The organism is Aquabacterium sp. (assembly GCF_030652515.1).
Lineage (GTDB): Bacteria > Pseudomonadota > Gammaproteobacteria > Burkholderiales > Burkholderiaceae_C > Aquabacterium.
This window is the reverse complement of record NZ_JAUSAR010000047.1, coordinates 1-54,257: the sequence shown is the minus strand read 5'-3', so window position 1 is coordinate 54,257 and position 54,257 is coordinate 1. Positions and strand designations below refer to the sequence as shown.

At 62.6% G+C, this 54,257-nt stretch carries 51 protein-coding genes, 1 tRNA gene and 2 pseudogenes; 22 read left to right on the top strand and 32 right to left on the bottom strand.

Going from position 1 to position 54,257, the window contains the following annotated elements:
* Nucleotides 1–1,991, top strand: a 1,991-nt coding sequence (locus tag Q7V20_RS06315) for an efflux RND transporter permease subunit (protein ID WP_304788313.1), incomplete at its 5' end; no start/stop codon positions are given.
* Nucleotides 1,992–2,116: 125 nt separating this feature from the next.
* Here the strand turns inward: Q7V20_RS06315 and Q7V20_RS06310 are convergent.
* Nucleotides 2,117–2,467: an RNA-binding protein gene (locus tag Q7V20_RS06310; protein ID WP_304788310.1), complete on the bottom strand. Its 351-nt coding sequence runs from the start codon at nt 2,465–2,467 to the stop codon at nt 2,117–2,119.
* A 75-nt stretch (nt 2,468–2,542) separates the two neighbouring features.
* Nucleotides 2,543–2,752, bottom strand: coding sequence for a hypothetical protein (locus Q7V20_RS06305; RefSeq protein WP_304788323.1), 210 nt, complete (start codon nt 2,750–2,752; stop codon nt 2,543–2,545).
* A 330-nt stretch (nt 2,753–3,082) separates the two neighbouring features.
* On the opposite strand from Q7V20_RS06305, the gene Q7V20_RS06300 reads away from it, so the two are divergent.
* Entirely contained in the window at nt 3,083–3,451 is a 369-nt protein-coding gene (locus tag Q7V20_RS06300; RefSeq protein ID WP_304788308.1) for a DUF1428 domain-containing protein, read from the top strand.
* Between the two features lie 29 nt (nt 3,452–3,480).
* On the opposite strand, the gene Q7V20_RS06295 is transcribed toward Q7V20_RS06300, so the two are convergent.
* Nucleotides 3,481–4,527: an AraC family transcriptional regulator gene (locus Q7V20_RS06295; protein ID WP_304788306.1), complete on the bottom strand. Its 1,047-nt coding sequence runs from the start codon at nt 4,525–4,527 to the stop codon at nt 3,481–3,483.
* 127 nt (nt 4,528–4,654) lie between these two features.
* Between Q7V20_RS06295 and Q7V20_RS06290 the strand changes: the two are divergent.
* Nucleotides 4,655–6,103 (top strand): annotated as a pseudogene (locus Q7V20_RS06290) (amidase family protein); the annotation flags it as partial.
* A 61-nt stretch (nt 6,104–6,164) separates the two neighbouring features.
* Here Q7V20_RS06290 and Q7V20_RS06285 read toward each other — a convergent pair.
* Nucleotides 6,165–6,320 carry a DUF3096 domain-containing protein gene (locus tag Q7V20_RS06285; protein WP_304788304.1) on the bottom strand — a complete coding sequence of 52 codons (156 nt, stop codon included), beginning with the start codon at nt 6,318–6,320 and terminating at the stop codon, nt 6,165–6,167.
* Nucleotides 6,317–7,435, bottom strand: coding sequence for a glycine zipper 2TM domain-containing protein (locus Q7V20_RS06280; RefSeq protein ID WP_304788302.1), 1,119 nt, complete (start codon nt 7,433–7,435; stop codon nt 6,317–6,319). Before Q7V20_RS06280 ends, Q7V20_RS06285 begins: the two co-directional genes overlap by 4 nt.
* A gap of 109 nt (nt 7,436–7,544) precedes the next feature.
* Between Q7V20_RS06280 and Q7V20_RS06275 the strand changes: the two genes are divergently transcribed.
* Nucleotides 7,545–8,879: an alkaline phosphatase family protein gene (locus Q7V20_RS06275; protein ID WP_304788300.1), complete on the top strand. Its 1,335-nt coding sequence runs from the start codon at nt 7,545–7,547 to the stop codon at nt 8,877–8,879.
* 18 nt (nt 8,880–8,897) lie between these two features.
* A complete protein-coding gene (locus tag Q7V20_RS06270) occupies nt 8,898–10,904 on the top strand; it encodes a DNA topoisomerase IV subunit B (protein ID WP_304788298.1) in 2,007 nt (668 codons plus the stop codon).
* Nucleotides 10,905–10,906: 2 nt separating this feature from the next.
* Here the strand turns inward: Q7V20_RS06270 and Q7V20_RS06265 are convergent, their stop codons facing one another.
* On the bottom strand, nt 10,907–11,128 hold the full coding sequence (locus Q7V20_RS06265) for a hypothetical protein (protein ID WP_304788296.1): 222 nt from the start codon (nt 11,126–11,128) through the stop codon (nt 10,907–10,909).
* 200 nt (nt 11,129–11,328) lie between these two features.
* On the opposite strand from Q7V20_RS06265, the gene Q7V20_RS06260 reads away from it, so the two are divergent.
* Nucleotides 11,329–12,018, top strand: a complete 690-nt coding sequence (locus Q7V20_RS06260) for a PEP-CTERM sorting domain-containing protein (RefSeq protein ID WP_304788294.1) — start codon at nt 11,329–11,331, stop codon at nt 12,016–12,018.
* Between the two features lie 148 nt (nt 12,019–12,166).
* Nucleotides 12,167–14,491 (top strand): DNA topoisomerase IV subunit A, encoded by a 2,325-nt coding sequence (gene parC / locus Q7V20_RS06255; protein WP_304788292.1) that lies wholly within the window; start codon nt 12,167–12,169, stop codon nt 14,489–14,491.
* Between the two features lie 9 nt (nt 14,492–14,500).
* Here the strand turns inward: parC and Q7V20_RS06250 are convergent, their stop codons facing one another.
* Nucleotides 14,501–15,922 (bottom strand): bifunctional serine/threonine-protein kinase/universal stress protein, encoded by a 1,422-nt coding sequence (locus tag Q7V20_RS06250; RefSeq protein WP_304788290.1) that lies wholly within the window; start codon nt 15,920–15,922, stop codon nt 14,501–14,503.
* Nucleotides 15,912–16,655: a metallophosphoesterase gene (locus tag Q7V20_RS06245; RefSeq protein ID WP_304788288.1), complete on the bottom strand. Its 744-nt coding sequence runs from the start codon at nt 16,653–16,655 to the stop codon at nt 15,912–15,914. The genes Q7V20_RS06250 and Q7V20_RS06245 overlap by 11 nt, the downstream gene beginning before the upstream one ends.
* Nucleotides 16,656–16,796: 141 nt before the next feature.
* On the opposite strand from Q7V20_RS06245, the gene Q7V20_RS06240 reads away from it, so the two are divergent.
* The 3 genes from Q7V20_RS06240 (at nt 16,797) to Q7V20_RS06230 (ending at nt 20,339) form a co-directional block, all read left to right on the top strand.
* Nucleotides 16,797–19,700 carry an ATP-binding protein gene (locus Q7V20_RS06240; protein ID WP_304788286.1) on the top strand — a complete coding sequence of 968 codons (2,904 nt, stop codon included), beginning with the start codon at nt 16,797–16,799 and terminating at the stop codon, nt 19,698–19,700.
* 76 nt (nt 19,701–19,776) lie between these two features.
* Nucleotides 19,777–20,061: an H-NS family nucleoid-associated regulatory protein gene (locus tag Q7V20_RS06235; RefSeq protein ID WP_304788284.1), complete on the top strand. Its 285-nt coding sequence runs from the start codon at nt 19,777–19,779 to the stop codon at nt 20,059–20,061.
* A 65-nt stretch (nt 20,062–20,126) separates the two neighbouring features.
* The gene (locus tag Q7V20_RS06230) at nt 20,127–20,339 is read left to right on the top strand and encodes a hypothetical protein (protein WP_304788282.1); all 213 of its coding nucleotides are present in this window, start codon (nt 20,127–20,129) and stop codon (nt 20,337–20,339) included.
* A gap of 5 nt (nt 20,340–20,344) precedes the next feature.
* Here the strand turns inward: Q7V20_RS06230 and Q7V20_RS06225 are convergent, their stop codons facing one another.
* The gene (locus Q7V20_RS06225) at nt 20,345–20,713 is read right to left on the bottom strand and encodes a hypothetical protein (protein WP_304788280.1); all 369 of its coding nucleotides are present in this window, start codon (nt 20,711–20,713) and stop codon (nt 20,345–20,347) included.
* A 145-nt stretch (nt 20,714–20,858) separates the two neighbouring features.
* On the opposite strand from Q7V20_RS06225, the gene Q7V20_RS06220 reads away from it, so the two are divergent.
* Nucleotides 20,859–21,503, top strand: a complete 645-nt coding sequence (locus Q7V20_RS06220) for an outer membrane protein (protein WP_304788278.1) — start codon at nt 20,859–20,861, stop codon at nt 21,501–21,503.
* On the opposite strand, the gene Q7V20_RS06215 is transcribed toward Q7V20_RS06220, so the two are convergent.
* Both Q7V20_RS06215 and Q7V20_RS06210 read right to left on the bottom strand, forming a co-directional pair.
* Entirely contained in the window at nt 21,504–22,619 is a 1,116-nt protein-coding gene (locus Q7V20_RS06215; protein ID WP_304788276.1) for an acyl-CoA desaturase, read from the bottom strand.
* Between the two features lie 19 nt (nt 22,620–22,638).
* Nucleotides 22,639–23,727, bottom strand: a complete 1,089-nt coding sequence (locus tag Q7V20_RS06210) for a ferredoxin reductase (protein ID WP_304788274.1) — start codon at nt 23,725–23,727, stop codon at nt 22,639–22,641.
* A gap of 118 nt (nt 23,728–23,845) precedes the next feature.
* Here Q7V20_RS06210 and fabR point away from each other — a divergent pair, with 118 nt between their 5' ends.
* Nucleotides 23,846–24,526, top strand: coding sequence for an HTH-type transcriptional repressor FabR (gene fabR, locus Q7V20_RS06205; protein WP_304788272.1), 681 nt, complete (start codon nt 23,846–23,848; stop codon nt 24,524–24,526).
* Nucleotides 24,527–24,541: 15 nt separating this feature from the next.
* On the opposite strand, the gene Q7V20_RS06200 is transcribed toward fabR, so the two are convergent.
* Nucleotides 24,542–25,264 (bottom strand): mobilization protein, encoded by a 723-nt coding sequence (locus Q7V20_RS06200; protein WP_304788270.1) that lies wholly within the window; start codon nt 25,262–25,264, stop codon nt 24,542–24,544.
* Between the two features lie 188 nt (nt 25,265–25,452).
* Between Q7V20_RS06200 and Q7V20_RS06195 the strand changes: the two are divergent.
* The 3 genes and pseudogenes from Q7V20_RS06195 to Q7V20_RS06185 all read left to right on the top strand — a co-directional run bounded on the left by Q7V20_RS06195 (nt 25,453) and on the right by Q7V20_RS06185 (nt 29,655).
* Nucleotides 25,453–27,876, top strand: a pseudogene (locus Q7V20_RS06195) (catalase).
* A gap of 37 nt (nt 27,877–27,913) precedes the next feature.
* Nucleotides 27,914–29,095 carry an acyltransferase gene (locus tag Q7V20_RS06190; protein WP_304788269.1) on the top strand — a complete coding sequence of 394 codons (1,182 nt, stop codon included), beginning with the start codon at nt 27,914–27,916 and terminating at the stop codon, nt 29,093–29,095.
* 356 nt (nt 29,096–29,451) lie between these two features.
* On the top strand, nt 29,452–29,655 hold the full coding sequence (locus Q7V20_RS06185; protein ID WP_230179680.1) for a 2TM domain-containing protein: 204 nt from the start codon (nt 29,452–29,454) through the stop codon (nt 29,653–29,655).
* On the opposite strand, the gene Q7V20_RS06180 is transcribed toward Q7V20_RS06185, so the two are convergent.
* Entirely contained in the window at nt 29,636–29,914 is a 279-nt protein-coding gene (locus tag Q7V20_RS06180; protein ID WP_304788266.1) for a zf-TFIIB domain-containing protein, read from the bottom strand. The two genes, Q7V20_RS06185 and Q7V20_RS06180, sit on opposite strands and share 20 nt — an antisense overlap.
* 109 nt (nt 29,915–30,023) lie before the next feature.
* Nucleotides 30,024–30,488, bottom strand: coding sequence for a DUF4124 domain-containing protein (locus Q7V20_RS06175; protein WP_304788264.1), 465 nt, complete (start codon nt 30,486–30,488; stop codon nt 30,024–30,026).
* A 177-nt stretch (nt 30,489–30,665) separates the two neighbouring features.
* Here Q7V20_RS06175 and Q7V20_RS06170 point away from each other — a divergent pair, with 177 nt between their 5' ends.
* Nucleotides 30,666–31,805, top strand: coding sequence for a sensor histidine kinase (locus Q7V20_RS06170; RefSeq protein WP_304788262.1), 1,140 nt, complete (start codon nt 30,666–30,668; stop codon nt 31,803–31,805).
* Between the two features lie 5 nt (nt 31,806–31,810).
* Here the strand turns inward: Q7V20_RS06170 and Q7V20_RS06165 are convergent, their stop codons facing one another.
* Nucleotides 31,811–31,933, bottom strand: a complete 123-nt coding sequence (locus Q7V20_RS06165) for a hypothetical protein (protein ID WP_304788260.1) — start codon at nt 31,931–31,933, stop codon at nt 31,811–31,813.
* Nucleotides 31,934–32,281: 348 nt separating this feature from the next.
* On the opposite strand from Q7V20_RS06165, the gene Q7V20_RS06160 reads away from it, so the two are divergent.
* From Q7V20_RS06160 to Q7V20_RS06145, 4 genes are all read left to right on the top strand, one after another.
* On the top strand, nt 32,282–32,890 hold the full coding sequence (locus Q7V20_RS06160) for a PEP-CTERM sorting domain-containing protein (protein WP_304788258.1): 609 nt from the start codon (nt 32,282–32,284) through the stop codon (nt 32,888–32,890).
* A gap of 39 nt (nt 32,891–32,929) precedes the next feature.
* Nucleotides 32,930–34,870 (top strand): bifunctional UDP-sugar hydrolase/5'-nucleotidase, encoded by a 1,941-nt coding sequence (locus Q7V20_RS06155; RefSeq protein WP_304788256.1) that lies wholly within the window; start codon nt 32,930–32,932, stop codon nt 34,868–34,870.
* Entirely contained in the window at nt 34,867–36,081 is a 1,215-nt protein-coding gene (locus Q7V20_RS06150) for a hypothetical protein (protein ID WP_304788254.1), read from the top strand. Before Q7V20_RS06155 ends, Q7V20_RS06150 begins: the two co-directional genes overlap by 4 nt.
* Nucleotides 36,082–36,718: 637 nt before the next feature.
* Nucleotides 36,719–37,006 carry a hypothetical protein gene (locus tag Q7V20_RS06145; RefSeq protein ID WP_304788252.1) on the top strand — a complete coding sequence of 96 codons (288 nt, stop codon included), beginning with the start codon at nt 36,719–36,721 and terminating at the stop codon, nt 37,004–37,006.
* Between the two features lie 355 nt (nt 37,007–37,361).
* On the opposite strand, the gene Q7V20_RS06140 is transcribed toward Q7V20_RS06145, so the two are convergent.
* From Q7V20_RS06140 to Q7V20_RS06065, 16 genes are all read right to left on the bottom strand, one after another.
* A complete protein-coding gene (locus Q7V20_RS06140; protein WP_304788321.1) occupies nt 37,362–38,453 on the bottom strand; it encodes an NDP-sugar synthase in 1,092 nt (363 codons plus the stop codon).
* A 103-nt stretch (nt 38,454–38,556) separates the two neighbouring features.
* Nucleotides 38,557–39,837 carry a serine hydrolase gene (locus Q7V20_RS06135; RefSeq protein WP_304788250.1) on the bottom strand — a complete coding sequence of 427 codons (1,281 nt, stop codon included), beginning with the start codon at nt 39,835–39,837 and terminating at the stop codon, nt 38,557–38,559.
* 234 nt (nt 39,838–40,071) lie between these two features.
* Nucleotides 40,072–40,380 carry a DUF1272 domain-containing protein gene (locus tag Q7V20_RS06130; RefSeq protein WP_304788319.1) on the bottom strand — a complete coding sequence of 103 codons (309 nt, stop codon included), beginning with the start codon at nt 40,378–40,380 and terminating at the stop codon, nt 40,072–40,074.
* 167 nt (nt 40,381–40,547) lie between these two features.
* A complete protein-coding gene (locus Q7V20_RS06125) occupies nt 40,548–40,832 on the bottom strand; it encodes a hypothetical protein (protein ID WP_304788249.1) in 285 nt (94 codons plus the stop codon).
* The gene (locus Q7V20_RS06120; RefSeq protein ID WP_304788247.1) at nt 40,829–41,176 is read right to left on the bottom strand and encodes a zinc ribbon domain-containing protein YjdM; all 348 of its coding nucleotides are present in this window, start codon (nt 41,174–41,176) and stop codon (nt 40,829–40,831) included. The genes Q7V20_RS06125 and Q7V20_RS06120 overlap by 4 nt, the downstream gene beginning before the upstream one ends.
* A gap of 68 nt (nt 41,177–41,244) precedes the next feature.
* A tRNA-Asn gene (locus Q7V20_RS06115) sits at nt 41,245–41,320 on the bottom strand.
* A 116-nt stretch (nt 41,321–41,436) separates the two neighbouring features.
* On the bottom strand, nt 41,437–43,614 hold the full coding sequence (locus Q7V20_RS06110) for a TonB-dependent siderophore receptor (RefSeq protein ID WP_304788245.1): 2,178 nt from the start codon (nt 43,612–43,614) through the stop codon (nt 41,437–41,439).
* Between the two features lie 21 nt (nt 43,615–43,635).
* Nucleotides 43,636–44,706 carry an NAD(P)/FAD-dependent oxidoreductase gene (locus tag Q7V20_RS06105; protein WP_370652415.1) on the bottom strand — a complete coding sequence of 357 codons (1,071 nt, stop codon included), beginning with the start codon at nt 44,704–44,706 and terminating at the stop codon, nt 43,636–43,638.
* 2 nt (nt 44,707–44,708) lie between these two features.
* Nucleotides 44,709–45,032, bottom strand: coding sequence for a ferredoxin FdxA (fdxA, locus tag Q7V20_RS06100; RefSeq protein WP_304788244.1), 324 nt, complete (start codon nt 45,030–45,032; stop codon nt 44,709–44,711).
* A 43-nt stretch (nt 45,033–45,075) separates the two neighbouring features.
* Nucleotides 45,076–45,903, bottom strand: coding sequence for a uroporphyrinogen-III C-methyltransferase (gene cobA / locus Q7V20_RS06095; protein WP_304788242.1), 828 nt, complete (start codon nt 45,901–45,903; stop codon nt 45,076–45,078).
* 5 nt (nt 45,904–45,908) lie between these two features.
* The gene (locus Q7V20_RS06090; RefSeq protein WP_304788240.1) at nt 45,909–47,213 is read right to left on the bottom strand and encodes a sulfate adenylyltransferase subunit 1; all 1,305 of its coding nucleotides are present in this window, start codon (nt 47,211–47,213) and stop codon (nt 45,909–45,911) included.
* Nucleotides 47,213–48,172, bottom strand: a complete 960-nt coding sequence (gene cysD / locus Q7V20_RS06085) for a sulfate adenylyltransferase subunit CysD (RefSeq protein ID WP_230182419.1) — start codon at nt 48,170–48,172, stop codon at nt 47,213–47,215. Before cysD ends, Q7V20_RS06090 begins: the two co-directional genes overlap by 1 nt.
* A gap of 35 nt (nt 48,173–48,207) precedes the next feature.
* Entirely contained in the window at nt 48,208–48,978 is a 771-nt protein-coding gene (locus Q7V20_RS06080; RefSeq protein WP_304788237.1) for a phosphoadenylyl-sulfate reductase, read from the bottom strand.
* Nucleotides 48,975–49,460, bottom strand: a complete 486-nt coding sequence (locus Q7V20_RS06075; RefSeq protein WP_230182421.1) for a DUF934 domain-containing protein — start codon at nt 49,458–49,460, stop codon at nt 48,975–48,977. The genes Q7V20_RS06080 and Q7V20_RS06075 overlap by 4 nt, the downstream gene beginning before the upstream one ends.
* Before the next feature lie 9 nt (nt 49,461–49,469).
* On the bottom strand, nt 49,470–51,170 hold the full coding sequence (locus tag Q7V20_RS06070) for a nitrite/sulfite reductase (protein WP_304788233.1): 1,701 nt from the start codon (nt 51,168–51,170) through the stop codon (nt 49,470–49,472).
* A gap of 82 nt (nt 51,171–51,252) precedes the next feature.
* Nucleotides 51,253–52,032: a sulfite exporter TauE/SafE family protein gene (locus Q7V20_RS06065; protein WP_304788231.1), complete on the bottom strand. Its 780-nt coding sequence runs from the start codon at nt 52,030–52,032 to the stop codon at nt 51,253–51,255.
* Between the two features lie 93 nt (nt 52,033–52,125).
* Here Q7V20_RS06065 and Q7V20_RS06060 point away from each other — a divergent pair, with 93 nt between their 5' ends.
* Complete coding sequence (locus tag Q7V20_RS06060; RefSeq protein WP_304788229.1) at nt 52,126–53,070, top strand: patatin-like phospholipase family protein; 945 nt, start codon at nt 52,126–52,128, stop codon at nt 53,068–53,070.
* Between the two features lie 6 nt (nt 53,071–53,076).
* On the opposite strand, the gene Q7V20_RS06055 is transcribed toward Q7V20_RS06060, so the two are convergent.
* Complete coding sequence (locus tag Q7V20_RS06055) at nt 53,077–53,550, bottom strand: DUF192 domain-containing protein (protein WP_304788227.1); 474 nt, start codon at nt 53,548–53,550, stop codon at nt 53,077–53,079.
* Between the two features lie 190 nt (nt 53,551–53,740).
* Here Q7V20_RS06055 and Q7V20_RS06050 point away from each other — a divergent pair.
* A partial coding sequence (locus Q7V20_RS06050; RefSeq protein WP_304788315.1) for an isocitrate/isopropylmalate family dehydrogenase occupies nt 53,741–54,257 on the top strand: 517 nt, incomplete at its 3' end.

The following is a 54,257-nucleotide window of genomic DNA, read 5'->3' as shown; positions in this document are numbered from 1 at the left end:
ACCTGATGAGCCTGGGGGCGCTGGATTTCGGCATCATCATCGACGGCGCCGTGGTGATCGTGGAGAACTGCGTGCGGCGGCTGGCTCATGCGCAAGCCGTGGCGGGGCGAGCATTGACGCGCAACGAGCGCTTTCACGAAGTGTTCGCGGCCGCCAGGGAAGCACGCAAGCCGCTGTTGTTCGGCCAGCTCATCATCATGGTGGTGTACCTGCCGATCTTCGCGCTCACCGGCGTGGAGGGCAAGATGTTCCACCCCATGGCCTTCACCGTGGTGGCGGCCTTGTTGGGCGCCATGATCCTGTCGATGACCTTTGTGCCAGCGGCCGTGGCCTTGTTGCTCACCGGCCCGGTCAGCGAGAAAGAGAATCGCCTGATGGGCTGGGCCAAGCGCTCGTATGAACCGCTGTTGGACAAAGCCCTGTCACGGCCACCACTGGTGCTCACCATCACGGCGGTGTCCGTGGCCCTGGCCGCCTTGATGGCCACCCGCATGGGCAGTGAGTTCATCCCCAGCCTGGACGAGCACGACATCGCCTTGCACGCGCTGCGCATCCCTGGCACCAGCCTGAGCCAGGCCATCGAGATGCAGAATCAGCTGGAGCGCACCATCAAAGCCTTCCCCGAGGTGGACAATGTGTTCGCCAAAATGGGCACGGCCGAGATCGCCACCGACCCCATGCCCCCGAGCGTGGCCGACACCTTCGTGATGCTCAAGCCGCGCGATCAGTGGCCCGATCCCAAGCGGCCCAAGCAAGACCTGATTGAGGCCTTGCAAGCGGCCGTGATGAAGGTGCCCGGCAACAATTACGAGTTCACGCAACCCATCCAGATGCGCTTCAACGAGCTGATCTCGGGCGTGCGCAGCGACGTGGCCGTGAAGGTGTTTGGCGACGACATGGACACGCTCAATGAAACCGCCGAGCAGATCGCCAAGGTGCTGGAAGCCGTGCCGGGCGCCGAAGATGTGAAGGTGGAACAAACCACCGGCCTGCCCATGCTGTCTGTGCAGATCGACCGCGAGAAAGCCGCGCGCCTGGGGCTGAACGTGGGCGACATCCAGGACACCCTGGCGACTGCACTTGGCGGCCGCGAAGCCGGTGCGGTGTTCGAAGGCGACCGCCGCTTCGACATCCTGGTGCGCTTGCCTGAAACTCTGCGCAGTGACCTGGATGCGCTGGGTCAACTGCCCCTTCGCTTGCCTGCCAACGCCGCGGGCGAACACGCGGGCCATGCCCGCCTGGCCGACGTGGCCACGATGGACTTCACCCCAGGCCCCAACCAGATCAGCCGCGAAGCAGGCAAGCGCCGCGTGGTGGTCACCGCCAATGTGCGGGGCAGGGACATCGGCAGTTTTGTGGGTGAGGCGCAGACCAGGATCGAGGCGGGTGTGAAGGTGCCCGCTGGCTACTGGACCACCTGGGGCGGCACGTTTGAACAATTGCAATCGGCCTCGAGCCGCTTGGCCATCGTGGTGCCGGTGGCTTTGCTGCTGGTGTTCTTGCTGCTGTTCGCCATGTTTGGCAATGTCAAAGATGGCTTGCTGGTGTTCACTGGCGTGCCCTTTGCGTTGACGGGCGGTGTCGCCGCGCTGTGGTTGCGCGACATCCCGCTGTCCATCTCGGCGGGTGTGGGGTTCATCGCGCTGTCGGGCGTGGCGGTGCTCAATGGTCTGGTGATGATTGCCTATATCCGCAGCTTGCGTGAAGGGGGCATGGCTTTGGAACCTGCGATCCGGGAAGGGGCCTTGACGCGTCTGCGCCCGGTGCTCATGACCGCCTTGGTGGCCAGCTTGGGTTTTGTGCCCATGGCGGTGGCCATTGGCACGGGGGCTGAAGTGCAGCGGCCCCTGGCCACGGTGGTGATTGGCGGCATCCTGTCGTCCACCGTGCTGACATTGTTGGTTCTGCCGCTGCTGTATCGGTGGGCGCATCGCGGGGATGGCGAGCATGCGTTACCGCTGACGGCATGGTCAGTACGAGGACCACATTGATATCGCCTACCTATCGGTGCAGCGCAACGGTCGACCAAAAGCCGACATGGGTTCGCCTCCACATCCCTGGTGGGGACGAAAAAAAACCGACTCAGGAGTCGGTCTTTCACAGGAAGCGCCCAGGTTCAGTAGCGACCGCCTCCGTAGCCACCCGTGCCATAGCCGATGTCCGAACGTTTGGCTGAACTGTAGCCAGCCGCGCTGTATCCGCCCGAGCCGCTGGCTTCTTCGCGGGGACGAGCCAGGCTCACGACAATCGAGCGTCCATCAACGGACATGCCGTTCAGAGCGGTGATGGCGGCCTGGGCAACTTCAGCGGAGGCCATTTCCACAAACGCGAAGCCCTTGGAGTTGCCGGTTTCCCGGTCCATCATGACCTTGGCGGAGGAAACGCTGCCAAATGCGGCGAAGTTGTCTTTCAGGCTGGAATCGGTCACGGAGTAGGGCAGATTGCCCACGTAAATCTTGCTGCTCATGGAAGAGCCTTTCTGAATCATGGCGCATCGTCAGGATGCGGGTGTGCGGGGTGTGCGGGGTGTGCGAATAGGGAATCAGCAGGTGGAAGGATGCGGTATGCACGTTTCCAGCCAGCCCTGGGTGACTGCAAAGAGCCGGGCAGCTTCGCGCGAGGCAAAGGTTTTGTCAAAACGGAACACACGGGAGTAGCTACCGTTGCCCTGTGAGCGATGGACCGAGAAGGAGGCGCGGAAGCGGCCGCAGTCGGTCTGGTGTGTCGCGGGCGAAACGACGTACTTGCCCATGGAAATGGCGATATTTGAAATCTTGTTCAATCAGTGGGGTGCGCAGGCATGAATCGACCTGCGTGAGCATCGGGGGCTCGGTTGGCTGCAGCTCGGCAGACCAAAAGGGCGACGAAAGTCGCAAAACGCGGCCAGCATGGACGAGGTGTTCGCCTCTGAAAAGGCGTCGCCTCTACTGCGCGAGGGAAGATTATACCACCAACGCCGCCAAAGGGCGCATGCTCTCCTGCCAGGCGCGCTATGTCGATTTTGCTTCCCGTTGTTCGTCGATGGGATACGGGGTGCCCTCAGGCGGGCGCGCCGACCGTTCAACTTAACAGGAGTGAAGACATGTCATACATCGATGGATTCGTGATCGCGGTCCCCACCGCCAACAAGCAGAAGTTCATTGAGCACGCTCGCCATTTCGACTCGATGTTCATCGAGCTGGGCGCGATCCGTGTGATCGAAGGTTGGGGCGACGATGTCCCCGACGGCAAAGTCACCGATTTCCGCCGCGCAGTCCAGGCCACGGCCGAGGAGACGGTGGCCTTTTCGTGGGTCGAATGGCCGGACAAGGCCACGCGCGACGCAGGCATGAATAAGATGATGGAAGACCCGCGCATGGATCCGTCCACGCCCGGCAACCCGCCCATGCCCTTCGACGGCAAACGCATGATCTTCGGCGGCTTCGAACAGGTGGTCGAAGTGAAGGCTTGAGCAGCGCAACCGCAGGACTGTCCGTACGCCTAGGGTTGAGTCGGTCGATGCGCTTGCCGCCAGGCTCTGGGTGTGAGCCCAGTCCATTGCCGAAACGCGCGCGTGAAGTTAGCCGGATCGGCATAGCCCAGCATCTGTGCGATCTGCGCCACTTCCAGCGCCGGGTGTGCCAGCAGCGACAGCGCATCACGGCGGCGTGCTGTATGCAAGAGGTCTATGAAGCGCAAGCCCTGGCCCTGCAATCGACGGCGCAGGGTGCGCGTGCTCATGTTCAGCCGCTCAGCCACCGTTTCCAAGCCAGGGTAGCTGTCGTCGTGCAACACCAGTTCGCACCGCACAAGTTCGGCGATCTCATTCATGCGTTTGCCTAGGAGCCGTTCCGCCTGCTCGCATTGGCGCAGGGCATCATCAAGGGCCAGCTTGCTTGCCTGCGGCAGCGGATCGTCCAACAGATGGGCTGGCCAGCGGATGCAGCAGATCGGCATGCCCCAGCGCACAATGCCCAGCCGACGCCGAACCGAGTCAGCATACGCGGGCTCTTCGACATCGAACCAGACGGTCAACTGCTTTGGTTCCACCCGCTGCACGCTGGTGATGCCGCGTACGAAGCCGGCAACCATTGCTTCCAGCACCTTGTGGCGGTGCCTGTCTGGTACCAGGGAGGGCAAAGTCTGGAACTGCAGCATGCACACGCCATCGACGGTGGTGATGTCCAGCGCTACGCCTACGCCGTAGAAATCCCAAAATCGGCGGCACAGCGCCAGTGCATCGTGGCCCGTGGCACATGACAACACCGCCGTCCCCAGAGCGCCCAGTGCCGCCGGTGGAATCCGCCAACCCATCTCCGTACCGATGCTGATGCCAGGGCCCAGCATTTCGGCGATGGTGTCGAGGAGGCGCAGGTACTGTTCCATCGCCAACTCTGGCCCTGCCGGGCCCTGAGCGGAAGAGATGCCGGCTTTGCGAAGCACCTCCGCCGTCGCATGGCCATGCTCTTCGGCGAGCCCCAGGTAACTGCGCGTGAACAGAGCGGGCACTGTGGGCAGCGCCGAGGCGTACTTGGGAAGTGTGTGCATGTGGCTGCTGCGTTTGGCCGAAACTGACAAGCATTATGTCTGCGCCTCCCCTCACGGCAATGTGCGGTTCATCACAAGAATGAAGTCATTGCCAGTGGGCATGATAAAGATGGTGAGACAACGCTAAATGAGTAACATCGACGACACGCTCAGCGCGGGCCAACTGGCTGGCGCACTGGCAGAGGGCCGCATCGGCAGCCGTGACTTGCTGGAACACTACTTGGCACGCATAAAGCAGCGCAACGCGCCCATCAATGCCGTCATCGCGATGAATGTGGAGCTGGCACGCCGCCGTGCCGACGAGGCCGATGCCGCCACGCGCCGTGGCGAGTGCTGGGGCCCGCTGCACGGTCTACCGATGACCATCAAGGACACCTGGGAAGTACCAGGCTTTCCCTGTACCGCTGGCGCACCCGAGTACCGTGATCACCGCCCGCAAAAGCCGGCGGCCCCCGTGCAGCGACTGCAGGATGCTGGCGCCATTGTCTTTGGCAAGACCAATGTGCCTTACAAGGCGCTGGACATCCAGACCAACAATCCAATCCATGGCATCAGCCGCAATCCTTGGGACCCTTCGCTGACCACTGGCGGCTCATCGGGCGGCGCCGCTGCAGCGCTGGCATGCGGTTTCACGCCGCTGGAGGTGGGCAGTGACATCGGCGGGTCGATCCGCATCCCCGCTCACTTTTGTGGTGTCTACGGCCATAAGAGCACGCACGGCATCATCTCGATGCGCGGCCACGTGCCAAGCGATCCAGGACACATTGGCGAGCCAGACCTGGCCGTTGCCGGGCCCATGGCGCGCAGTGCGGAAGACTTGGCGCTGCTGCTGGACATCATCGCGGCACCGTCCTCAGCCATGCAGCCTGGGTGGCGTTTGGACTTGCCCGCCCCTCGGCATGAGCGCCTGGCCGACTTTCGGGTTTTGATGTGGACAGAAGATGCTGATTGTCCTATCGACTCTCGCATGGCCGCCGCCTACCGCAGCCTTGCTGGGCAACTGACCGATGCCGGCGCGCAGGTCAGCCACGGCGCTCCAGCGGGCCTCGCGCTGATGGACCTGTACCCCAACTACACGATGCAGATGGGGGCGCTCATGAAGGCCTGGTTGACGCGCTCCGAGCGCATGGCCAAGGGCATGGTTGCGCCAGCGATGGGCTGGACACCGGCGATCTTGCGCGGCGTGGGCAAGGTGATGGATTCACCGAAATGCCTGGACAAGTTCGTCGAGGGCATGACGATGAGCCATGGACGCTGGCTGGCGTTGATCGAGGAAGCGCTGGTTTTGCGCGAGCGCTTCTGTGCCGCCTTTGATCAATACGACGTGATACTGGCGCCACCCACGATGACGACAGCCTTCCCGCATGATGACTCGCTGTTCGCCATGCGGCGAGTGCTGATCGATGGGCGCATGCGGCATTACAGCGACCTGTTCATGTGGATCGCAGCGGCGACGGTGTTGGGCCTTCCTGCTACCAGCGCGCCAGTGGCGCGCACAGCGGAAGGGCTGCCCGTGAACGTGCAGATCATTGGGGCGCCGTACAGTGACCGCACGACGATCAAATTCGCGCAATTACTGGCTGAGACCGCACTACTTCTGCCCGAATCGGGCCGCCTGCCCGCTGGCGACCATCCGATCAGCCAATCCGCAGGCCACCAGCCCCCACCAGCCCGATCAGCCCAATCGCAATCAGGTAGATCGCCACGATGTAGTTGAGCAAGCGTGGCATCACCAGAATGAGGATGCCCGCAAGCAGCGAAATCAGCGGCGTCAGGCCCAGATGCAGATTCATTGCGAGCCTCCTGTCGAGCGGCGCACGATGGCGCCATCGACGATCTTCACGCGCGCACCGACCGGCAGCACCGGGTCCACCGCGTGGTCAAAGTTCTTGGTGCTGCCGTCTTCCAGCTGGACTGTGACGCGGTACACCGTGGTCTTGTCCCTGGCGTTCTGGATGCGGTTGCCCGCGTAAGCGCCGCCGAGGGCGCCAACGATGCGGGCGATGTCCTTGCCCGAACCGCCGCCCACCTGGTTGCCGAGCACGGCGCCGATCACGCCGCCAGCGACGGTGCCCAGCACATTGTGCGAGTTTTCGTCGTCGATTTCGGCCTTGCCAACGGCCGTCACGACGCCACAAGTGGTGTTGGCCATGTTGTCGGCGCGGCGGTCCTCGCGGCGTTCGTTACGGTCGCAGCCGTAGGCGTTTGTGTTGGCGCCTGTGTTCGCCACTTGCTCACGCACGAAGCGCTGGCTCGTTTCCTTCTGCCCGACCTTGAGGAAACCGGTGGCGACCAGTTTGCCGCGCAGACGGTCCCTGCGAGACACGGTGTAGCTGCCTTCGTACAAGCCGCGACTGACCTCGGTCAGGGGCATGGCATTGGTGATGCCCTCGATGGCCACCCGGGCCGTGCCGCCAGGCACGCCCGAGAGGGAGAACTTCAGCTCATCGCCAGCGCGGATGCGATCCGGCGCATTGACCGTGAAGGCCCCGATGCGTGCCGTTTGCACTGGGCTGGGCGCGCCGCGCACCAGCGACTGGTCCAGCGTGGCATTCATCTCTCGGCCATCGCGCGCGATGCGTGCCGTCACGAGGCTGGTTGCCGTCAGTCGGTCGCGTGTGCGAACGGTGTAGTCGCCTTCGTAGACGCCGGGACGGACTTCCTGCAGGCGAACGCCGGAGGTGGCGCCGCCAATCTGCAGCGTGACCTCGGACCCCGGTGTGGCCGTGAGCCTGAAGGTCAGCTCGGTGCCGGGTGTCAAGGCGCGGACCTGTTCGACGCCGAAGCTGTCGGCGGTGACCATCGTGGCCGTGGCCGTCTGTGCGTGGGCAGACGTGGCCACTGTCAGCGGCAAGGCCGCCGCCAGCGCGAGAATGAGCACGGACAATCGTGAGGGCAGGTTCATCATGAGCTTCCAGCGTGCCACGAAGCGGGCACGTACCCAGGTTTAACGCGGCACACGCCGCCACGGCCGACAGAACAAAAAAGATATTTGGCGTGGGCTAACCTACGGCCCCATGAAGCCCCGCCGCCCCGCCGCCATCACACGCCGCACCACCCTGCGCCGCCTCCTCGCCACTTTGCTCAGTGCCGGGCCCCTGTCTGCCCTCGCCGCCGCCCGCCGCAAGCCCCCTGCCAAAACCGAGCCCGCGCCAACGCCAAACGAGCCCGTCCCGGCCTGGCGCCCCGACCACACCGTCATCGTCATCCTTGAAAACCTGTCGGCTTTTGAAGCCACCGAGGCCCAGCTCAAAAGGGGCGATGCGCCCGTGTTTGCCAGCAGCTCCAACTGGCGCTACCTCCACGAGCTGGCCAGCCAGGGCGCGCGCTTCACCAACTCGCATTTCACGCGCACGCCTTATGGCTCGGCCTTGCCCACGCGGCCCAGCCAGCCCAACTACCTTTATCTGTTTTCAGGCCACCACCAGGGCGTGTTGCCAGCCTGGTTTGAAGACACCCGCTCGCCCTACAAGGGCCAAGCCTTGTACGACCGCCAAGGCCAATTGCTGCCATCTCCGCGCCAGACCAGCATCGGCGTGGGCAACCAAATCCTGCCTGAGGCTTGGCTGCCATTGACAGCGCCCAACCTGGGTGCCGCGCTGCTGCAGTCGGGCCGCAGCTTCGCCAGCTTCAGCGAATCACTGCCGTACCCCAGTTGGGGCTGCGCCACCGATGACAGGGTGGCGGCTTGCGCCAGCGCCCAGGCCCAGACCGATTTCTACCGCCGCAAACACAACCCCGCCGTCAACTGGACCGATCAAGTGGCACCCACCAGTCCGCGCGGCCTGAAGGGCGACCTGGCGCATCACGTGCTGCCTGTTGACGTCAACTTGGGCTTCGCGCCGACGAAAGACCCGGTGCTGAAGCAATCCTTCCGCGGTTTTGACCAAGATGCAGAAGGGCGGCCGCTGCCTTTCACGCAGTTGCCCCACGTGTCCATCGTCGTCCCCAATGAGCAGCACGACGCCCACAGCAACACAGCCCAGGTGGCCGACGATTGGCTGCGCCAGAACATCGGCGCCTACGCGACCTGGGCCAAGGCCCACAACAGCCTGCTCATCATCACTTTTGACGAAGACGGCAGCACCGATGCCAGCCGGGGCAACGGCTACATCACCGGCGCGGGCCGCATCCCGACCCTGTTTTTCGGCGCAGGCGTGAAGCAGGGCGATTTCGCCGGGCGGGTGGATCACCTCAACATCCTGGCCACGGTGCTGTGGCTGAATGGCGCGTTAGAGCGTTTCAAGTCCGATTTCCGGCAATTTCACCAAGTTGTGGACGGTTCTGGCTCGGAAGCCGAAAAAGAGTGGCTCAATCTGCGGCCGGTGGCCGAAGTCTTCCGCCCCCGTTAAGTTCGTAGAATCGCGCCCATGTCATCGAAACCCAATCCTGTCCCCGTTTCTTCCTCCACCAAGCCCAGCACCAGCTATGGCGAGTCGTCGATCCGAGTGCTCAAGGGCCTGGAGCCCGTCAAGCAGCGCCCGGGCATGTACACCCGCACCGACAACCCGCTGCACATCATCCAAGAGGTGATTGACAACGCGGCCGACGAAGCCCTGGCCGGTTTCGGCAAGCGCATCGCCGTTACCCTGCACACCGACGGCTCGATCAGCGTGGAAGACGACGGTCGGGGCATCCCCTTTGGCCTGCACCCGGAAGAGCAGGTGCCAGTGGTTGAGATCGTGTTCACGCGCCTGCACGCCGGTGGCAAGTTCGACAAGGGTTCGGGCGGCGCCTACAGCTTCTCGGGCGGCTTGCACGGCGTGGGCGTGAGCGTGACCAATGCGCTGTCCACGCGCTTGCAAGTCACTGTCTATCGCGAAAAACAAGTGGCCCAACTGGCCTTCAGCGGTGGCGATGTGATCGAGCTCTTGACCGTGCGCCCACTGGCCTCCGGCGAGCGCAAGAACGGCACCACCGCCCGCGCCTGGCCCGATCCCAAATACTTTGAAAGCGCCGAGCTGCCCCGCAGCGAGCTGATGCACACGCTGCGCAGCAAAGCCGTGCTGATGCCCGGCGTGACGATGACGCTGACCACCGAGAAAACCGGTGAGACGCTGACCTGGCTCTACAAGGGCGGCCTGCGCGATTACCTGACGCAGGCCCTGCACACCGACCCGATCATCCCGCTGTTCGAAGGCGAGCAGTTCGCCACCGGCGGCGAGACCGAGAACTTCGCCGAAGGCGAGGGCGCCGCCTGGTGCGTGGCCTTCACCGAAGAAGGCGCGTCCATGCGCGAAAGCTACGTCAACCTGATCCCCACGGTGGCGGGCGGCACGCACGAGGCGGGTTTGAAAGATGGCCTGTTCAACGCCATCAAGGGCTTCATCGAGATGCACAGCCTGATGCCCAAGGGCGTCAAGCTGATGCCTGACGATGTTTTCTCGCGCGCCAGCTTTGTGCTCAGTGCCAAGGTGCTTGATCCGCAGTTCCAAGGCCAGACCAAGGAGCGCCTGAACAGCCGCGATGCGCTGCGCCTGGTCACCACTTACGTCAAGCCATCGTTGGAGCTGTGGCTGAACCAGCATGTGGACTACGGCAAGAAGCTGGCCGAGCTGGTCATCAAGCAGGCCCAGGCCCGCCAGAAGGCCGGCCAAAAGGTCGAGAAGAAAAAAGGCTCCGGCGTGGCCGTGTTGCCCGGCAAGCTCACCGACTGCGAAAGCCGCGACCTCAGCCTGAACGAAGTGTTTCTGGTGGAAGGTGATTCGGCCGGTGGCAGCGCCAAGATGGGCCGCAACAAAGAGACCCAGGCCATCCTGCCTTTGCGCGGCAAGGTGCTCAACGCCTGGGAGGTGGAGCGCGACCGCCTGTTCGCCAACAACGAAATCCACGACATCTCGGTGGCCATCGGGGTGGACCCTCATGGCCCCAACGATTCGCCGGATTTGTCGGGCCTGCGCTACGGCAAGGTCTGCATCCTGTCAGACGCTGACGTCGATGGCTCGCACATCCAGGTGCTGTTGCTGACCCTGTTCTTCAAGCACTTCCCCAAGCTGATCGAAACGGGCCACATCTACATCGCGCGCCCGCCCTTGTTCCGCGTGGATGCGCCGGCGCGCGGCAAGAAGCCTGCTGCCAAGCTGTATGCGCTGGATGAAGGTGAGTTGACTGCGACGCTGGACAAGCTGCGCAAGGAAGGTTGCCGCGAAGGCACCTGGTCCATCAGCCGCTTCAAAGGCCTGGGCGAAATGAACGCCGAGCAATTGTGGGACACCACCTTGAATCCCGACACGCGCCGCCTGTTGCCGGTGGCTTATGGCGTGCCGGGTTTCGACTTGACCACCGTGTCATTCAACAAGCTGATGGGCAAGGGCGAAGCCGCCTCGCGCCGCGAGCTCATGGAACTGCATGGCGACGAGGTGGACATCGACATCTGAAATCAGACCTTGCGGCCCGCGCCCGCCAGCATCAACCCACCCACCACGATGGCGCCGACACCCGCCCAAAGAGGAACGTTGACGGTTTCCTTCTCCTTGACGTTCAGCTCCAGCGGACCGAGCTTCACAGCCGATGTGTTCTTGGTGTAGCTGAAGCCGCCATAGGTGAGACCCAGGATGCCCGCGACGATGATGGCAATGGCCAAAATTTTGATGCTGTTCATGTCTGTACCGCAGTGAATATTGTGATGGGTTCAATGTGACCCAAAATCTGATGCCAAACCATCGGCCTTGTCTGCTTTGCCTGTCAGCGTTGTCTGACAGCGATGGCCCTCTGCGTCGCGGTGCCGTTAACAACGCGTCACCGCGAAGGCTGGTTTGGCCTCTAAGCTGCCTTTTCCATCCAAATCAACAGGGGAGTCGCATGTTCAAGATCAAAAAATCATGGTTGCTGGCAGCCGTGATAGGCTGCAGCATGGCACCTGCCATGGCGGACAACAGTTTCATCGTCGATTTCAACGCGACGAGCGACGCAGGGCTGCCGGTGCTGGGCTCGCTGTTCCTCCAGCCAGCGAACCTCACCATCACCAATGACATCGGACCCGATGGCACGCTACACCAGCGCACCAACGGTGTTAATGAAGTCAGCAGGGTTACCGCCTGGTCTTTGAAAGAGGTGGGGGGCCAGTCCTTGTCCGCGTCCTTCTCGATGGACAGCTTTTTTCAAGTGGATGCCTATTTGCACACCGATGGCAGCAGCGAACTCAAGCTGATGACCAGGGAGTTCACTTATTCCCACACGTTCAAGGAGGACACGAGCTTGAGTTTCACGCTCGTCTGCGATTGCAGCTCACTGTATTCAGCAGCCATCACGGCGAGCACCTTCGCCCACTATGACGAGATCAGAGATGGCGAGGCCAAGGTCGTCGACACCCTCTACCACAACGACCCCGACAACGATTGGCTGTATCCCGTCGGCTCCGTGGAAGTGCGGACCCAGTCGGTGAAGTTTTCGGCGGCTGCCGTTCCCGAGCCCGCGTCGGTGGCATTGACTCTGGCGGGTGGCTTGGTTCTGCTGGTGCGGCGGCGCAGGCGCGACCGCGCCAAACACTGAGCAAGGCGCGAAGCTCGCCGGGCTATCCCCGGAAAACAACACGGAAAATTCCTGGTACGGGCAGGAGGGGGGAAGGCGCATGAATGGCGCAAGCGCACGGAGCGTCTAAACTCCGTCCGCCAACATTTGCCTTGCATTTCTCCTGCCGATGTCCCAACAGCCTATCGATTTCTCGCCGCCGCCGCCCTCTGACGACAGCGAATCCCTGACCCTATCCCATTACGCCGAGCGCGCCTACCTGGAATACGCCTTGAGCGTGGTCAAGGGCCGCGCCTTGCCCGATGTGTGCGATGGCCAGAAGCCCGTCCAGCGCCGCATCCTGTACTCGATGGACCGGATGGGCCTTAGCTTTGCGGGCAACACCGGCCCCAAGCCGGTCAAGAGCGCCCGCGTGGTGGGCGATGTGCTGGGCAAGTACCACCCGCATGGCGACACCGCCGCCTACGACGCCATGGTGCGCATGGCGCAAGACTTCGCGTTGCGCTACCCCTTGATCGACGGCCAGGGCAATTTCGGCAGCCGCGATGGCGATGGCGCCGCGGCCATGCGCTACACCGAGGCACGCCTGGCGCCCATCACCCGCCTGCTGCTCGACGAAATCGACATGGGCACGGTGGATTTCATTCCCACCTACGACGGCTCGTTCGAAGAGCCTAAGCAGTTGCCCGCGCGCCTGCCTTTTGTGCTGCTCAACGGTGCCAGCGGCATTGCCGTGGGCCTGGCCACCGAGATCCCCAGCCACAACCTGCGCGAGGTCTCTAATGCGGTCGTGGCGCTGATCCGCAACGACAAGCTGTCCGATGAAGAGCTGTTCGGCCACATCCAGGGCCCTGACTTCCCGGGCGGTGGCCAGATCATCTCCAGCCCGCAAGACATCCAGGACGCCTACCGCACCGGCCGTGGCAGCCTGAAGGTGCGCGCCCGCTGGAAGATCGAGGACCTGGCGCGTGGGCAGTGGCAATTGGTGGTCACCGAGTTGCCGCACGGCACCAGCTCGCAAAAGGTGCTGGAAGAGATTGAAGAGCTGACCAACCCCAAGGTCAAGACGGGTAAGAAGGCCCTGACGGCCGAGCAGACCCAACTGAAGACCACGGTGCTGTCGGTGCTCGACGCCGTGCGCGACGAGTCCAGCAAGGACGCGGCCGTGCGCCTGGTGTTTGAGCCCAAGACCCGCACGGTGGAGCAGCAGGAGCTGATCACCACCTTGCTGGCGCACACCAGCCTGGAAACATCCTCCTCGATCAACATGACGATGGTGGGCGCCGATGGCCGGCCTACGCAAAAGAGCCTGCGCCAGGTGCTGCTGGAGTGGATCGGTTTCCGCATGGAGACTGTCACCCGCCGCACCAAGCACCGCCTGGGCAAGGTGCTCGACCGCATCCACATCCTCGAAGGCCGTCAACTCGTCTTGCTCAACATTGACGAGGTGATCCGCATCATCCGCGAGAGCGACGAGCCCAAGGCCGCGCTGATCGAGCGCTTCCGCTTAAGCGATCGCCAGGCCGACGACATCCTCGACATCCGCCTGCGCCAACTGGCCAGGTTGGAAGCCATCAAGATCGAGCAAGAGCTGGCCGAGCTGCGCACCGAAGAATCCAAGTTGCGCGACATCCTCGACAACCCCAGCGTGCTCAAGCGCACGGTGATCAAGGAAATCGAGGCCGACACCAAACAGTTTGGTGACGAGCGCCGCACCCTGATCCAGGCCGAGAAGCGCGCCGTGGCTGAGGTCAAGGTCATTGACGAACCCGTGACCGTGGTGGTCAGCCAGAAGGGCTGGGTGCGTGCGCGCACCGGCCATGGCCATGACCCCGCCAGCTTCGCCTTCAAGGCGGGCGATGGCCTGTACGGCACGATGGAGTGCCGCACCGTCGATCCGATGATCGTGATCGGCAGCAATGGCCGCGTCTACAGCCTGCAGGTGAGCAGCCTGCCCGGCGCGCGTGGTGATGGTTCGCCCATCACCAGCATGATCGAGCTGGAATCGGGCTCGCAGCCGGTGCACTACCTGGCCGGTGCCGTGGACCAAACCCTGCTGCTGGCCAACACCGGCGGCTTCGGCCTGCTGGCCAAGATGGGCGACCTCATCACGCGCCAGAAGGGCGGCAAGGGCTTCCTGACGCTGGACGAAGGCGACTTCGTGCTGCCACCCGTGCTGGTGCAGCCCGCGCACACACAGGTGGCCTGCCTGGCGCAAGGTGGCCGGATGCTGGTGTTCGCGCTGGACGAGCTCAAGCTGCAGTCCAACGGCGGCCGTGGGCTGACCTTGATGGAAGTCGATGCCAAGAAGGATCCCCTGGTCTCGGTGACCACGGCGCACAACGGCGTCAAGGTGGTCGGTTCGGGCCGTGGTGGCAAGGACAAGGAAGAGGATGTGCGCAACTCGGCTTACACGGCCCACATTGGCAAGCGCGCCCGCAAGGGCAAGGCCGTTGATGCTTTCCAGAAAGTGATGAGGGTGCTGCCGATTTGAGGTGGAAACTTAAAACGGCAAAACCCGCACCACGGTGACCGAGCATTCCGCCTCGGCCACCACCTGGGCCGACACACTGCCCAGGTAACGCCGCAAGGCCGAGTTGCCGCGCGCACCCATCACGATGTGATCGACCTGGTTGCGCGTCGCAAATTCGACGATGGCCGCCGCGGTGTCCGGCGCCTCCAGCACATGGAAGGTCAGGCGCTGGTCTTCCATCTTCAGCGATTGCTGCAGTGGCCTGGCCCAGTGCTTGATGGCCACCAGTTGCTGCACGTGCAGGCTGTTGCCGGCCTCGTCCGTCAGCTTGTCCATGCCGACCCGGTTGGTCTTCATGATGCTGACGCAGGCCAGCCTTGCCTTGGGCTCGATCTGCAGGATGCGGCCCACGGTGGTCAGCAATTTTTGCTGCAGCTCAATCGGGCTGGATTTCAAGCCAATGGCCACCATGATGATGGGGCTGCGGTCGATCTGTGAGGTGGCCGTGACGTCGCCTTTGGGCTCGGCACCGATGGCCTTGAACCAACGGCCAAAGGTGGTGATGGGCCCGGCCTTGATCAGTTTGGCGGCCCGGCCTGTCAAGGCCACCTGGTCGGGGTTTTGCAGGTCAAAGGCCAGTTGCGCGGCGGTCTGATAGCGGTTGTCCGGATCGACTTCCAGGCAGTGCAGCACGATCTCCTGAAACCAGGCTGGCAGGTCAGGGCGCGAGGCACGTGGCGGCATGGGTTCGGTGTACAGGCGCTTGCGCAAGCCCACCACCGTGGTGGGCTGGCCGAAGGGCCGCTCGCCCGTGGCCAGGTGGTACATCATCACGCCCAGCGCGAACAGATCACTGCGCGGATCGGTGCGCACGAACTGCACTTGCTCGGGCGACATGTAGGGCGCGGTGCCCATGGGCAAGGTGAACTCTTCTTCCAGCAGGTCGGGCAACTGGTCGTGGCGCGACAGGCCGAAGTCCACCAGCACCGCTTCGCCCGATGCGCGGAACATGATGTTGCTGGGTTTGACGTCCAGGTGCACCACGTGCTGGGAGTGCAGGGCGTGCAGTGCTTGCGCCACGCTGGCGCCTAGGCGGGCGATCTCGTCCACCGGCAGGGGTGCTTGCAGCAACCGGGGCCGCAAGGTGTCGCCGCCAATGCGCTCCATGACGATGTAGGGCTGGCGGGTGAAATCACCACGCGCCACGAAGCGGGGCACGTGCGGGCCGCTCAAGCGCGGCATGATCATCCGCTCCACCTCGAAGCCCACGATGGTGGCCGGATCTTCTCCGCCCTTGATGCGCGGCACCTTCATGATCAGCGGCACGTCGGTGGGCTCGTTCAGTGCCGTCACCGACCACAGATGCGCCATGCCACCCTGGTGCAGTCGCTCGTCCAGCCGGAAGCCATCGATGACCTGGCCGGCTTCCAGCCGCGTCGGCTCAGTGGCCATGCTTCAGCCTTTCGGCGTGGTGCGCGGGCAAGCCTGCCGCGATGATGCGCCGGGCCGCTTCTTCGTGGTCATAGGGCACGCGGTGAAAGGTCAAGGTCTCGCTGTCGGTGTCAAACAAGGCATAGCAGGCGGCGGGGTTGCCATCGCGCGGCTGCCCCACCGAGCCCGGTATCGCCAGCCAACGGCGCGCTGGCGACAACTCGATGGGCACGCCCGCCACGGGGTTGAACTCGCCCGATTTGCCGGTGCTGGTGAGGTGGTACAGGCAGGGCTGGTGCATGTGCCCGCAGAACACGAAACGCTGGTCGGTGGAGAACAAACTGCGCGTGGCCTCCACGCGGCTGTGGATGTAGCCCCAGTTGACGGGATCGTGCGCATTGGCGTGCGTCATGAGGCAAGGGCCCACCGTCGCCGTCAGGGGCAGGCAGCTCAGAAAAACATGCTGATCCTGGCTCAATTGCTGGCGCGTCCACTCCAGCGAGGGCATGACATGGCCTGCCAGGTCGGCGCTGCCGTGGCCATCGATGGCGTCATCGTGGTTGCCGCGCACGGCGATGGCGCCTTGGCGGACCTGGTCGCGCACAAAGTCAACCGTCCAGACCGGATCGGCGCCGTAGTCTACGTAGTCGCCCAGCAACACCAATTGGTCAATGCCGTGTGCTTGGGCGTGCGCCCAAACGGCTTCCGTCGCCTGGCGATTGGCGTGTAAATCAGACAGCAGCGCGAGCTTCATGGCAAAGGGTGGTCTCCTGCCGACGAGTCTAGACCGGATGCGGCTTAAGGGTCTTCACCAATCACATTTTCGGCCGCTAAAGTGTGTGATGCACCAGAATGGCATGCAAGGGATGGCGTTCAGCCGGAGAGCCAAATCGCGATGAGCTTGAGCCTTTCGAGTCGGGTGTTGTTGCAGGTGGGGCTGCTGATGGTGGCCGCAACTGGCTTGATGACCGCCCTCATCTACCGTGACACCGTGCAAGATGTGCGGGCCTTGAAGGCCAGGAACCTTCAAGAGGTTTTGGCCGCACGCGCCGAGTTGGATGCCCACCCTTTCGAGTTCGCACAAGACAACACGCTGCGTTTACGCGATGCCTGGCTGGAACGCCTGCGCGCCAAGGGCGAGGCCGATCCGCAGGCCGAGTTCAACGCCTGGTTCGCCAGGGATGCCGATGGCGTGACACGCATCCGCCCTGAGCGCGATGACCACAGCCGATTGCCCAGCATGGGCTTGTTGGCAGGGGTCCAACACGATGCCCTGCTGCGCCGTCAGGTGATGAGCGCTTTCGAGCTGCTGCGCGAATGGGGTCCGCTGATGACGGAGCGCTACTACTCGGCCTACATCGCGCTGCAGGGCAAGGGCATCATCATGTATTCGCCCAGCGTGAACTGGGGTCGGCTGGTGGACAAAGACACCAACGATGTCGACTCCCCCCCTGTGCGTGATGCCGCGCCGAGCCGCAATCCGAAACGCGTCGCTACCTGGACAGACCTGTACTTTGACGACAAGGCCCGCACCTGGATGGTGTCGGCCGTGGCGCCAATCGATGTGGACGGCCAGTGGGTTGGCCTGGCCAGCCAGGATGTCTCGATTGATGCCCTGATTGCCCGCACCGTCCAGCAGACCACCGAAGGGGTCTACAGCCTGATCTTCAATGACCAGGGCGAGCTCATCGCGCACCCGCATTTGATGGAGAAGATCAAGGCGTCGAACGGCGAGCTCAAGCTCAGTGCCCTGCAAGACCCGGTGTTGACCGAGATCTACCGCCAGGTGAAGCAGGCGGGGCACGCGCCTGTGGTGAGGGACACCAGCGACCACACCCTGGTGCTGGGCATCGCCCGCATTGCCGGGCCCAACTGGTACACGGTCACCGTGTACCCGCGCCAGGTGGTGGATCAGTTGGCCACCAACGCGGCCCGCAATGTGGTGTTGCTGGGCGTTTTGGCGTTGCTGGCCGAGTTGCTGTTGTTGGCGTGGATCGTGCAGCGCCAGATCAACCGGCCCTTGCGGCACCTTCAGATGGCCACCGATGCCATTGAGGCGGGTGAAGACCCGCGCGTGCTGTCCAAACGGCGCGACGATGAACTGGGTCAACTTTCGGAAAGCTTCAACCGCATGGCGCTGGCCGTGCGCGCCCAGGTCAAATCGCTGAAAGAGAAAGAGTCTTACCTGCGCTTGCTGATCGACACCCTGGCCGAAGGCATGGTGGTGCGCGAACGCAACCTCAAGCTGCTCGACTTCAATGATTCGGCCTTGGCGCTGTATGGCGTGACCCGTGAGCAGGCCACGGCGGTGACGGCCTCGGGTGACCCGGCCCGCTATGGCATCCGCCAGTTCAGGCCCGATGGCAGCGAGTACGGTCCCAACGAGTTGCCCTTCCAGCGAATGATGGAGACCCGCCAGCCGGTGCGTGGCGAGTTGATCCGGATCCTACGCAGCGATGGCACCAGCATCTGGGGGTCCATCAACGTTTCGCCCTTGTACCGCGAGGGCGAGGACACCCCTTACGCGGGGATGACGGTCATCAACGACGTCACGCGTTACATCATGGCCGAGCAGGAGCTGCGCGCCGCCAATGATGAGCTGGAGCGGCGCGTGCAGTTGCGCACCACCGAGTTGCAGCATGCCAAGGACGAAGCCGAGCACGCCAGCCGCGCCAAGACCGAGTTCCTCTCGGGCATGAGCCACGAGCTGCGCACACCCCTGAACGCCATCCTGGGCTTTGCCCAATTGCTGACCTTGGCCAGACCCCCACTGAGCGATGCCGATCTGCACAAGGTGCGCCAGATCGAAGCGGCTGGTTGGCACTTGCTGGAGCTGATCAACGAGGTGCTGGACCTGGCCAGCATCGAGGCGGGTGCGGTGGGTACCTCCATGGAGGCCCTGGACCTGGGCCTGGTGATTGAAGAGACGCTGGAGATGGTGGGGCCGGTGGCCGTGGAGCGTAACGTGGTGCTGTTCAACCGAAGCACGCCCGGCCAGACCCACTGGGTGCTGGCCGACCGCAAGCGGCTCAAGCAGGTGCTGAGCAATCTGCTGTCCAACGGCGTCAAGTACAACCGCTACCAGGGCTCGGTGACGGTGACCGTGGAGCCCGGCGAGCCGGGGCAGGTGGTGCTGGTGGTGAGCGACACGGGCCGTGGGCTGACGCCGCAGCAACTGGAGCGGTTGTTCCAGCCCTTCACCCGGTTTGAGACAGAGGGTGAGGTCATCCAGGGCACGGGCATTGGTCTGGTGATCACGCGCCGGTTGGTCGAACTGATGGGTGGGCAATTGACGGTGGAGTCGACACCGGGCCAGGGGTCGATGTTCCGCGTTCACCTGAAAGCGGCCACACCGCCGGGTGGAGTGGCCGAGAAGCTGGCCCTGGCCGATGGCAATTCCCTTGCCCTGCCAGGGGTGATGGCTGAAACCCGAATCCTCTATGTCGAGGATAATCCGTCCAACGTGGAGTTGTTCACCGGGGTGATGGCCTTGCAAGCCGGTTACCGGGTCGAGGTGGCCACCGACGGGTTGCAAGGCTTGGCGATGGCACGGGCGAACCCCCCTGATCTGGCGGTGATCGACATCAATTTGCCGGGCATTGACGGTATCGAGTTGTGCCGCCGTTTGAAGGGCGACCCTGCCACGCGCCACATCCCGCTCATCGCGCTGAGTGCCAACGCCATGCCCAGTGATGTGGCCAAGGCCCAGCGCGCCGGGTTTGACGTTTACCTCACCAAACCCCTGAACGTGGTCCAGCTGTTTTCTGAAATTGACCGCGTGTTGAATCTGCGTGAATAATTACCCTGATTGATTTTCCATTCAATGTTTGAATACCAAGAGAACACCCCAGACGTGATTCCATCTTGAAAAAACCATGTTGACCGCAGAACAAGAAGCAGTACTGCGCTCGATCAGGAAACTCCTCGATTTCTGGCAAATATCGCCCGATGAATTGGGCATCGAAGAGTCCGAAACGATCGTTCGCAAAGTGGAGCCACCGCCACCTCCGGCCGGGCCCAAATACAAGCATCCGCGCACTGGTGACACCTGGAATGGTGAAGGCTCGCAACCCCCCTGGATCCGCGAAGCCCTGACCAAAGAGGGTTACACCGTGGAAGAGTTGCGGCTGGTCACACCCTCGCCTGAACAGGTTTCCTGATCGCGGGAACGTGCATTGCTGGGCTTGGGGCTCAGCAACCGCATGTTTTCAAGGACGCGATCATCATGGGTAATTCAACATCCGTCAGCGTGGGCCACGGTCCGGGCGCACCTCGCAACGAGGGCACGGCCAAGGATCGGAGCACGCCTGTGCCCGACTCCAACCTCACTGAAATTGATGCCACGCAGGAGCCCGAGCAGAAGCCTGGCGAAGCAACCACCACCATCTCTGACAAGGACAAGGCCCGCTTGCCGCCCAAAACCCAAGGCGGTGGCTGACTTCATCAGCCTCCCGCCTTGTCCAGGCGCTTGTGAGCCCACTCGTTGCCGACTTCGCGACGAATGGCGGACAGCACTTCATACACCACGGCCGTGGGCACCATTGAGCCGAAGCGCTCGTTCAGGGCCCGGTCGGCCATCACGGGCTCATCATCTCCCCACAGGTAGTCGTCATCATCTTCGCTGTGTGGGACGGCATCTCGGGGGTCTTCCAGGTGCGTGGCAAACCATCGCCACAGCGCGGCTTTCTGAAACTCTGCGTCGGCTTGTCGAAGCCATTGTTCATCCGGCTCGTAGCGTGAGGCGGCGAGGTTGCCTGCTTCTGGCGGTAGGTCAACGGGGCCGTTGGGCCAAAGGCGGTCAGTGACACTCATGGCGATCTCCTGTTGATGGGATGCCTGATTGCAGCAAACGAGATACCTGCTTGCTTGAATCTGTGACATGTCTGACCGTGATCGCCAGCGAAGGCACGAAGTTTGCCATGTGGTGGTGCATTTCATCATTCACAGGAGCATCTGCATGAGACAAACATCCGCCAAGCACTTCAAGCTCAAGCTTGCGACCGCATCAACCGCAGCATGGCTGTCCATCGCCATGGCCGCACCTGCGATGGCGCAAAGCCAGGGCCCCGACAGAGGGCCGACGGCCAGTGAGTTGCGCTATTCCTGGTTGCCCTACACCACCTCCGGATATGTGGGGGCCAGCATTGGCCAGGGCGAACTGAACACTTCGTGTGTGCCCGGTTTGAGCTGCGAAGATCCAGACACCTCCGGCAAGATTTACACAGGTGGCATGTTCAATCCCTACCTGGGCATGGAGCTGGGCTACATCCAGTGGGGTGATGCAGACCGCAATGGCGGCACGCAAAAAGCGCGGGGCGTCAATGCCATGCTGACGGGCTTCGTGCCCCTGGGCCCCATGTTCACGCTGGTGGGCAAGGTCGGTGCCACTTACGGCTTCACCAAGAGCAAGCCTGTGGTGGGCCTGGTGGCACCTTCAGGGTCTGAAGATGCTTTTGCCCTGGCCTACGGTGCGGGCTTGAGCTTCGACTTCACGCGCAACTGGAGTGCTACGCTGGATTGGGAGCGCCACGATCTGAAGTTCGCCGGTGAAGGCCGCAAGGATGTGGATTTGACCACCGTGGGCCTGAAGTACCGCTTCTGATCAGGATTGGTCCATGGCCAGGTCGCCGGTGGGCACCGCGGCCTTGGGCCGACTTGGCCATGCATGGCGCAGGATGCGCCAGATCACCTGGCCGAAATGGCGCGCGAATGAACCATTGTTGTAGTGCTGGCCGTAGCGCGCGCAGATGGCTTGCACTTCCGGTGCGATCTCTGCGTAGCGGTTGGCTGGCAGGTCGGGGAACAGGTGGTGCTCGATCTGGAAGCTCAGGTTGCCCGACATCAGGTTCAGCAAGCGCCCGCCCTTGAGGTTGGACGAGCCCTTGATCTGGCGCGCATACCAGTGGCCTCGCGTTTCGTTCTTCACGATGCTGCGCGGAAAGGTCTCCACGTCGGTGGTGAAGTGGCCGCAGAAAATGATGCTGTAGGTCCACACATTGCGCATGCCATTGGCGATCAGGTTGCCCAGCAGCACCGGCACAAAGAACGGGCCGGCCAGCAGCGGGAAGATCACGTAGTCCTTGATCAGCTGGTAGCGCATCTTCTTGCCCACGGGCTTGAACTGCTCACCCAGTTGCTTGCCCGTTATCTTGCCCATGAAGTAACGGCCCAGGCGCAGATCCTGGATGGCCACGCCCCATTGAAACAGCAGCGCAAAGATGACCGCGATCAGCGGCTGGAACAGGAAGAAGGGGTTCCACTTTTGTTCGGGGAACAGGCGCAGCACGCCGTAGCCAATGTCGTCGTCCATGCCGTGCACATTGGTGTAGGTGTGGTGGCGGAAGTTGTGCGTCTTGCGCCAGTTGTCGGAAGTGCCGACGATGTCCCACTCGTAGGTCTTGCCGGTCAAGGTGGGGTCGCCCATCCAGTCGTACTGGCCGTGCATGACGTTGTGGCCCACTTCCATGTTCTCGATGATTTTGGACACGCCCAGCATCAAGGTGCCCAGCACAAAAGCGGGTGGGAACAAGCCAGCCATCAACACGATGCGGCCGCCGGCTTCCAGGTAGTTGACGGCCTTGACGACGCGGCGGATGTAGCGCGCATCGCGCTCGCCCAGGTCGGCCACGGTGCGGGCGCGCAGGGCGTCTATTTCGGCGCCGAAGTGCGTCAATTCTTCGTCGTTCAGGGTGCGGCTCAGGGATTTGGATGAAGTCATGCTGGGTCAGTTTTCTTCGTCAAAGATCAAGCGTGAGGTCGGTGCAGGCGCGGCTGACGCACAGGCGCAAGGCTGACGTGGGGGTGTCGTCCTTGTCGCCGCTGAGCAGGTTCTGGGTGACCCCGGTTTGCTTGGGGCAAGCGCAGGTGTTGCAGATGCCCATGCGGCAACCGGAAGGCAGGCTCAGGCCCTGGGCCTCCAGGGCGGGCAGCAAGGCTTGGCCGGTGGGTACTTCCAAAGTGCGGCCGCTCAAAGCCAGGTTGATGCGCACGGTGCCGAGGGCGTCGGTGACGGCCAGGGTGGGCGGCGTGAAGGCCTCGCCCACGAACGACAGCGCATGGCCCAGGCTCAGCGAGCGGGCGGTGTCCACGAAGTCGGCCGGGCCGCAGGCGTAGACGCGGCGCTGGGCCAAGTCAGGCACCAGGGTGGCCAGCAGATCGGCGTTCAGGCGCTCTGCATGCTCGCCATTCAAACGCTGGGCTTCTTGCGTGAGCACGAAGTGGACCTTGAAACGCGGCTGGCGGGCGGCCAAGGCGCGCAGCTCGGCCACGAAGCACAGCTCGGCACGGGTGCGGGCCCAGTAGACCAAGGTCAGGTCTTGCGTCAGGCCGACTTGGTCGAGCGCGCGGGTCAGGCTCATCAAGGGGGTGATGCCACTGCCAGCCGCCAGGAACAAGCTCGGCGCGCTGGCTGGGGGCAGGGTCATGTCGCCAAAGGCCGGGCCGATCTCCAGCGCATCGCCCACCTGGGTTTGGCGGCACAGGTGCTGGCTCAGCTTGCCGCCATCGACTTGCTTGACGGTGATCGACAGGCGCTTGCCCGACCGGGAAATGCGGGTGGGGCTGTAGCTGCGCGTGACGCGACGGCCATTGACCTCGGCGCTGACGTTGATGTGCTGCCCCGGCTGAATGGCGGCGCAATGGCGGTTGGCCTTCAGATCAAGCGTGACGGTGCCCTGGGCTTCGAGGTGGCGAGCCACCACGCGGGCGAGAGGGCGCTCCCAGGACCAGGCGGGATTGAGGTGCCCTGCCCAAAAGTCAAACACGGACGGTTTGACCAGTGGGGCGATCAGACGGCTCAGGGTGGTGTTGGCGGAACGGGCGGTCACAGGGTCTCCAAATGCAGACTTTGAGCGCATTGTAGTGACTCTAGAACATTTGTCTATACAGTTGTGCATTAATGTTGGGCGGTATAATCCCTGACCCTTACAAAGCGCGTTGACCACCTTGGACACGTCTTTAGACCTCCCGGAAACCTTGTCAGGCACGGTGCCTTCTGGCCACGCCCTGGGGCGCAAAGCCGTGATTTCCCGAGAGGACATCATCGCGGCCGCCTTGAAGCTCGTGGGGCCTCACCGCAGCGTGTCGTCGCTGAGCCTGCGCGAGGTGGCTCGGGAGGCGGGCATCGCGCCCAACAGCTTTTACCGCCAGTTCCGCGACATGGACGAGCTGGCCGTGGCCTTGATCGACCGGGCAGGGCGCTCCCTCCGCCAGATCATTGGCGAAGCCAGGCACCGCGCCACGGCCGAGCAAAGCGTGGTGGCCGGGTCCATCCACGCCTTCATGGACCAGCTTCGCTCAGACGACAAGTTGCTGCACATCCTGCTGTGCGAAGGCACGGTCGGCTCGGATGCCTACAAACAGGCGGTCGAGCGCGAGCTGCATTTTTTTGAAGAAGAATTGCGCCTGGACCTGATCCGCCTGGCGGCCGCCAACCAGACCGGTCTGTTCGAGCCGGCCCTGACAGCCAAGGCGATCACCCGCCTGGTGTTCGCCATGGGCGCCTCCGCCATGGACATGCCGCCTGACAAGCAGGACGAGCTGACCGCTCAACTGGTGACCATGGTGCGGATGATCATCGTGGGCACGCAGTCGCTGGCGGCCATGCAGGTCAAGCCCACAGCCTGAGCCTCGCTGCCCAGCTCAGGCGTCGGCTTTGGCCAATTCGCCATAGGCGTGTTGCAGCCAGGTCTTCAGCCGCTGGCGTTCCATCAGGCCCAGGCCACTGACATCGCCGCCGTTCTTGGCCGCCCAGAAGCTCACGTTGTTGGCGTCGATCTTCTGCACCACGTTGTCGTGCAAGTGTTTGATGGCGATCACCTTGGCGCCCAGGCCCAAGGCGCGTTCCAGCTGGCCTGATTTTTCCAGCTGGCTGAAGTCATCACCGCGCAACTGGTTCTGCACCAGCACGTAGTTCAAGCGCGAGCCGAATCGGTCCAGCAGTCGGGTCAGCAGGTTGACCGAGTCACGGCCCGAATCCATCACGTGCCAATAGGTGAGCTTGAAGCCGGACTCCGCGGCCATGTCCAGCACGCCGGATTCTTCCATCCACTTCACCAAGGGCTCATGCGTTTGCGCGGCCAGGTCCACCAACACGCGCTGGCCGGCTTGCTCGATGGCAGTTTCGACGATGTGGTCCAGCGCCTCGTAGCGGTCGATCAGCACGGGCGAGGCGAAGCCGGCATAAAAGCGCAGCAATGCCCCATGCGATCGGTCGGTGTCAAAGCCGACAAAGGGCAGTTGCTGGTCAATGAAGTACTGGGCCAGCAGGCGCGACACCATTGATTTGCCCACCCCGCCTTTCTCCCCGCCGATCAGGTGGATTCTGGACAAGGGCAGGGCTTCGTTGCTGATGGTGTCTTGCATGGGGTTGGTCAAAGTTTGGTGCATGAGAGAACGTTTACCCATCGTAAACCCGAACTTGCAGCAAGCTTTACGCCAAGCAGCTTTAAACGGCCTACCCCAGGGGCAGACAACGCACCCTTTTCAGTGGCACCCCGATTGCCCCTTGATCTCCAGTTTTGGCCACACCACTTTGACCAGGAAAGAGATTCATGGCAACGCGCAAGAGCAACACTCCCCCCAAGATCGAGACGAACCTCGGCTCCATCCTTGCCACGGTGGCAGGCCCCTCGACCACGCCACCGCCCAAGGCTTCCAAAGCCACGGCGCCTGTGCTGCCCGACCTGGTCAACAAGGTCAGCGCATCGGCTGAGCTGGCCGCGGCGGTGGTCTGGAACGAGAACAAGCCAGCCGAGCACGGCGAAGCGTCGTACGACCCACCGCCAGGCCAAACTGCCGAGCCCGGCACGCCGCTGGCCACGGCCAGCACCACCAGCGAAAGCATGGCGTCTGGCAAGGTGGGCGCAGGCAAGCCACCGGCCGGACACAACCCCACGGTGGGCTCGCTCGACCGCGTGCGCGTGGACTCGGGCGGCCAGGTGCTGACCACCAACCAGGGCGTGGCCATTGCCGACAACCAGAACTCGCTGAAGGCTGGCCTGCGCGGGCCGACCGCGATGGAAGACTTCATCCTGCGCGAGAAGATCACGCACTTCGACCACGAGCGCATCCCCGAGCGCGTGGTGCATGCACGCGGCTCGGCCGCCCACGGCTACTTCGAGTGCTACAAGCCGCTGACCGGCTTGACCAAAGCAGCACCGTTCAAAGAGGCGGGCAAGCGCACGCCCGTGTTCGTGCGTTTCTCCACCGTGGCGGGTGAGCGCGGCTCGGCCGACACCGTGCGCGATGTGCGCGGCTTTGCCGTCAAGTTCTACACCGACGAAGGCAACTGGGACCTGGTGGGCAACAACATCCCGGTCTTCTTCATCCAGGACGCGATGAAGTTCCCGGACCTGGTCCACGCGGTCAAGCCCGAGCCGCACCACGCCATGCCGCAGGCCTCATCGGCGCACGATACCTTCTGGGATTTCGTGTCACTGATGCCTGAATCTACCCACATGCTGATGTGGCAGATGTCCGACCGGGCCATTCCGCGCAGCTACCGGATGATGCAGGGCTTTGGCGTGCACACCTTCCGCCTGATCAACGAGGCGGGCGAGTCGGTGTTCTGCAAGTTCCACTGGAACCCCGTGGCGGGTACCCATTCGCTGGATTGGGACGAGGCCGTCAAGATCGCCGGGGCCGATGCTGATTTCCACCGCCGCGACCTGTGGGAGGCCATCGAGGCGGGCGCCTTCCCGGAGTGGGAGCTGGGCCTGCAGATCTTCACCGAAGACCAGGCCGACAACTTCGACTTCGACGTGCTGGATGCCACCAAGCTCATCCCTGAAGAGTTGGTGCCCATCACGCCCGTGGGCAAGATGGTGCTCAACCGCAACCCCGACAATTTCTTCGCCGAAACCGAGCAGGTGGCCTTCTGCACCGCGCACATCGTGCCCGGCATCGACTTCAGCAACGACCCTTTGCTGCAAGGCCGCATCCACTCTTACCTGGACACGCAGATCTCGCGCCTGGGCGGCGCCAACTTCCACGAGATCCCCATTAACGCGCCGGTCAACCAGGTGCACAACAATTAGCGCGACGGCATGCACCGCCAGGCCGTGCACCGGGGCCGTGTGGCCTACGAGCCCAACTCACTGGGCGGCGGCTGCCCCTTCCAGGCGGGCCGCATGACGGGCTTCACCTCATTCCCCGAGCCCGTGGCCGAAGACAAGGTGCGTGGCAAGCCCGAGAAGTTTGCCGAGCACTACGCCCAGGCCACCTTGTTCTGGAAAAGCCAGACGCCCATCGAGCAGGAGCACATCATCAAGGCCTACCGCTTTGAATTGACGCGTGTGCAGACCCAGGCCATCCGCGAGCGCGTGGTGTCCATGCTGGCCAATGTCGATCCCGCTTTGGCGCAGGGCGTGGCGGCTGGTCTGGGCATCGTGGTGCCCGCACCCATGCCCCTGGCCACGGACCTGCCCGCGCCGGTGTACGAGCCGTCGCCCGCGCTGTCGTTGCGGGCCCGGCCGGGCGATGGCGAGATCAAGGCGCGCCGCGTGGCCTTGCTGGTGGCCCATGGCGTCGAAGCGGATTCCTTGAAGGCCATTTACACCGCGCTGATCCAGGACGACGCTGTGCCGCGTTTCGTGGGCGTACAACTGGGTGTGGTCGAGTCCGTGAGCGGCACGCCGATCCATGTGGACATCACCTTTGAAGCCTCGCCTTCGGTGCTTTATGACGCCATGGTCATCCCCGATGGCGAGGCAGGTATCGCGGCCTTGGTCGGCGTGGGGCCAGCCTTGGAGTTTGTGCGTGACCAGTACCGCCATTGCAAACCGATCCTGGTGCTGGGCGCGGGTGCCACCTTGCTGGAGGCTGCGGGTGCCTCGCTGGACCTGCCGGGGGGCGAGCCCGATCTGGGCGTCATCGTGGGCTCGGCGGCGGACGCGGTCACCACGGCCGCAACATTCAAGGCCGCGATCGCCCAGCATCGGCACTTCCAGCGCTTCATGGATCCCCCGCAGGTCTGAGCTTTAAAATCCGTCCCTTTGGCCAGGGGCGGACACGATGCGGCGGTTTGGCGGACTGGAAGGGCTCAGGGCCTGGCTGGCGTGGACGGTGGTGTTCAGTCACATCATGTCGTTCACCGGCCTCAGCCAGTTGGTGCCCTGGCTGGCCCACGCCGTGGGGCAAGCGGCCGACTGCTCGGTCATGGTGTTCACCATCCTCAGCGGTTTCGTGATCACTCACCTGCTGTTGGCGCGGCGCGAGCCCTATCCGCGCTACATCGTGCGCCGCTTTTTGCGCATTTATCCGGTCTACGCGGTGGCCTTGCTGGCCGGCATTGGCGGCACCTGCCTGGCGTTTGACACCTTCCTGCGGCACCCCTGGGGTGACCTGACGCCCGCCACGCACCGCATGCTCATGCAGTCGGAAAGCCTGGCCAGCGGCGACCTGCCTTGGCACCTGGCCGCGCACTTGTCACTGCTGCATGGGGCCGTTTCCAGCCAGGTGCTGTACGAGTCGCAATACATGTTCCTGGGCCCGGCGTGGAGCCTGTCACTGGAGTGGCAGTTCTACCTGGTGGCGCCCTTGGTGGTGGCCTTGGCCATGCACCGCCTGGGTCAAGTTCTGCTGGTGGCTTTGGCGATGTGGGGCTATACGCTGTACACCAAGGGTGTGTTTGGCGAGTTCATGCTGCCCAGCGTGCTGCCGGGGGCAGGGCTTTACTTTGGCGTGGGCATCGCCACGCGTTTTCTGATCAAGGCCAGGGCCGACATCGCGGCCTTTCCATTGGCCCTGCTGATGCTGGTGGCTGGACTGTTGATGAACACCACGGGCACCAGCCCGATCCTGATTTGGGCGGCGTTTGTCTGCATGATGCTGCTGAACGGAAAGGCCTCTGACCTGGTCAGCCGCACAGCGCGCTGGACTTTTGCGAAAGCATTCGATTCACGGCTTGTGCGCTGGCTTGGCGAGCGCTCATACGCCACCTACCTGATCCACATGCCCATCGTGCAACTGGTGACCTGGGTGTGCGTGAGGCAGTTGGGCATGGGTTTGGTGCCGACCGGGGTGACGGTCGTGCTGGTGGCTGTGCCCGGCACCCTGATCGCCTCCACGCTCTTGCATCGGTACGTGGAGTTGCCGGCGATTCAGTGGGGGCGGCGCATGGCGTGGCTCAGATCTTCTCCGATTCCTGAAGCAACTCCTCGGCCAAGGCCCGGCACTGCTTCGCGCTCAGCATGACCCATGGCCCGGACTCGAGTTGGCCTTTGTTCTGCCCTTGGTTGAGGAAACGCAGCCTCAAACCTTTGCCGGCCACGGGGGTTGAATCCCATCCAGCGATCGTTTCGGATGAAGGGCTTTTCTCTTGAGTCATGGGGGCTTCCATCGGGAGGATGGTCCTTGGTTGCGGGAGGTCCATTGTCCTTTGGATGGGCGGGGATTTTGAGCGCGTGTGGGCGCTGAAATCATGTGCTTACATCTTGGCCTTTGGATGGCGTCATGGCGCCCTCAGTCAAATCAATGGCGGGTAAAGGCGAGCCAAGCTGGTGCGCGATGCCTAGATTCTCGGTTTTCAACATTGAATCTGGATCGTAGCCATGGCCACCCGTCAACGCAGTTTGTTGCAGCTGAGTTTCGTCATCCACGCTGTGGTTTACGTCATCGTGGTGGCCGGTTTGTGGCGCATCAACCAGACCACGTCGGCCGAGCATGACTGGGCCAGCATCGTGGCCTGGGGCTGGGGCATTGGCCTGGCCGCGCATGGCACCGTCTGGCTGATGCTCAGTCGAAAATCTCGCTGAGCCAGGATTTTTTGCGGTAGTGGCGCTGCCCCTGGGAATGGGGGTAGTCTGAATCCACGAAGTCAGGGCGACGTTGTGCTTGCCGTGCATCTGGCACGGCAGCGGCGCGCGCGGGCTCCTGCGCATTTGATCTTTCCAGCAGCTTGTCGAGTTCTCCGCGATCAAGCCACACCCCTCGGCATTGCGGGCAATAGTCAATCTCGACCCCTTGGCGCTCGGACATGGTCAAGGTGGTGTCTGGGCAGGTTGGGCACTTCATGGCGATCCTTTTTTCGGGTTCAGGATCGGCCAAGTTAGCAGCGCGGATACTTCGCGTAAATTCGAATTACACGATAGAAGTCATCGTGAAAACCGCAGATTGATGGCGCTTACCGCGATCGGCAAAAAGCCCTGATGTCGTTTTGAGCAACTTCACGGTCATATTGATCAGTGGGTTTCCCATTGCCATGCCTGACTGCGCCACTGAGCACGTCGCGGGCAAGAGCGCAGCGCGATCCATCCGTGCCGTGGTCTCTGCCGTCAGAGACCGACTGCGGGGCATTCCGAAAAGAGGATTTGTGCTGCATGTCCGCTGATGCGGCCGGCGGCACGGCGAACTTGCTTTGTGCACGCAAATAGTCTGCTGATGGGACCGACGTTTGCGGAGGTTGGGGTGCCCGCGGGATCTTCACTTCGATGGCTTTGGAGCCATTGGCATCAGCCTTTCGTTCGGAATAGTGCGTTTGCCCGGCGGCATCCACCCATTTGAAAACCTCTGCATGACTGCCGGTTGCCAAGAGAAACGACACCCATCCGATGCTGAAGAATTTTCGACCAATGCTTGAAATTTGCATGATTCAACGGTAGCCAGGCCGCCCTTCCTGGCTTTGATTTATAGAGACACCTTGGCAGTGTGATGCGGGTAGCCCCTAGGGCGCAATCACTCAAATGGGTTGTCTTGAGCCTGCTGGGCCGTTTGGTGCGCCATCCTGTTGCCTTTGTTTTGATGACGTTTCAGCCGAGAATGGCCCATGCGCCTTTCAAACTTCATCCTGGCCAATTTGGAGCCGATCTTGGCGGACTGGGTCACGTTTGCTCGCAACGAGGTTGCGGCAGCAGAAAACCTGGATGAAGAGGCTTTGCGTGACCACGGCAAGTTGATCCTGCAAAAAATGGCGGCGGACATGCACCGCCCACAGGGCGAAGACGAGCGCCAGGCCAAATCAGAAGGCAACAGCTCCCATGTTTCCACATCAAGAAACCTGCCTTCCCGCAGCCATGCCCGTCAACGCGAGCGTCAGGGCTTCGATGTCGAGCAGATGGTCTCCGAGTATCGAGCCTTGCGTGCGACAGTTCTACGGCTATGGAGCGCATGTTCCCGAGATGCACATGCTGAAGATCTGGAAGACGTGATTCGTTTCAATGAGGCGGTTGATCAAGCGGTGGCCGAGTCGTTGACCGCTTTTGTGGCCGAAGTGTCGAAAACACGAGACCTCTTTCTGGGCGTACTGGGTCACGATCTGCGTGGCCCCCTCTCCACCATCAAAAACTGTGCAGCCGTGCTGCGCGTTGACCCGAAAAATGCACGCTCCGTGGGGATGGTTCTGCGCAGCGTTGCCCAGATGAAGGCGCTGCTGGACGACCTCATGGAGTACACCGGGGATCGTTTCGGCGCCGAGCTCACCGTCAATCCGGCGCCGCTCCAACTCGATGGGTTCGTGCGGGATACCTTGGACGAGATCAGCGCGGTCAATCCCAGCTGTCTTCTTGAACTGAAGGTGCAAGGAGCGATGCAGGGCGAATGGGACTCAAGGCGCCTGCATCAGGCTTTGTCAAACCTTGTTTTCAACGCGCTGAAATATGGCCTTCCAGGCAAGCCCATCCGCGTTGCGCTGGACGGCTCCCTGCCAGGACAAATGGTGCTGACGGTCTGCAATGAAGGCCAGCCTATCCCTGCTGATGTGTTGCCCCAGATATTTGAGCCACTCGTCCGTGCGAGAGGTAAGGGTGAGGAAGAGCACGGAGATTCTTTGGCCGGTGCCAACCTGGGCCTTGGCCTGTACGTTGTGCGGCACATTGCCATGGCGCACGGAGGCAGTGTCACCGTCACGTCCGATGTGTCTGCCACCTGCTTCGAGCTTCGTTTGCCCCGGGTCAGTGGTCGGCGGTGAGTTGATCAGGGTTTGGCCGTCAGCCGAACCACGGACGTCGTGCCATTGGCTTCCCTCAGCGAGGCCAAGATGGAGCCTTGCGCATTGATCTGCCATGCAAGCGAGATGACGGCGGAATCCAAACGCATGTGCGGCATTTGAACCAGCCTAAGCTGAGCTTTTGCGGCAGGGGACTCACTGCGCCGTGGTGGTGCAGGACTTACCAGCGAGGCTGCCCATCAGGGCAGTCACCGAAGGGACCTTGCCGGCCTTGGTGGTGCCGTTCAGCGTGAACGAAGCCGTCGATTGGGCCTTGACGGCCTTATTGCTGCTCGTCGGCGTGCCAGCGCTGTCGCAGTCAAGAGAGGCAATGTGGTTGGCGAGGTGGCGGGTTTCATTCCCTCGTAAGGTGCTTCGATCGGATCATGTGTGATCCATCAATGCGTCATGCCGCCTTGTTCTGATGCACGCCAAGCCATTCAAACTTGGAGCGCGTCATGTCATTTTTCAAATCCGCCTTGCTGACAGTGCTGGCTGCGTCGGCCTTTACCGCGCATGCCACGTCCACACCGCTGTCCGCAGATGGCCAGTGGCAAGCATTCGGTGTCGATAATTTCTCCGCCGTGTCTGGTGGCACAGAGTGGATTGACAACGACTACACCAATTCAACGGGCTACGGAACGTCGCTGGACTTCAACTTCACCATCGCCGATGGTTTCGTCGGGCAGTTGACCGTGGTCGATGCCAGCATGGCTGGTGATGTCTTCAATGTGTTCAACCATGGCACGCTGTTGGGCGCCACCAGCAGCGTGCCCGTTCAGCTCTACGGCAGCGCCCCCGACATTGGCGATGACCATGACGCCGCCTTGTTGAACAGCGCCTTCAGCCGTGGCGTATTCACGCTGGGTGCCGGTAGCTACAGCATCAGTGGCGTGCTGACGCAATCCCTGATGCTCGACGACGGCGCCGGTGGCCTCAGCCCGCTCAATGCCACCTCTGGCGCCCTCAAGCTGAGCGTGAGTGCCGTTCCCGAACCCTCGACCCTGGTATTCGCCGTGCTGGGCCTGGCATGGCTGGTCTCTTCGCGCCGCACATCTTCGCGCTGACTCCTTCTCGCTGATCCACATCCACTCAGGAGTTTCAAAATGATCATCCGCACCTTGTGCGCCAGCCTGGCGTTGGCCTTCTCTGCTGGCGTCAGCGCCCAAACCACCGGCCCCAAGCCCCCATTCACCGTCAAGATCATTGGCTTCAATGATTATCACGGCAACCTGGAGACGCCGGGCACCTTCGGTGTCAACACCCTGGTGCCAACGGCCAGTCGTCCGGCGGTTGGTGGGGCCGAGTACATGGCGGCCTATGTGGCACGCATGAAGGCGAGCAATCCCTTGAACGTGGTCGTTGGCGCCGGTGACTACATTGGCGCATCCCCCTTGATTTCGGCCCTGTTCTTCGATGAACCGGCCGTGGAAACGCTCAACAAGATCGGCGTGGAGTTCAACGCCGTTGGCAACCACGAGTTCGACAAAGGCAAGGATGAGCTCAAGCGCCTGCAAAGTGGCGGCTGCAAGTTCACAGGCAGCGTGCAGGAAGCCAACAGCTGCAAGGGATTCGGCTCAGCGGCCCCTGGCACCTTCGATGGCGCCAAGTTCAAGTGGCTGTCGGCCAACGTGCTGGAAACCGCCACCGGCAAACCCCTGCTACCGGCCTACGGCGTGAAGACGTTCAACGGTGTGAAGGTGGCTTTCATCGGCATGACCCTCAAGGGTACGCCCGGCATCGTCACCCCCACGGGCGTGGCCGGGCTGAGTTTTCAGGACGAAGCCGACACCGTCAACGCACTGATTCCTCGCCTTCGTGCGCAAGGCATCGAATCCATCGTGGTGCTGTTGCACCAAGGTGGCTTTCAGAACCAAGTCACCGGTGTGCCAAACCAAGCGATCACCAGCGACATCAACGGTTGCACCGGCGACCTGAAGAACACCGACGGCACTGATTCCGACCTTCGCGCCATCGTCAAGCGCCTGGACAATGCTGTGGACCTGGTGATCAGCGGCCACACGCACGCGGCCTACAACTGCTCGGCCAACACCATTGACGTGCGCGGCACTTCGCTGAGCAATGCAGTGACCACGGCCCGCACGGCTGGCCTGCCCAACAAGGCAGGTCGCCTGGTGCCGGTGACGAGCTCCAGCGCCTTTGGCCGCGCGCTGACCGAGGTGGACGTGACCATCAACCCCAGCACGCGCGACATCGTCGCCGTGAGTCCGCGCAATGTTCTGGTGGACCGCAGTGATGCCGCCATCAACAATGCCATTGCGGCCCACCCCGAGGTCAAGAACGTGGTGAGCGCCTACAAGGCCGCCGTGTCGCCATTGGCCAATGCGGTCATTGCCACCATCACCGCCCCGATGAGCAACGGCGCCAACACGGCCGGTGAGATGGAAGCCGGTGACCTGATCGCTGACGCCCAGTTGGCCGCCACCCAACCGGCCAGCCTGGGTGGTGCCGTGATCGCCTTCATGAACGCTGGTGGCGTGCGCAACCCCGGCTTCGTCAATGTCGCAGGTACCTACCCCTATGACTTGACCTACGGCGATGCCTTCACCGCGCAGCCCTTCGGCAACAGCCTGGTGACCTTGACGCTGACGGCCCAGCAAATCAAGGATGTGCTGGAGCAGCAGTTCAGCGGCTGCAATGGCCAAACGGCCAACCGCATCATGCAGGTCTCCAATGGCCTGAAGTACACCTGGAACTCGGCCGGTACCTGCGGCACCCGCATCACCGAGGTGACACTCACCCCCACGGATGTGACGGTGACCCCGCCCGTGGTCATGGGCCCCACCGAGGTCCTGGTCCTGGGTGGCGTGGTGCACAGCCCCACCAAGACTTACCGCGTGACCGTGAACAACTTCATGGCCACCGGGGGTGACGGCTTCAGCGTCTTGGTGGGTGGCACTGCCCAGCTGGGCGGCGCCCAGGACATCGATGCACTGACCGCCTATCTGACAGGCTTCAAAATCCCGAACCCAGCCTACAACCCCGCGAGCGCCGTGCTGGCCAAGCCTCGGATCACCCGCCAGTGATCATTCGGCGCTGGCCCCTGGGGTGGGCCGTCGCGCTGATGAGCGTGGCGGCCTCTTCAACCATCGCGGGCCCAGCCAGCACTGGGGTGTCATCTGCCAGGCACCAAGCCCACGACCACCACCATGAGGTCGGCAGCACACCATCATCGCTGGCCGAGCGTCGGCGCCTGCTGGCCAAAGGCGAAAGCTGCCTTCGGACAGGGAACGTCGAGTGTGCGCGACAGGCTTTCGAGCAGGCGGCCCTTCAGGCACACGCCGCCCACATCGAGTTGGGCATCCTGCGCACTCACATGCAAGCCGGTGAGTACCGCCAGGCACTCGGCTTTGCGGCCCACACCGCCGGTGTCCATGCTGACGAGGTGGAGGGCCGGGTGTTCTACGCCTGGCTACTGAACCTTGGCGGCCAGGTGTCCATGGCCGAGCAGACGCTCAAGCAAGCCGAAGCCAGTGAGCCTGATCACCCCATGGTGAAGGAGGCGCGCCAACGCTTTCAGACAGGTGCGCTGTTGGCAGACGGTGCCTTGTTGTCCCTGCCCGCCCGCTTGGCACCTTTTGCCACGGGCGTGACAGTGAGTCGTGACGCCAGGACCGTCGGCACCGCCCTGCTGCTGGCAGATGGACGCCATGCGCTGGCACCGCGTGCCGCTTTGCCATCTTCTGGCTCAATCTGGGTGCGCAATGGCCTGGGGCAGACCGTCGCGGCTGTGATGGATGAACAGGACGAGTCTCTTGGGCTGGTGTTGCTGACACTGGTGCAGTCCTTGCCCGTCGCAGGGAGAGAGCTCGTGGCACCACGAGATGCTTTCCCCGGCTCGCCCGCCTTTGCCTTGGACTATCAGAAAGACGGAACTGGACGACCTGCTTGGCCAGTGATGCGGCCGGGTTTTCTTGGCATGCCTGTGGCCGGTACTGCGCCAAGTGTGCGGCGCCTGGGTATTGAGTTGCCGGGCCATGGCCCTCGCGGCGGGCCAGTGTATGACCAGGGCGGACGTTTGGTCGGCATGGCGCTGGGGCAGGGCGGTGAAGGTGCCGTGGGCTTGCCAAACGCGATGGCGGCCGATCGCATGATCTTGATTGGCGCCTTGCGCCAACGGTTCGGCGAACGCTTTGGCGTCCAGTCGGTCGAATCGAAGCCCATCCCGAGCGGGACAGATGAGTTGTACGAGCGTGCGATGAAGTCCAGCTTGCAGGTGCTCGTTGCATCGCCTTGAGCAACGCACGGCAAAGTCCGCTCATTTGATCAGGCTCCTTGTGCATGTCAGGATGATGAGCATCTGGAAGTTGCTTTCGATGTGGGCACGATTGAGGCGCAAGGAAGAAAACCTTCGATCTGCGAACTGGAAATCGAGTTCAAGTCAGGCGAAGCACTCGCGGCCCCTCAAAATGCCATCCCTGTCGCCAAGGCATTGGAGGTCAGCGCATCGTGACCAAGAGTCGATGACCACAATTTGCATCCATGCTTGCTGGCCGCAGGCGCCCCTGAAGTGCACTCTTGGCCAGCACCTTTGACTGGGGCGATGGCTCCCCGCCAGGCGGTTCGCGGTCGGTTGGCTGTCGGCCAATCAGGTCCACACAGCTGAAAATTTCCGTAAGGCCTTGAAAAGAATCAGCAATTCCGACAGATTTTGGAGCTAACCTTTTTTGACGCCGTGGGTTGATCAGATCATGGCGTATGGGGCGTTGTAATTGATTTGTCACATATCGCGTGAAGAATGATCCGTCATGCCTACGCGCTCAATTGAATAGACACATGAGCATAGGTTTTGCGAGAAGGTGTTGTGCACCCGTGAGAAGTCATTGCGAACGCAACATATGGCGTCATTCAACCAATGCACTGGAGCAGTGAACATGAATCAGCCAATCATTTCGCGCACGAACACGGTCTTTCGCCGCACCGCCAAAGGGCAAGCTGCCGCAATGCCTTCCATTGCTCCGCCAATGGACCAAGATCATCGGCGGCTTCTGCTCCTGGTCAACGGTTTCACCTCGCTTGATACCTTGAGTGAAATTTGTCCATTCAGTCAGGGGCCAGAGCATGTCGCCTTGGCATTGCAGGCCTCAGGGTTGATAGAAGAGGCCGAGGCAGCCCATCAGATCGTCTCAATGCATTCCCCGTGGCGCCTGCCAAGTCAGTAGGAAGCTTCAGCCTCGGGCATGGGCGTTGATAGGCCACAGCTTGCTGCACAAGATGCTCCAGCAGTTAGCACTCAAGCTTGATACCGCGGTTCGATGAACCTGTCATGAAAGCAACTTGGGTCGGAGTGATTCTGATAATGGCTGCCTGCTCTTTGGCGGGCTTTCCCAAGTCGGTCTTGGCGGGGTTGCTGGCATTGTTGGCTCTGGCAGGTCTGGCTTCTTGGGGGCGGCAGCATGAGCAACGAAGGCGCGAGACCGCACGCATGCTCGACAAGGTCTTTGAAGCAAGGGCTCGGCAAGCGAATGATCGTGACCGATCTTTGACAAGCGGATTTCAATCTTCGACCTTCTCCAATTAGGCGCGCGCGTCTCCCCAGCGCAAGGTGGTGCTTTCATCACCGTGGTAAGTGGTATGACCATGGCGGCCCACACAATATTGAGGTGAGGCAATGACCTCGTTGAAGATGACGCCTTCACTCAAACGCGTGTATTCAAACAAGGTGCTTCTCACCACGGTGCTGTTCTTGCGCAAGTTGCAACCGTGTCCAATCCAGCTTGGGCCTTCTATCGTTACACCTGCCTCCAGGCAGGAGCCGGAGCCGATGTAAACCGGTCCAGTGACGTTGACGGTGGCCCAGTCTATGCGCGTGTTCAGGCCAACCCACACGCCAGGCCGAACCTCTGTTCCAGGCATCCGCATGTCGGCAATTTCTCCCCGCAGCACACGCTGGCACACGGACCAGTAGTCACTGACACGGCCGATGTCAATCCAGTTGAAAGTTCGACGCTGCGCATAGAACGGCAAGCCTTGTTCAGCCAACAAGGGAAACAACTGGCTGCCAATGTCGAACTCCACACCAGGTGGCACGATTTCCAGAATGGCAGGCTCGAAAATGTAGATCCCGGTGCTGGCCAAGTTTGATTTGGCTTTTCCGGTCTTGGGTTTTTCCTGGAAAGAAGTGACCTTGCCTTCACGGTCAGCCACCACGATGCCGTAGTTGCTGACCTGATCTTGCGGTACCTCCAAGGCCACCACACTGGCCATGGCCTTCTTGTTCCAGTGTTCGCTCAGCGCCGCATGGATGTCCAAATCGATGATGGCATCGCCGCACAACACGATGGTGGTCTCGTCAAAGAACCCACTGAAATCCTGGATCTTGCGCATGCCTCCAGCTGATCCCAGCGGTTTGGGCATGATCTCGCCGTGCTCACGAACTCCTTCGTAGGAGTAGCCTATTTCGACGCCCCAGCGGTGTCCATCGCCGAAGTAGTTCTCAATCTTCCAATGGTTGGAAGACACGTTCACCATGATCTCCTTGACCCCGTAGCGAGCCAAAAGCTCGATGAGGTACTCCAGAACGGGCTTGCCGAGGATCGGAACCATGGGCTTGGGGGTGCGCTTGGTCAGAGGGCGGACACGTGTGCCCTGTCCGGCAGCCAGGATCATTGCTTTGGTCATGTCACTCTTGGTCTGGTTCATGCAGATGCATGCTGCGCATCAGACCTGAACTTGGCGTCAACTTGGTGACAGGGCGCCGCTCTTGCTGCGATCAAAGCGGCCCAGCGGGGCTGATGCTCGACGTGGAATTTTTGAAACCGACCGTCTCATCATCGACAGCCTTCTGCACCGCCTTGAAGAAGCCCTCGCGTGCCGCAGCGGCCACCGGGTCCCGCGCGCCGCCAGCCCAGTTGGCGTTGGTGACGATCACGAGCTTGCGCTTGGGGTCGATGAAGATGCCTTGGCCGAAGATGCCGCGCGCCATGAAGCTGCCATCGGCCAACGTCCACCACTGATACCCGTAGCCGCGCTCAGGTTGGCCGATGCCCACACGCGTGCTGGTGGCCTCGGCCAGCCAACCTTCAGGCACGATGCTTTGCCCGTTGACGCGGGCGCCGTTGGCGATGAACAGCCCAAAGCGGGCGAAGTCTCGCGCGGCGGCCTGGATGCAGCAGCCGCTGATCTCTTGCCCCGTCTTGCTGAGGATCCAGGTGGCTTGTTGCTCCATGCCAGCGGGGCCCCAGATCTTCTCGGACAGGTAGGTGGCCAGCGGCTTTTTGACTGCCTGAGCGAGCAGGATGCCGATCAGGTTGGTCTCGCCGGTGCTGTAGTGCCAGCGCGTGCCTGCGGGCACATCGCGTGGCAGGCGGCGCATGTAGCTCACCAGCGCATTGACGCCTTCTTCCGGCTTGTGGTTGTTGAAGCGTGCCACATCGGAGCTGGGGTCGGCATAGTCTTCGTTCCAGCGGACGCCCGAGGTCATGGTCATCAACTGCCGCACGCTGACATCGTCATACGCCGAGCCTTTCATCTGCGGGATGTAGTCGGTGACCTTGTCATCCATGCTTTTGATGAAGCCGTCGCGGATGGCCGCGCCCACCAGGGTGGACGTGACCGACTTGGCCACTGAGAAGCTCGTCCAACGGCCGCTGGCATCGAAGCCCAGGCCGTAGCGCTCCAGGCGCACCTTGCCGTCGTGCAGCACGATGAGGGCGGCGCTGCGCTGGCCAGCCATGAAGGCATCGACGTCCAGGGGCAACTTCAGTGGTGGGCCTGGGGGCAGCGCCAATGGGGTGATGCTGGCGGGGACGACGTGTGATTTGGCGAGGACGGGCAGCCGGTCCAGCGCGCGGAAGCCGGCGTCGCGTTGGGCTTGGGTCCAGAACAGGACGTTGGCGTTGGTGGGCAGCGTGGCCAGGAGGGCGCGGGTTTCCTTGTCCAGGGAAAGCCAGCCAGCGGTTGCGGCCATGGCGATGGCGGCCAGGAAGGTGACGGCGAAAGTCTTGAGTTTCATTGAAGGTGGTGTGTTGGTGCCGATGCGTATTTGTGCCATGCGCCGGAGTCAATTCAGGGTATCAGCAGGCCATCATCCAGCAGTTGTTGAATGATGTCAGCTTGCCGAATGTCGCGCCGTCATGCGACCAGTCGCCGAAGTCACTACATGCTCAAAACGGGGGGCGTTGGTCAGCACTGACGCCCTGACAGCTTGCACAGGCCAGAGGTCGTCTTCATCGTCTGAGAAGCGGAATGGGGGGGGCGTCACCTTCTGGCTGACGACGCATTGGTTTCATCTTTGTTCAGGCGGCAGATCCTTGATGGGGGCGGAAAACACGAGGTGATTGTCGATATTCACCGGCCGGTGCTTGACTGTCGTGCTGGCTGGGTACTTCCCGAGGAAGTTTTCGTTTTTCCAATTCTTCGAGGGGCGAATCGGTCTCTGGACGAAGCCACCGCCGCAGTTTGGGCAAACATTACGAAGAACCGTTGTGGCGCAAGTTGCGCAGAACGTGCATTCAAAACTGCAGATGCGTGCTTCGGTCGAGTTCGCTGGAAGTGCGCCATTGCAGTGTTCGCAAGTCGGGCGAAGTTCTAGCATTGTTGCTCCCTGTGGATGTCTGAGGTTTGCGTGGATGAACGCAAGTGCGTTGATCATGCTTCATCGGCCATCCTAGTTCGGTTTCCGAACCAGCAAAGAAAAACGCCTCCAACATCGCTGCGTGAGGCGTTTCCGATTTGTGCACACCTCGCAGGTGCTGACTTTTTCTATGTCTGCGTCAATGGCGTATCGAGTTCCTTCCTGGCTGCAGTGTCCGAACCCACCTCAGGCGGTTCAATCTTCCTTAACCACGACTGAGCACAGTCCACCGTCGTGCCCACGGCGCCATATTCGCTGATCAAGCCTTCACCCTCGACCTTCCAGATGCGGCCATGCTCACTGTGTTCCCCACGCAGGCACACGACGCGAACCTTCTTGCCCACGTTCGGGCCCTTGGTGCCCAGGGCACCTTCGATGATTTCGGCGTGGTCGCCAGCTTGGATTGGTTTCATGAAAGCTTCCTGACGAATTCTGATTTCAGTCCCATCGCGCCGATACCGTCGATCTTGCAGTCGATGTCGTGATCGCCCTCGGCCAGACGGATGTTCTTGACCTTGGTGCCGACCTTGACCACGAGCGAAGAGCCTTTGATCTTCAAGTCCTTGATCACCGTGACCGTGTCGCCGTCTTTGAGTTCATTGCCGTTGGCATCGCGGATCACGCGGATGTCATCAGGTGCCGACGACGCGCTGGTTGCTGCTGACCACTCGTGTCCGCACTCAGGGCAGATGAGCTGATTGCCGTCTTCATAGGTGAAGGCGGACTGGCACTGAGGGCAGGCGGGCAGGGTGCTCATTGGGAGGTCCATGCGAAGGGGGGAAAGAAAAACGCCCCAAACATTGCTGCTTGAGGCGTTCTCAAATTTGGCTCCTCGACCTGGGCTCGAACCAGGGACCTACGGATTAACAGTCCGGCGCTCTACCGACTGAGCTATCGAGGAATATGTCGGTTCAATTGGGCTGCTTGGCTTGCGCGTTGCAGTGATCAATCGAGAACGAAACTATAGCAGTTTTTCAGGCGACTCAGCAAGTGCGCGCGTTTTTTTGCGCATTCACCTCAGAAGTCAGCTTGTACCGACGCCGTCACCGTGCGCCTGGCCAGCGGAAACAGGTAGGCGTGGTTGAACTGCAGGGGCGCCTCACGCCAGGCCCGGGTGTCGAACAGGTTCTTGATGCCCAGGCGCCAGGTCAGCGCGCCTTGCTGGCGCCAGCCTTGCACGTAGCGCAGCCCCGTGTCCACGCGGGACCAGGCGGGGATGCTGATGCTGTTGTCCTCCAGCACCATGCGGCGGCCTTCGTGCACCAGTTGGCCTTGCAAGGTCAGGCCCTGGAGCATGGCAACCTTGTAGTCGGCCGACAGCTTGAAGGTGTAGTCGGGCACGTTGACGGGCTGCTTGCCGTTGAGTTGGGCGTTGGCGCTGCCTTGGCGTTCAGCGTGCAGCAACATGGCGCTGGCGTTCAGATCCCAGGGGCCCCAATGTGATTGAAGCTGACCTTCCAGCCCGGTGTGTACCGCCTGGCCGTCCAGGGTGTAGGTGGGGTCGGGCAAGGTGTTGATGGTGCCTGCCTGGGGGCGGTGGATCTGGAAGGCGTTGAGTGCCCAACCCCATTCGGTCTCCTGGCCTTTGACGCCGATTTCGAACTGGCGGCTTTTCTGGGCGGGCAACGGTTCCCCAGCATTGGCATAGGCAGCGAAAGCTGGCGTTGTGTCGGGGGCATTGGGGGATTCCACGCCTTCGCCCCAACTGGCGTAAACCTGTCGCTTGGGTGCAAAGGTGTAGCCCAAGGCCGCCCAGGGCGTCGTGAAGGTCTGCTCGGCGGTTTTGCCGGCCAAGCTCTGTGTGCTCAACGCCACGTAGCGGTGCAATTGGGTGTGTCGCAATCCCAGCCATGCGTGCCATTGATCCGACAAGGTGATGGCGTCGCTCACGGACAGCTCGGTGTTCTTGAGGTGACGAATATGCTGAGCCGTGGTGATCAGCGGGTTGCGTGCATAGGGGCCGAACTCGCCTGAGATGTTGCCCGGACCGGACAGTGGATTGAAAGCCGAGGAGTTCAGGTCAGTGCGTTGGCTGGTACGAAGGGCTGCAAGGCGCAGCGCATGGGCCGTGCCGCCGACCTTGATCGGCTTGCTTTGCAGTGCAATGTTCAGTGCTTGGCTGATGCGCTTTTCTGCTTCGCTCTGGTAGTCGTAGACGTCGAATGTGCCATCGCTGCAATAGCTGGCGAGCGAGCTCCCGCAACCAAAGGGGAACACAGTGCGGTCGTCGCTGTACAGCTGCTGGATGCCGTAAGTGGTGGTCAACCCCCAATCGGCGTTCAACTGCGAGGTCCAACGCAGGGTACCGGTGGTGGCTTCCATCACCACGGGCATGGCCCAGGGCTGGTGGTTCAAGTTGATGTCGGGGTTGATGGTGTTGGCAGCGGGCAGGGTGCCGCCCAGCAGGCTGAAGCCTGGCACGCTGGCCTGCTGGCGGCGGCTGCGCTCGATTTCAAACTCAAGCAGGTTGCTGGTGTTCACGCGCCAGTCGGTGGCCAGGGCCAGCAGGTGGCGTTTGCCGTCAGCGTAGCGCTCGTTCGGGTCCAGGTGCTCATAGGCGGCATTCAGGCGCAGGCCGAAGGCCTGGCCCACGCCAAATCGCTCGGACAGGTCCACCGCGCCCAACACGCTGCTGCCCCCGGTGAAAGCCAACGTGGCGGAGCGCACATGGCCGGTTGGCCGTTTGACGAGGTAGTTCACCAAGCCGCCCGGCGAGCTGACGCCCGCCTGCATGCCGCTGGTGCCCTTGAGCACTTCAATGCCATCCTTGTTGTCCAGCGGGATGCTGGTCTCCGCGATGATGGGCAGGCCTTCGCGGCGGTAGTTGTAGGCGTTGTCCAGCGTGAAGCCGCGCACCGACAGGAAGTCCCAATAGCCCTGCGCGTTGTACGAATCGCTGATGCTGGCGTCCAGGCTGGTCAGGTCCGACAGGCGCTGCACGCCGTTGTTCTTCAGCGCGGTGCTGGAAAAGGTTTGCGCCTGCATCGGCAATTGCCAGGCGGGCGTGTCGCCAAAGCCGGTGATGCTGGCCTGGTTGACGCGCGGGCTGGTGGCCTTGACCGTGACCGTGGGCAAGGCCTCGGCCGACGTGTCGGTCTGGGCGTGGGCCGAGCCCACCGTGGAGCAAACCAGTGAGGCGAGCAGGGTGAGTGCGGCGCCACTGGGGTGGCGCGCTTGATTTGTTTTTTGCAGCATGGCGTACGACAGAGAAAAGAACTAGGCCAGGCCCAGCCGCTGGTGCAGCAGGGTGCTGGTGGTGGTGTATTGCAGGTGTTGGGGCTGGTCGGGCTTGAGTTGCGCAAGCGCGTGGTGTGCCGCCAACGTGGCTTCGTGAAAGCCGCACAGCAGCAGGCGTTTCTTGCCCGGGTAGGTGTTGATGTCACCCACGGCGTAAATGCCCTTGACCGAGCTTTGATAACCGTCGGGCGACACGCTGACCTGCTTGCGGTCAAGCTGGAAGCCCCAATCGACCAGCGGGCCGAGCTTGGGGCTCAGGCCCAGCCTGATCAGCAGGTGGTCCAGGGGCAGGGCGTGGGTCGCGCCATCAGCGCCCAGGCATTGCAGTGCGGTCACGCGGCCGCCTTGCAGATCTGCGCCCGAGGGCAGGCCCAGGGCCAGTTTGACCTGGCCTTGGGCGATCCAGGCGCGCACGCGGGCTTCTTGCTCGGGCGGGGCCTGGAACTGGTCGCGGCGGTGCAGCAGGGTCAGGCTGGCAGGGCGGGCATCGGCAGGCCCGTCCATCAGGGCTTCAACGGCCGTCAAGGCTTCTTCGCCCCCACCGGCCATGACCAGGTGCTGGCCCACCCAGGGTGCCGCGCTCAGGGCTTCAGGCAAGTGGTAGTGAACATTGGCTGCGCCATCCAGCGCCGCCACGTTCAGGGTGCGGGGCACGAAGGCGCCAGCACCCGCCGCCACGAACACGGCGCGGCAGTGAAACTGCAGGCCTTGTTGTGTGGCGATTTCAAAGCCGCCATCGGCCAATGGCTGGACGCTGGCGACCTGGTCATTCAAGTGCAGGTTGGCGATCTGGCCTGAGGCCGGGTCGCGCGGCAGAAATGGCCTGGCCTGGGCCAGCAGCAACTGCGCCAGTTCACGGCCGGTGCACACGGGCACGCCAGGCACGTCGTAAATGGGCTTGTCGGGGTACAGCGCCACGCATTGGCCGCCCGCTTCAGGCAAGGCGTCGATCACGTGGGTGTTCAGGCCCAGCAGGCCCAACTGGAACGCTTGGAACAGGCCCACCGGGCCTGCGCCAATGACGATGGTGTCGGTGTTGATCACCGCCACGATCAGCGGATCAACTGATCCAGCTTGTCGGCCTTGTCTTTCCAGTCATCGGCCTCGGGCAAGGGGGCCTTGCGCTTGGTGATGCTGGGCCAGCCCTTGGCCAGGTCGGCGTTGATCTTGATGAACTGCTGCTGGTTGCCGGGCACGTCTTCTTCGGGAACGATGGCGTTGACCGGGCATTCGGGGATGCAAACGGCGCAATCGATGCATTCATCGGGATCGATGACGAGGAAGTTGGGGCCTTCGCGGAAGCAGTCCACCGGGCACACGTCCACACAGTCGGTGTATTTGCACTTGATGCAGGCTTCGGTGACGACGTGAGTCATGACGATCTCTTGTAAGTTGAATTTCGGGAACGAAGGTTGGATTTTACGGGTGCGCGCCAGCGTCCCCGCAAATCGGCAGATGGGTCAGGGGTTCGTCGGGCAGGGCGGTGGCACCTGCCCCCACGATCACTAGGGTAGGGCGGCCGGCGTGCGTGTCGCTCGCCTGGTCCAGCGAGCCCACAGTGTGAACGGTGTGGCGCATGTCGGGCCAGCCAGCGCGAGAGACCACGCTGACGGCAGTATCTGCAGGCCAGCCCGCGTCCAGCAGGCCTTTTTGCAGAGGATCCAACTGGCGGCCGGCCATGTAGAAGACTTCAGTATCAGCACGTTGGCCGGGGCCCATGCCGCATTGCAACTCGCCGGTGCGCGTCATGGCCGTGGTGAAGCTGACGCTGCGGCCAGTACCACGCCGGGTCAGGGGGCGCTGGGTGGTGGCGGCGGCGGCCAGGGCCGAGGTCACGCCAGGCACCACTTCGCTGGCGATGCCGGCAGCGCGCAGGGCGTGGAGTTCTTCTTCCAGGCGGCCAAACAGGCTGGGGTCACCGCCTTTGAGCCGCACCACCAGGCCTTGATCGCCATGAGCGGCGCCCACGGCCAGGGCATGCTCCACCAACAATTGGTTGATGCGCGTCTGGCCATTGAAGTCGCTGCCCGGCTTGCCCGAGAAGCCGCGCTTGCCCACATCGACCCACATGGCCTGGGGGGCCAGGCCTTGCAAGGCAGCATCGGCCAAGGCGTCGAACAGCACTACCTGGGCTAGGGCCAGCAAGCGCGAGCCCCGCACGGTGATGAGGTCGGCCTCACCCGGCCCCGCGCCAATGAAGACGACGCGGGCGGCTTGGAGTTGCAGGGCCTGCTGTGGCGACGACATCGGTGTCAGGCGGCCTTGACCAGCAGCGCGCCGCTGGTGCGGTTGGTGGTGGGGTCGACCACGATCAGGGCGCCGCCAATGCGGTTGTCCAGGTAGGGCTCGATCGGCAGCGGCTGCTGCGTGTGGATCTGCACGCGGCCGATCTCGTTCACGGCCAGTTGTTCGGCCGGGTGGTCTTCCAGGGTGTGGATGTCCATGCGGCTGTCGATGGCGGTGATGCGGGCCTGCACCCAGCGGTTGCCGTGGCGCACCCAGTACTTGCGGCCGACCACGGCGGGCTCGGTGTCCAGCCAGGCCAGGGTGGCGGTGAACTGGTCAGCGGGCTTGATGGCGCCGGGTGTGGCCAGCCAGTCGCCGCGCGAGATGTCGACCTGACGGTCCAGCACGATGCCGGCCGATTGGCCTGCCTCACCGCTGGCCACCACTTCGGCGTTGTAGCGCACCTCGGCGACCACAGCGGTTTCGCCGCTGGGAAAGGCTTGCACAGCATCACCCGCCTTGACCGAGCCGTGGGCGATGCGGCCCCAGAAGGTGCGTGGCTGGTGGCCAGTGCCTTCGCCTTCACGGGTAACGTACTGCACGGGTTGCAGCAGGGCGCCGTCGTGGCGCTCGTCGGTGGCGGGCAGGCACTCCAGCAACTGCAGCAGCGTGGAGCCGGTGTACCAGGGCCAGTTGGCGCTGGGGGTGGTCACGTTGTCGCCGCGCAGGGCCGACACGGGGATCACGCCTTTCACGGCGATGCCGGCTTGTTCGGCAAAGGCGCGCAGCGAGGCTTCAACGCTTTCGAAAGCCGTTTGCGTGTCTTGCTCGATGGCATCCAGCTTGTTGATGGCGAACACGATGTTCGGCACGCGCAGCAGGTGGGCCAGCAGGCTGTGGCGGCGCGTCTGAGCCAGCAGGGGCACGGGCGAGGCCTTCCAGTCGATCTTGGTGATGTCCACCAACACCACGGCGGCATCACTGCCCGCAGCGGCCGTCACCATGTTGCGCGTGTACTGCTCATGGCCAGGCGCGTCGGCGATGATGAACTTGCGCGTCTTGGTGGCGAAGTAGCGGTAGGCCACGTCGATGGTGATGCCTTGCTCGCGCTCGGCTTCCAGGCCATCGGTCAGCAGCGACAGGTCGATGGGGGCGCCAGCGGCGCGCTTTTCCAGCGCATCCAGCTGGTCGGCCAGGATGGCGCGGCTGTCGAACAGCAGGCGGCCAATCAGGGTGCTCTTGCCATCGTCCACGCTGCCTGCGGTCAAAAAGCGCAGGGCCTGGTGTTCGATCTGTTCTTTGGCGTGGCAATCAATCACGGGGGTGCTCATCAGAAATAACCTTCTTTCTTGCGGCGTTCCATCGACGCTTCGGACGTGCGGTCGTCCATGCGGGTGGCGCCGCGCTCGCTCACGGTCACGTGCAGGGTTTCGGCCACGATGTCGGCCGGGTTGATCGCGTCGCTTTCAACGGGGCAGGTGCAGGTCATGTCGCCCACGGTGCGGAAACGCACGTCGACGGTCTCGACGGTTTCGCCTTCCAGTGGGGGCGTCACGTCGGTCAGGGGCACCAGCAGGCCCTTGCGGCGCATCACCTGGCGGGGGTGCTTGAAGTAGATGTTGGGCAGCGGGATCTTTTCGCGCTCAATGTAGAGCCACACGTCCAACTCCGTCCAGTTGCTGATCGGGAAGGCGCGGAAGTGCTCGCCCGGCTTGATGCGGGTGTTGAACAGGTTCCACAATTCCGGGCGCTGTTCTTTGGGCTGCCATTGGCCGAAGCTGTCGCGGTGGCTGAAGATGCGCTCTTTGGCGCGCGCCTTTTCTTCGTCGCGTCTAGCCCCACCCATCAGGCAGTCAAAGCGCCCTTCTTCAATCGCTTCAAGCAAGGTCACTGTTTGATGGCCGTTGCGCGATTCCAGCGGGTAGGCCAGGCGCACGGTGCCCTTCTTGATGGACTCGTCCATGTGCGCCACGATCAGGCGCTCGCCCATCTCGGCAATGCGGCGGTCGCGGAACTCGATCACTTCGGGGAAGTTGTGGCCGGTGTCCACGTGAAGCAGCGGGAAGGGCAATTTCCCTTCGAAGCCGCCACCTTCCTTCTTCATCTTGAAGGCTTTTTCAGCCAGGTGCAGCACCACGCACGAGTCCTTGCCGCTGGAGAACAGCAGGGCAGGGCGCTCAAAGGTGGCGGCAACTTCGCGCAGGATGAAGATGGCTTCTTCTTCCAGCGCGTCCAGGTGGCGGTGGTCAACATCCGCCAGCAGTTGGTTCACATTCACGGGGGCATTCATATCGTGGGTCTTGACTTGGGTTCTTTGGAATCAACTCAATTCGGCGGGCGGATGAGGCTGGACACGATGGGCGGCAACTCTTCGGCCACGTTGTCTTCGTGGACGTGCAGGCCGCATTCTTTGGCTTTCTCGTCTTCCCACCACCAGCGGCCGGCGCGGAAGTCTTCGCCGACAGCGATGGCGCGCGTGCAGGGTGCGCAGCCGATGCTGGGCATGAACTCGTCGTGCAGCGGGTTGTAGGGCACCTTGTGCAGCGACACGTAGTGCCACACATCGCCCCAGGTCCAGTCGATCATGGGGTTGTACTTGGCGCGCCCCTTGTCGTCTTCTTCACGGGCCAGCATGCCGCCTCGGTTGTTGGACTGTTCGCGGCGCAGGCCGGTGATCCAGGCTTCGCGGCTGGCCAGCATGCGGCTGAGGGGCTCCAGCTTGCGGATGCCGCAGCAGGCCTTGCGCAGGTCGATGCTCTCGTACATGGCCTTCTCGCCGTTCTTGCGAACGAACTCGATGGCCACCTCGGCCACGGGCTGGTAGACCTCGACCTTCAAGTCGTACGTGGACTCGATGGTGCCGATCATGGCCACCGTCTGCGGGTGCAGCATGCCGGTTTCCAGCGTGCCGATGGCGATGTCGATGTGGTGGCGCGCGATCAGGTCGGTGACGATCATGTCTTCGACCCCCAGGCTGGTGGCCTGGACGACCTTGCCCGGGTGCTCGGCCGCTGCGGCTTTGAGCAGCGCGACCGTGGCCGCGAGCTTGGCCTCGAAGTCGGGGCTGGCCTTGGCGTACAGGGCGATGGCGCTCATCGTGCGAACACCGGCTTGGTTTGCTGCACGTCGCCCTGGTAGTGGCCACGCGCGGCGAAGAAGCCCAAAGCGCGCTCGGCGGCGGCACGTTCCTGGTCATGGCGCAGCACCACGGCGTCCACGCCCGAGCGTTGCAGCAGCGGCATCATGTCGACCAGCACTTCACCGGTGGCGCGGATCTGGCCCTTGAAGCGGTAGCGCGAACGCAGGATGTGAGCCTGGCTGTAGGCGCGGCCGTCCACCCACTTGGGGAACTGCAGCACCACCAGCGAGAGCTTGTTCACGTCGCACTCGAGCACTTCGATGTCGGCATCGTTGGGGAAGATCACGCCCACGGCCTTGTCGGCCGGCCATTGCTCGCGCACGGCGTGCCATTGGCCCAAAGTCAGCAGGCTGTGGTCCACCTTGGGTGGGTGAGAGATCGGGCCGTCTTCGCCGCCGGCCGTGCGCCACTGGTCGTGGTGGGTGTCGATGAATTTCATGGCGTTTCCTCAGGCGGCTTGCTTGGCAGTGCTACGGCGCACGGCGTTGGCGGCGCTTTTGAATGGGTCCAGGCCCACGCGCTGCACCGTGTCGATGAACTTTTCGTTGGCTGCGCGCTGGCCGCGGTAGGTTTCGATCACGGCTTCGATCACGTCGGTGACTTCATCGGCCGCGAACGAGGGGCCAATGACCTTGCCCACGGCGCTCAAGGGCGCGTGGCTGGAGCCGTCCGAGCCGCCCAGGGTGATCTGGTACCACTCGCTGCCGTCCTTGTCCACACCCAGGATGCCGATGTGGCCGCTGTGGTGGTGGCCGCAGGAGTTGATGCAGCCGCTGATGTGCAGGTCGATGTCGCCGATGTCGTACAGCTCGTCCAGGTCCTGATAACGCTCGATCAGGTCGTTGGCGATGGGGATGGAGCGGGCGTTGGCCAGGGCGCAGAAATCGCCACCGGGGCAGGCGATCATGTCGCTCAGCAGGCCGATGTTGGGCGAGGCGAAGCTGGCCGCTTTGGCCGCTTCCCAAAGTGCGAACAGGTCTTCCTCGCGCACCCAGGGCAGCAGCAGGTTCTGGTCGTGCGTGACGCGCAACTCACCCTGGCTGAACTGATCGGCCAGGCCGGCGGCCTTGTCCATCTGGTCGTCGGTGGCATCGCCGGGGGCCTGGCCTACGCGCTTGAGCGACAGGGTCACGGCCTTGTAGCCCTTGACCTTGTGGGCGTGGGTGTTGCGCTCCAGCCATTTGGTGAAGGCCACGGGTACATCGGCCGGGGCGCCGTTGCCGGCGGCATCGTGCGCGACCACGCCAGAGGGCTGCACAAAGCTGGCCGACACGCGGTCCAGCTCGGCCTGCGGAATGATGTGAGAGGCGCCATCGACGTCGCGGCTGATGATCTGCTTGAACTCCTCTTCCACTTGGTCGAAGAACTTCTGCCCTTCGGCCTTGACCAGGATCTTGATGCGCGCCTTGTACATGTTGTCGCGGCGGCCATAGCGGTTGTAGACCCGCACAATGGCTTCGATGTAGATCAGGATCTGCTGCCAGGGGATGAACTCGCTGATGGTGCTGCCGGTGATGGGCGTGCGGCCCATGCCACCGCCCACCAGCACCTTGAAGCCGACTTCACCCGCGTCGTTGTGGCGCAGGTGCAGGCCGATGTCGTGCCAGTAGGTGGCCGCGCGGTCCTCCTTGGCGCCATTGACGGCGATCTTGAACTTGCGCGGCAGGAACGCGAACTCAGGGTGCAGGGTGGACCACTGGCGGATGACTTCGCAATAGGGGCGCGCGTCGATGATTTCATCGGCCGCCACACCCACGAGCGCATCGCTGGTGATGTTGCGGATGCAGTTGCCCGACGTTTGAATGCCGTGCATGTTGACCTGGGCCAGCAGGTCCATCACGTCGGCGCTCTTGGTCAGCGGGATCCAGTTGTATTGCAGGTTCTGGCGCGTGGTGAAGTGCGCGTAGCTGCGGTCGTATTCGCGCGAGATCTTGGCCAGTTGGCGCAATTGCACGCTCGACAGCTCGCCGTAAGGCACGGCCACGCGCAGCATGGGCGCATGGCGTTGCACGTACCAGCCGTTTTGCAGGCGCAGCGGACGGAACTCGTCGTCGCTGAGCTTGCCGGCCAGGTTGCGGTCCAGCTGATCGCGGAACTGCGCCGCGCGTTGGCGGACGAACTGTTTGTCAAATTCGGTGTACTGATACATGGCGTCTACCCGGTGGTGAGCCCGGATGTCAATGTGTCAAAAAAATGCGGATATGTCGCGCGAGTGGACTTCTTGGGACAGGTCAGGTGGACAGCAAAACCTTGCGAGCGGCCAACAGGAGGCAGATACAAAGCGCAAAACGCGTGATTGTCTCAGGCAAATGCTTGGTCAACTTGGCCCCCACCCATATCCCGGGGAGTGAACCCATCAACAATTCGATCAAAATCACCCAATTGACGTTGCCCAGCGAGGCGTGGCCAATGCCGGCCACGATGGTCAATGGCACGGCGTGTGCAATGTCGGTGCCCACTAACTTGCGTATGTCAAGCCGCGGATACAGCAGCAGGATCAAGGTGGCGCCCACGGCCCCCGCCCCGATCGAACTCAAGGACACCAGCACGCCCAGGATCAAGCCGCAGATCACCGTCAGGGCAGGTTGCCGCGCAGGGGTGATCCAGCGCTCCAGCCAGATGCCGACCTTGGACCACACGGGCCGAAATGCCACGGTCACGGCGGTCAGCACCAGGGCAATGGCCAGGGCAAACGACAGCATGTTGTCGCCGCTTTTGCTGATGCCCACCATGTGCATGTAGGCCAAGGTGGCAATGGCGGCAGGAATCGAGCCCGAGAGCATCAATTTCGTGATGCGGTAATCAACGTGATCTTCGCGGTGGTGAGCGATCGATCCTGACACCTTGCTCAGGCCCGCAAACCACAGGTCGGTGCCAATGGCCACCGCCTTGTCCAGGTGGAAGACGGAAATCAGCAGCGGCGTCATCAAGGATCCACCTCCAACCCCAGTCAGCCCCACAATCACGCCCACGCCCGCGCCAGCGGCCACGGCAGTCCAGTCAAAAATCATGAAAACGACAGCTTTCCGGGTGAGACTGTGTATAGCAGTCTGGTGAATGAGGCCGAACTGTAAAAAACTTCTATATAAATGAGAAGAACAATTTTGAATTTTGCTTATGCTTCTGTGGAATATGGCGTTGGACGCGTTCTTGGGCGCGTTCTGTCTGCGGCGCTGATCCTGGTTCTGGCGGCCTGCTCCACCAGGCCACCCGCACCGGCTCCGGTGGCTCAAGCGCCCGTGTTGGCGCCGGTGGTGATCAAGCCGCTGCCCAAGCCCCCAAAGATTGGCCTGGCGCTGGGCGGCGGCGCGGCACGTGGTTTTGCCCACATCGGGGTGCTGCAGGTGCTGGAAGAGCAGGGCATCAAGCCTGATCTGGTGGTGGGCACCTCGGCGGGCAGCCTGGTCGCGGCCATCTATGCCGCTGGCAAAACACCGGCTGAACTCGAATCCATGGCCATGACGCTGGACGAGTCCACCATGACCGATTGGGTGTTTCCGGGCCGGTCGGTGATGAAGGGCGAGGCGCTGGCCAAGTTCGTGCGCGGCCACACCGCAGGGCGGCAGATTGAGCAGATGGCCTTGCCTTTGGGCATTGTTGCCACCGATTTGAACTCCGGGCAGCCCATCCTTTTCCGCCGAGGCGATCCGGGCACCGCGGTGCGGGCCTCCAGCTCGGTGCCCGCGGTGTTCACACCCGTGCGCATCGCCGGGCGTGAGTATGTGGACGGCGGCCTGGTCTCGCCCATCCCGGTGAAGTACGCCCGCCAGATGGGCGCCGACCTGGTGATCGCGGTGGACATTTCGGCGATTCCGGAAGGCCAGCCGACCAAAGGCGCGGTGGACATCCTGCTGCAGACCTTCAACATCATGGGCCACAGCATCAGCCAGTACGAGCTGCAGGATGCCGACGTGGTGATGCGGCCCAGGTTGTCCGGCATTGGCGGTGGTGATTTTGGCAATCGTCGCCTGTCCATCCTGGCCGGGCGAGAGGCCGCCTTGAGCGTGCTTCAGCAGCTCAAGGAAAAGATCGCCGTCAAGACCCGCTGATGGGCTTCACTTTGCCGTGCCGAAGGGCTGGCCCGTCACTTTGACGCCCGCTTTCAGCCCACGCTTGCTGAACCAGCCTTTGTTCATTTCCAGCACGTAACGCACGGGTTTGGCCGAGCAATGGGGCTCGAGCGTTTCGGGCTTCATCTCGTCCAGGTTGACGATGGTGCCGTCGTCGGCGATGAAGGCCACCGACAGAGGGATCAGCGTGTTTTTCATCCAGAAGCACTGCTGACCAGCCCGCTCGAACACGAAGATCATGCCGTCATTGGGCCCCATGCTGGTGCGGTGCATCAAACCAATTTCGTGCTGCTTCGGGGTCATGGCCACCTCGGCCTTGATGCTGTGGAAGGTGATGCCCAGCATCACGGTGGGCAGTTGCTGCGGCCCGTCCTGGGCCAGGGCTGGCACGCAGGTCAGGGCGCTGAGCCAAAGGGCCGTGGCAGCTTGCCGGGCGGCCGTCTTCATGAAATCGATCATCAAAATGGTGTGTCCTGGTTGGCACGCAGCATGCACTGGTGGAGGCGGCTGTGATTATTGGCAGAAAAGCACTGGCTTGCGAGTTGCTTCTTTTTAACGTGCTGGCCAAGGGGCTCGCGTAGAATTCTCAGCACACGCTGCCGACATCCATGGCAGTGTTTTAACGGAAACGCCAAACGCGGAGACGACAATCATGTTCCAGCACATCAAGGTGCCCGAAGGTGGGCAAAAAATTTCGGTCAACCCGGACTTTTCGCTCAATGTTCCCCATAACCCGATCATTCCCTACATCGAGGGTGACGGCACCGGCTTCGACATCACGCCCGTGATGATCAAGGTCGTGGATGCGGCCGTTGAGAAATCGTATGGTGGTCAGCGCAAGATCCATTGGATGGAGATCTACGCTGGCGAGAAATCCACCAGGGTTTATGGCCCCGACGTGTGGCTGCCTGAAGAAACCCTGAAGGTCCTGAAGGACTACGTGGTGTCCATCAAGGGCCCGCTGACCACGCCCGTGGGCGGTGGTATCCGCTCCCTGAACGTGGCCCTGCGCCAAGAGTTGGACTTGTACGTCTGCCTGCGCCCGGTCACCTACTTCAAGGGTGTGCCTTCGCCCGTGAAAGAGCCGCACAAGATCGACATGGTGATCTTCCGCGAGAACTCGGAAGACATCTACGCCGGCATCGAATTCGAAGCCAAGAGCGACA

Excerpts from the sequence above, each read along its gene's own strand:
- Q7V20_RS06310 (WP_304788310.1), bottom strand. The coding sequence starts at position 2,467 with ATGAGCAGCAAGATTTACGTGGGCAATCTGCCCTACTCCGTGACCGAT.
- Q7V20_RS06305 (WP_304788323.1), bottom strand. The coding sequence starts at position 2,752 with ATGGGCAAGTACGTCGTTTCGCCCGCGACACACCAGACCGACTGCGGC.
- Q7V20_RS06300 (WP_304788308.1), top strand. The coding sequence starts at position 3,083 with ATGTCATACATCGATGGATTCGTGATCGCGGTCCCCACCGCCAACAAG.
- Q7V20_RS06295 (WP_304788306.1), bottom strand. The coding sequence starts at position 4,527 with ATGCACACACTTCCCAAGTACGCCTCGGCGCTGCCCACAGTGCCCGCT.
- Q7V20_RS06285 (WP_304788304.1), bottom strand. The coding sequence starts at position 6,320 with ATGAATCTGCATCTGGGCCTGACGCCGCTGATTTCGCTGCTTGCGGGC.
- Q7V20_RS06280 (WP_304788302.1), bottom strand. The coding sequence starts at position 7,435 with ATGATGAACCTGCCCTCACGATTGTCCGTGCTCATTCTCGCGCTGGCG.
- Q7V20_RS06275 (WP_304788300.1), top strand. The coding sequence starts at position 7,545 with ATGAAGCCCCGCCGCCCCGCCGCCATCACACGCCGCACCACCCTGCGC.
- Q7V20_RS06270 (WP_304788298.1), top strand. The coding sequence starts at position 8,898 with ATGTCATCGAAACCCAATCCTGTCCCCGTTTCTTCCTCCACCAAGCCC.
- Q7V20_RS06265 (WP_304788296.1), bottom strand. The coding sequence starts at position 11,128 with ATGAACAGCATCAAAATTTTGGCCATTGCCATCATCGTCGCGGGCATC.
- Q7V20_RS06260 (WP_304788294.1), top strand. The coding sequence starts at position 11,329 with ATGTTCAAGATCAAAAAATCATGGTTGCTGGCAGCCGTGATAGGCTGC.
- parC (WP_304788292.1), top strand. The coding sequence starts at position 12,167 with ATGTCCCAACAGCCTATCGATTTCTCGCCGCCGCCGCCCTCTGACGAC.
- Q7V20_RS06250 (WP_304788290.1), bottom strand. The coding sequence starts at position 15,922 with ATGGCCACTGAGCCGACGCGGCTGGAAGCCGGCCAGGTCATCGATGGC.
- Q7V20_RS06245 (WP_304788288.1), bottom strand. The coding sequence starts at position 16,655 with ATGAAGCTCGCGCTGCTGTCTGATTTACACGCCAATCGCCAGGCGACG.
- Q7V20_RS06240 (WP_304788286.1), top strand. The coding sequence starts at position 16,797 with ATGAGCTTGAGCCTTTCGAGTCGGGTGTTGTTGCAGGTGGGGCTGCTG.
- Q7V20_RS06235 (WP_304788284.1), top strand. The coding sequence starts at position 19,777 with ATGTTGACCGCAGAACAAGAAGCAGTACTGCGCTCGATCAGGAAACTC.
- Q7V20_RS06230 (WP_304788282.1), top strand. The coding sequence starts at position 20,127 with ATGGGTAATTCAACATCCGTCAGCGTGGGCCACGGTCCGGGCGCACCT.
- Q7V20_RS06225 (WP_304788280.1), bottom strand. The coding sequence starts at position 20,713 with ATGAGTGTCACTGACCGCCTTTGGCCCAACGGCCCCGTTGACCTACCG.
- Q7V20_RS06220 (WP_304788278.1), top strand. The coding sequence starts at position 20,859 with ATGAGACAAACATCCGCCAAGCACTTCAAGCTCAAGCTTGCGACCGCA.
- Q7V20_RS06215 (WP_304788276.1), bottom strand. The coding sequence starts at position 22,619 with ATGACTTCATCCAAATCCCTGAGCCGCACCCTGAACGACGAAGAATTG.
- Q7V20_RS06200 (WP_304788270.1), bottom strand. The coding sequence starts at position 25,264 with ATGCAAGACACCATCAGCAACGAAGCCCTGCCCTTGTCCAGAATCCAC.
- Q7V20_RS06190 (WP_304788269.1), top strand. The coding sequence starts at position 27,914 with ATGCGGCGGTTTGGCGGACTGGAAGGGCTCAGGGCCTGGCTGGCGTGG.
- Q7V20_RS06185 (WP_230179680.1), top strand. The coding sequence starts at position 29,452 with ATGGCCACCCGTCAACGCAGTTTGTTGCAGCTGAGTTTCGTCATCCAC.
- Q7V20_RS06180 (WP_304788266.1), bottom strand. The coding sequence starts at position 29,914 with ATGAAGTGCCCAACCTGCCCAGACACCACCTTGACCATGTCCGAGCGC.
- Q7V20_RS06175 (WP_304788264.1), bottom strand. The coding sequence starts at position 30,488 with ATGCAAATTTCAAGCATTGGTCGAAAATTCTTCAGCATCGGATGGGTG.
- Q7V20_RS06170 (WP_304788262.1), top strand. The coding sequence starts at position 30,666 with ATGCGCCTTTCAAACTTCATCCTGGCCAATTTGGAGCCGATCTTGGCG.
- Q7V20_RS06165 (WP_304788260.1), bottom strand. The coding sequence starts at position 31,933 with ATGCGTTTGGATTCCGCCGTCATCTCGCTTGCATGGCAGATCAATGCG.
- Q7V20_RS06160 (WP_304788258.1), top strand. The coding sequence starts at position 32,282 with ATGTCATTTTTCAAATCCGCCTTGCTGACAGTGCTGGCTGCGTCGGCC.
- Q7V20_RS06155 (WP_304788256.1), top strand. The coding sequence starts at position 32,930 with ATGATCATCCGCACCTTGTGCGCCAGCCTGGCGTTGGCCTTCTCTGCT.
- Q7V20_RS06145 (WP_304788252.1), top strand. The coding sequence starts at position 36,719 with ATGAATCAGCCAATCATTTCGCGCACGAACACGGTCTTTCGCCGCACC.
- Q7V20_RS06140 (WP_304788321.1), bottom strand. The coding sequence starts at position 38,453 with ATGATCCTGGCTGCCGGACAGGGCACACGTGTCCGCCCTCTGACCAAG.
- Q7V20_RS06135 (WP_304788250.1), bottom strand. The coding sequence starts at position 39,837 with ATGGCACAAATACGCATCGGCACCAACACACCACCTTCAATGAAACTC.
- Q7V20_RS06130 (WP_304788319.1), bottom strand. The coding sequence starts at position 40,380 with ATGCTAGAACTTCGCCCGACTTGCGAACACTGCAATGGCGCACTTCCA.
- Q7V20_RS06125 (WP_304788249.1), bottom strand. The coding sequence starts at position 40,832 with ATGAAACCAATCCAAGCTGGCGACCACGCCGAAATCATCGAAGGTGCC.
- Q7V20_RS06120 (WP_304788247.1), bottom strand. The coding sequence starts at position 41,176 with ATGAGCACCCTGCCCGCCTGCCCTCAGTGCCAGTCCGCCTTCACCTAT.
- Q7V20_RS06110 (WP_304788245.1), bottom strand. The coding sequence starts at position 43,614 with ATGCTGCAAAAAACAAATCAAGCGCGCCACCCCAGTGGCGCCGCACTC.
- fdxA (WP_304788244.1), bottom strand. The coding sequence starts at position 45,032 with ATGACTCACGTCGTCACCGAAGCCTGCATCAAGTGCAAATACACCGAC.
- cobA (WP_304788242.1), bottom strand. The coding sequence starts at position 45,903 with ATGTCGTCGCCACAGCAGGCCCTGCAACTCCAAGCCGCCCGCGTCGTC.
- Q7V20_RS06090 (WP_304788240.1), bottom strand. The coding sequence starts at position 47,213 with ATGAGCACCCCCGTGATTGATTGCCACGCCAAAGAACAGATCGAACAC.
- cysD (WP_230182419.1), bottom strand. The coding sequence starts at position 48,172 with ATGAATGCCCCCGTGAATGTGAACCAACTGCTGGCGGATGTTGACCAC.
- Q7V20_RS06080 (WP_304788237.1), bottom strand. The coding sequence starts at position 48,978 with ATGAGCGCCATCGCCCTGTACGCCAAGGCCAGCCCCGACTTCGAGGCC.
- Q7V20_RS06075 (WP_230182421.1), bottom strand. The coding sequence starts at position 49,460 with ATGAAATTCATCGACACCCACCACGACCAGTGGCGCACGGCCGGCGGC.
- Q7V20_RS06070 (WP_304788233.1), bottom strand. The coding sequence starts at position 51,170 with ATGTATCAGTACACCGAATTTGACAAACAGTTCGTCCGCCAACGCGCG.
- Q7V20_RS06065 (WP_304788231.1), bottom strand. The coding sequence starts at position 52,032 with ATGATTTTTGACTGGACTGCCGTGGCCGCTGGCGCGGGCGTGGGCGTG.
- Q7V20_RS06055 (WP_304788227.1), bottom strand. The coding sequence starts at position 53,550 with ATGATCGATTTCATGAAGACGGCCGCCCGGCAAGCTGCCACGGCCCTT.